Origin of the sequence: Streptomyces sp. NPDC087844, from assembly GCF_044742785.1 — a bacterium.
Lineage (GTDB): Bacteria > Actinomycetota > Actinomycetes > Streptomycetales > Streptomycetaceae > Streptomyces.
The window spans coordinates 1-40,822 of the sequence record NZ_JBIUVD010000037.1 but is presented as its reverse complement, the minus strand read 5'-3'; the positions used below and the strand labels follow the sequence as shown (position 1 = coordinate 40,822).

Genomic DNA, 40,822 nt, shown 5'->3' with positions numbered 1-40,822 from the left:
CACTGGCAATGCCCCACAGTTCATCAGCGACGGACGCCGCCTCACCCGGACCGTCCGTAACATCCGCCAACAGAATCTCCACCGCCGCCGGCAGCAGTCGTGCCCGGCGCAGCGGCTCCGTCGTCTCCGCCAGCACCCGCCGGATCGCGGCCGTCGCCTTGTCCTTACGGCCACGCGCCAGCCAGAGCAACGCGAGGCCCGGTTGAGCATCCCAGCCGTGGTTCAACGTGTCGCGGTAGGCCCGCTCGGAGTCGGCGTACTCGCCGCGCAGCCGGTGCAGCTCGGCCAGCTCGTAGAAGGCGCCGCCCGCCGCGCCCTCCCCGTAGCCTGTGGTCAACTGCGTGCAGGCCAGGCGCGCCTCGCGGACCGCGTCCGGCCAGGCGCCGCCGAGCTGCAGCAGCGTGGCCCGGTGCACTCGGCACAGTCCACGGTAGACACCGGTGAAGTCGGGCTGGGCGGCGCACCATTTGGCCAGTGCCTCGCTCCACTCCTTGGCCCGGCGCAGTTCCTGTAGTTCCTGGCAGGCGCCGATGACGACGCAGTAGATCATCCCTGTGCAGCGCGCGGACACCGTGCCCTCGGCCACGGCCACCATCGCGTCGTCGAGTTCGGCGAGGCCGGCACCGATGTCGCCGTTGTTCACCAGCGCCAGGCCGCGCGTCATTGTCGTGCTGGCCGCGAGGTCGGGATCAGAGCCGTCACGACCCTCAGGCAGCCGGTGCGCGACCTTGAGCATCTGCTCGAACTCTCCGGCCCGGAAGTGCAGTTCAGCTTCCAGCAAACCCACGTATGCGTATTCCGGGCAGCCGGGCTCCGCCAGTGCCAGCCGCTTCGCGCGGGCCAGCCAGGCCCCCGACTGCGCGAACTCCCCGCCCCAGGCCAGCAACTTGCACAGCCAGTACGCGCAACGCAGTGCCCGTCCGACCGATCCGGACTCGGCATGCGCGGTGTACGCCCGACGCAGTAGTACCACTGCGTCGTCGGACCGTCCCAGCATGTCCGCGGCCTCGGCGAGCAGCTCCAGGTCGGCGGTGTCCAATGTCCGCTCGGCCTCGGCAGTAGCGAGCGCTTCGAAGGCATCGGTCCATGCCTGAACGCGAAAGGCATCTCGCCCCCGCATGATCTGTGCTTCTCTGCCCATGGCGCCTTCCCTCACTTTGCACCGCATTCCGAGCGACTGTGCCAACCGGGTGTCGGTTCCCTCGTTGGCGCCGACTCATGGCCTGCTGACGTTGCCGCGGCGAGACGGGTGCGCCAACCAAAAGGAGGTACACAAGGCCGCGGTCGGCGCCGACGACCGTCACGTCGCCCACCTCCGTGTCGAGCCGCCAGCGGTTGCCGGCGGCCAGGATTGTCGAGACCGCGAACAGTGTGTGCAGCGAGAGCCTTCATCCAGCACCTGAGCGAAATGGCGGCGAACACCGCTCCGGCCCACAGTGACGGCAGCACCGCACGCCGGTTGGTCGGCATCGTCCGCGTCTCATGGTGCGGCGTCGAGAAGCTCCGCACCCGTTGGACGGTGGCGATGATTTCGGGCACCAGCCACAGGCCCAGGCGCGCCGCGTGCAGGCGACGCCTGACGCTCCCGGAAACCAGGGCCTCGGCCGGTAACTCGCTGTGGTCCACGGTCGCCACGCCTCGTCGGTCTCCCGCCCAGCTGTTCTTTCACCCTCCTCAACGAGACGACAGCACCTGTACCCGACGTCCGTCCTTCTCTTGCCGAGTAGCGATAGGGCTCGTTGGGGGAGCGGGCCGCTTTCGACGGCGCGAGAGGAATCATACCGAACACCTGTGGGAACCGATTGAGATCGGCGAGGCCTCACGTGACCCCGCTCCCCGTATACGCAAGGATCGAGCTACAGCATGTAATAACGGTATCCATAACTCTTGACGAGTTGACCTTGGTGGCAGGCGCTCCTTTCTTGTACGCGAGGCTCTGAGGGAAGGCGGCGTAGTCGCTCGACGCCTGGTTCGTGACGACCTACCGGCTCAGCCGGTTCAGGGAACGCGACAGGCACGGCCCCCAGGATCATGGAGTTCTGGATGTCCCGTGATCCGAATGGAAACCATGCCTGCCGACGCATCAGACGCTCGGTGCCGACCTGCCGGATATGCCTTGACGGTACGGCGTTTGAGCGTCGGGTCGAGCCCTGTCCTTGCGGTTACATCTGCTTGGCCAGGAAGGGCAGTACGACTTCGGCCATCTCGTCGGGTACTTCCTCGGCGAGGTCGTGCCCGGCGTCGAAGACGTGCCCGGTGACGTCGTGGGCGAACAGCCGCATCTGGGACTCGTTGCGGTCGCCGATGAACGCCGAGCCGCCGAGGGCCAGCACCGGGATGTCGAGCTTCTTCTGAGCCGCTTGCCGGTTCTGCTCGCCGTCGACGTGTATCGCCCGGTAGATCGACAGCATCGCGCGGATGGCCCCGGGCATGGAATAGCAGCGCACGTACTCTTCGATCGCGTCAGGGGTGGCGGTGTCCGGGTTGCTGCGCTCGGACTTGATCATGTAGGTGATCAGCTCGCGTTCGTGTCCGGTGATGAGCATCTCGGGTACGTCCGGCTGGAAGTAGAAGCCCAGGTGCCACATGTGCATGCCGCTCGAAATCATCTCGGGTGTGAGTGCGTTGTGGTCCTCGAAGCCGAACCCGGGGAACAGTGCTTCGGCGAAGACCAGCGCCTTGACGTGATCCCGGTGCCTGGCCGCGAGCTGGTAGCCGATCACGGCACCCCAGTCCTCGCCGATCACGGTGTAGGTGTCGTGCCCGAGGTGGTCCATCAGAGCGGCGATGTCGTCGCTCATCGTCGCGGAGTCGTAGCCGTCCGCGGGGCGTGCTGAGTCGCCGAGGCCCCGGAGGTCCGGTGCGACGACGGTGTAGTGCGGTGCCAGCTTCGGGAACAGGTGCCGCCAGTGGTAACTGGTCTTCGGTACGCCGTGCAGGAGCACCACTGCCGGGCCGGACCCGCCTGTGCGGTAGTGCAGGCTTGTTCCGTTGACGGTGGCACGGCCCGTGCGAACCGGCTTTCCGTGGTGGTCGAAGATCATTTCTGTCAACTTTCCGTGGTGTCGTGCGTCGCCCGCCCGTGCTCGCAGGGCGGGCTGATGAGGGAGGAGGCAATCGCATACCGGTGGGCCGGCGCTCTGGCGCTCTGGCGCTCTTGGGGGAAGTGGCGGGTGGTCACGACGCCGACTTCGGCGTGGCTCTTCCGTCACGTTTATCTGGATCAAACGATACAGATTTTGGGCATGAGGAACCGCTGTGGATTCTGAGCGTGATGAGGCGGGTCAGTCGAGTACGGTCAGCGCGACCTCCACAAGAGGTTCGAGGGCGAGGGCGTCCGGAGTGATCTTCGAGGACACGAGAAGACCGTTGAGGAACGTGACGAGGAAGGCGGCGAGGGTGGGCGGGTCGTGCCGTGTCGAGATCTCGTCGCGCTCCGCCGCCACGCACAGCAGGTCGGTGAGCGCGTCCTGGTTGGCGCCCAGCACGTCCCGCACGGTGCGACGGGTTGGCTGGTCCTCCGGGAGGCGCTCGGTGGCGGCATTGACCAACAGGCATCCCCGGCCGTCGTGTTCCACCGCTATGTGAATTCGTTCGACCAGCAGTGCACGGATCGCCGATCGGGCATCAGCCCCCTCTTCGAGGCTGCGCAGGGCTGCCGCCGCGAAGGTGGTGCGATAGCGCTCCAGCGCGGCCCGATAAAGGCCATCCTTGTCGCCGAACGCGGCGTACAGGGAGCCTTGTCCGATTCCGAGGTGCTGAACCAGGTCCCGTACGGAGGTTGCCTCGTATCCGCGCCTCCAGAACAGTTCCATCGCACGGCTCACCGCCGCGTCGATGTCGAACTCCCGCGTCCTTGCCATGGCCTCACCGTAGCCTATCTGGATCGTGCGATCAAAAATGCGGGTGAGTGTGGTGGCCGACGCCGCCGCCGAATGTATCGCCCCGATCAGCCCGCTGGCCGACCTCGACACCGAGGGTGGGTCGGCCATGATCGGGGAACCGGCCGGCGGGACAGGCACGACGTACTCCCAAGGCACGCAGCCCGGACGCACCCGGTACAGGTTCTCCGAGCGACCCCCGTCGTGGCCGGCGCTTACGGGGCGTTCGCCACGAAGAGGGCCAACGGCGACACCGCCTGCACCGACGGTACGTTCGGCGACCCGATTCCAGGGGAGTCCAAGTCCTGTTACACGGCCACCGGCGGTCCGGTCGGCTACTCCACTGCCTGCAGCGACGAGGGCGGGACGTGCGCCTTCACCGGACAGCGGACCGTCGCCTACGGCGCTCGGGGCAACTTCGTGTACGAGTCGTTCACAGGCAGTGCCAGTTGCACGGCGGCAGCGGTCGGCGGCACGGATCCGCTGCCCGGAGTACGCAAGGCCTGCTACCTCACGCCCTGACCGGCTGTCAGGGCGTGCGTGCCGACACACCGCATCCGCCTCGGTCGCCTACTGGCCGATCCGCTCAGCACGACAACGACACTTCGTGACTGCTGCTTCTACGGTGGTGGTTGCCGACGGCCGCGCGGTGATCCTGGTCATCGGCACCGGCGACGGGATCTGGTTCCGCACCGGGAGTGGAGACCGCTGGGCCGATCCCGAGCCCCTCGGTGGCAGCATTGTGAGCGCCGAGCGCCGAGCGCCGTCAACGCGGCCGACGGACGGCTCGTGATCCCCATCCGCGAGACCAGGGGCGCCCTTTGTGTGTAGGACCAGAACGGGTCCCTCAGCACCGAGTGGCAACGATGTCGTCTCGCTCGCCCCCTTGGGCGGCGAACGACATTGTGCCCTTGGGCGATGGCGACGGACGCCTCACACTCGTCTACCGCACTTCGGACGGCACCGGACGGCACCGGACGGCACCGTGCAGACGGTTGCGCAGGCACTGCTGTGAGACTGTGATCTGACACCGCACCGTGGGCGTGGCGGCGGCGGCCTTGTCCAGCAGGGCGATCCCGATCGCCTGGGCGTGCACGCTCGCCGCGGTCACTACCACGGCGGTGATCAGGCCCAGTACGTCGGTGGCGATGTCCCTCTTGCGGCACGGCGCCTTCCAACCCGGGCCCAGCCCGGCCGTCGGCGTAGGGGAAGGCGGGCCCCGACGATGCCGTCGGCGAGCGTGCGCTTCGCCCCGCCCAAACCAGAGGATGCCACCGCGCCGGACCCGTGCCCCAGCGAGGGGCCGGAAAAGGAGGCCGATGCCGTCCCAGCAGCACCAACAGCTCTGCTGACCAGGGTGTTACGGGCTACCCGGTACAGCCGGTGGCAGGGACCCTCATCGTCCTGGGCCGGTACACTTGCACGCCGCCCTTCCATGCGAGGACCCACGTCCGCTGAGACACCCGAATCCGCGACTGCATCGACAAGCGCATGTCCCAAGGCAAGACCCGCCGCGAAGGACCCCGCTGCCCCAAACGCTACGTCGCACGTGAGGTCCATCGGCTCAGTACTCTCACCGACGCCGACTCGCCCGCCCGCCTTGTTGGCAGCTTGACATCCATAAGGGCGTCAAGACCGCCACCTCCTACGAAGCATGCGGCCGGCTACGCGCGATGTGCCGCGGTGGTCCGGCCGGATGTGACCTTGTCCGGGTAGTGCTTGCGCAGATCGGACATGGTCATCCGGTCGAACAGCCGGTCGGGAAGGAGGCTGGAGGCGCGGATGAGGAAGGCGGTCATCGCACCAATGGTGTAGCGAGTGCGGGGCTTGCGGTCGGTCGCGGCCCTGGCGATCTTCTGGGCCGCGGTGTCGGAGGTCGCACCGGCCTTGGTGAACGCGGCGACGTGGGAGGGAATCGCCTGCGTCAGGGCGCCGTAGCGCTCGTTCTGGTCCGGGGTCATCCGGGAGGTGAGGTCGCTCAGGCCCGATAGTCCGACGCGGGCCATTTCGGTCTTGACGCCACCCGGCTCCACGATCACCACCTGCACACCGGACGGTGCCAGTTCGCTGCGCAAGGCATCGCTCAGCGCCTCCACCGCGTGCTTGCTACTGGCGTACACGCCGTAGCCGGCCATGGACACTTTGCCGTTCATCGAGCTGATGTTGACGACACGGCCCTTGCTGCGCACCAGCGCGGGAAGCAGGGCCTGGGTGAGCGCGACGGTCCCGAAGACATTCACTTCGAACACGCGCCGCCATTCGTCGAGCGGCACCACTTCGACCGGTCCGGCGCAGGGAAGGCCGGCGTTGTTGATCAACGCCCTCACGGCGCGGTGGTGCGGGTCGCCGTCGATGCGCGCCACCAGCGCCGCGATGTGCTCCTGGTTCGTGATGTCGAGGATCACCGGCTCGACGCCGGCGGCGAGGAGGGCCTTGCCGTCGCTGTCGCGGCGCACGCCGGCGAGGACATGGAACCCGCGGCGGGCCATCTCCCGCGCGGTGGCCGCGCCCATCCCGGTCGATGCCCCGGTCACGACGACTATTTCCTGAGTGTGCGGTGATTTCTTGGACACGCTGGGCTCCTGGAGACTAGTACGAATGGTGGCTCATGCAGGTCAGGGCGTCGGCGGGAGCTCCGCAGCCCTGACCGGTGCGCTGAGCCGGGATGTGGGGCGGCTTGCTGAGGCCGTGGTCCTCAGTGCTGTCGCGGCGCGGCGGTGGCGTAGGTCTTGATGTTCTGGAACTCGCCGATGGCCGAGGGGCCGCACAGCACGCCGATTCCGCTCTGCTTGAAGCCGCCCTGCTCGAAGTGCTCGGACATCGAGCCCCATGTGTTGACCCACATCCCGCCGAACCGGAGCTCGCGGCCGACCCGGCGGGCCCGGAAGTCGTCGTGGGTGTACAGCGCGGCGGCCAGGCCGAAGTCGGTGGCGTTCGCCCGCTGGATCGCGTCGGCCTCGTCCTCGAAGATCTCGAAGGTCTGGACCGGACCGAAGACTTCCTGCTGCACCAGGGGGACATCGAGCCGCTCCACCTCCAGCAGCGCCGGACGGAAGAACGCGCCGCCCGCCAGGGCGGGATCGGTGAGGGGCCCACCCCTGACGACGACCTTGGCATAGGAGGTGGCTTCCTCGACAATGCTGTCGACCCGTGCGACGGCGGCCCTGTCGATCAGTGGACCGAGCTGGGTGGCGGGGTCCTCGGCGGGCCCGACCCTGACCGCCTCCAGTGCCGCGGCCAGCCGCGTGCGCAGTTCATCGGCGATGCCACGCTGCACGAGCACGCGCGAGCCGGTACAGCAGAACTGCCCGTTCATCAGGACGGATGCCATCACCAGCTGCGGGACGACGGCATCCAGGTCGGCGTCCTCGAACACGATCAGCGGGGTCTTGCCGCCCAGTTCGAGGTTGAGCCGCTTGAGCGTCGGTGCGGCCGCGGCGGCGATGAGGCGGCCGACGTGGGTGCTGCCGGTGTAGCTGAGCACATCCACGTCCACCGATTCGACCAGCGACGGCGCCACCTCGTTGCCCGCCTCGGTGAGGATGTTGACCACACCAGGGGGCAGGGATCCGGTGGCGGCGACGGCCTCGGCGAGCAGGGAGTTGGTCAGGGCGGTCTGCCCGGGCAGTTTCACCACCGTCGTGCAGCCCGCGCCGATCGCCGGACCGAGGGCACGCACCGTCAGGCACAGCGGGGAGTTCCACGGCGAGATGATGCCGGCGACCCCCATCGCCTCAGGCGAAGAGTAGAAGTACTGGCCCGGCGTCGGCTCGGCGGCCCGGCCGGCCACCTGGGTGAGCGCGGACGCGGCGCTGTAGCGCAGCCAGTCGACGGAGATCGCGGCCTCCCAGGCCGTTTCGTCCAGGCGCTTGCCGTTCTCCCGGGTCAGGGTCCGGCTCAGAGCGGGGATGCGTTCGGCGATCCGGTCGGCCAGCTCGAACAGGGCCCGGGAGCGCAGCGCCGGATCACGGGACCAGCCGGTGGTGTCGAAGACGGTACGTGCCGCGGCGATCGCGGCCTCGGCCTCAGCGCGGCCCGCCGAGACATACGTGCCGACGACCTCGCCGGTGGAGGGGTTGACCGACTCCTGCACGGAGCCGGACCCGCTCCACTCCCCGCCGATCAGGTTCCGGGCGAGCGTGTTTTCAGACATTGACCTCAGCCTCTCGTAGCGGACTGCACGCAACCGCTCGCTCGTACCCAACAGGTCGAGCGGCACTGCCTGCCTGCTACGACCACTGTCGACCGGCGTGAGGGCCGCAACCAGTGCAACCGACAACGGTAGGAATGGCAGTACCACCCTCACCTCGGGCCGGGCGCTGATACTGGAACGGTGACCGAGGAACAGAACCAGCTGGGCACAGCACTGCGTCAGTGGCGCGACCGGCTCGCACCTGCCGACGTGGGCTTGCCGGCCACCGGCAGACGCCGAGCCGCGGGCCTGCGCCGCGAGGAGCTCGCCGCACTCGCCGGACTCTCCGTGGACTACCTCGTCCGCCTGGAACAGGGACGCGCCAGCCGCCCCTCCGAACAGGTCGCCGCGGCACTGGCCCGCGCACTGCACCTGGAAGCGTCCGAACGGGATCACCTCTACCGCCTCGCACACCTTCCCCTGCCGGGATCCGGGCGCATCTCCACCCACATCCCGCCCAGCGTGCAACGCCTGCTCGCCGCCCTCACCCGCGAGGCGCTGGCCGTCTTCGCCGCGGACTGGACACTCATCACGTGCACCGGGCTGTGGGCCACACTGTTCGGAGAGCCCGCGCAGCCCCCCGCGGAACAGCGCAACCTGGTACGTGAGACGTTCCTGCTTGAGCTCGATTCCGGCCGTCTGCCTCGGTCCGAACGTGGCCGGGAAGCCCTGGAAGCCGCTCTCGTCGCCGACCTGCGTACCGCACAGGGCACCTTCCCGGACGACGCCCGCCTGCGCGGACTCATCCAGGAATGCGCCACCCGCAGCCCCCGCTTCGCGCACCTCTGGTCGCAGGGCGTCGCGGGCGCACTCGGCCATGACCGAAAGACCGTCACCCACCCCTCCGTCGGGGACATCACCCTCGACTGCGACATCCTCACCGTGCCCGGATCGGACCTCAGGATCGTCGCCTACACCGCGGCCGCCGGCACGCCCTCCGCGGAACAACTCGACTTCCTCAGAGTCACCGCCACACGTGCCCCGCTGGTCTCCCGCGCCGGAGATACCTGAGCGGTTCCGGCGCGGGACAACAGCGCCCCCGCCTTGAGTACGGCGAGCAGGGAGACGACCAGTTCCACCGAGCGCGGCACCGAGACGGCCACCACCGCTCCGGGGTGTGCGCCGAGGGTCCGCAGGTGCCGGGCGAGCCGGTTGGCGCGGGTGTTGAGTTCCGCGTAGGTCAGCACGCTGTCCCCGTACAGCAGTGCCGTGGCGTCCGGGGTCCGGGCGGCACGCGACTCGATGGAGCCGATGAGCGTGGTGGGTGGCAGCGCGCGGTCCGTACGGTTGAACTCGTCCAGGACCAGCGCCTCTTCGGCCGGCGTCGCGATGCCGTGCGTGGCGAGCGGCTCTTGCGGGTCGCCGGCGGAGAGCCGGTCCAGGAGACGCAGGAAGCGTTCCTGGTGGGCCGCGAGGTCGCTGTCCTCGTACAGGGCCGGGTTGCCGTCGTGGTCGACGCGCAGACCGCGGCCGTCGGCCCGGTCGTAGATGTTGACCGTCAGATCGTCGACGGGGCCCGCGGACAGGTTACGGGCCTGGGCGGGGCGCCGGCGAAGTCCACTCCGTAGTCGAACGGCATGACGTTGACGAGCGGACCGACCAGGCCCCGGTTCTCTCCCAGGAGCCTCAGGTCGCGGCGGATGTCCTCGTAGCGGTAGCGCTGGTGGCGGCGGATCTCCCGTACGCCGAGCACCACCTGGCGCACCAGTCCGGCGAAGGTCGCGTCGGGGGAGACGGTCAGCCGCAGCGGCAACACGTTCATCACCATGCCCGGCACGCGCAGCGCGACCGATCCCATGCGGCCCATCATGGGCAGCCCGAGCACGACCTTCTGCCGGGCGGTCGCGCGGGCGGTGTACAGCGCCTGTGCGGCGATGAGGACGTCCGGCCAGGTCGCGCAGGTCCGGGCAGCCAGTTCGCGCAGTCGCTCGGTGGTGTCAGGGGCCGGATACGCCGTGCGGCGGCGGAACGTGCGCGAGGGCAGCGCGCCGCGGCCCGCGAGCCAGGGCGCTTCGGGCCGGTCGGCGAAGGCACGCCCCCAGTGGGCGCGGTCGGCCGCGAAGGCGTCCGACGACCGGTACTCGGCGTCCTGCGCGACGAGTTCGGCGAGGGCCCGAAGGTGCGCGGAGCGGGCTCCTCGCCGCGCGCGAGCGCCGAGTAGACCTCCGCGGTGCGCCGCACGAGCAGGGAGTAGCCGAAGCCGTCCATGACGAGGTGATGGACGCGCTGTTGCGTGCCGTCGCCCGGCTGCACCGCCCCGACGCCGGTACGGTCCACGCCGTCGGCGCCGACGTCTGGGGCCTGGGCAGGCCCGAGGCCGCCCACCGGATCGCCCTGCTCCCGCAGTCGCCGCGCGCCCCCGAGGCGGTGACCGTGGCCGGACTCGTCCGCTACGGCCGTCATCCGCACCAGGGCCTGCTGCGCCAGTGGTCGCGCGAGGACGAGCACGCCGTGCGCGAGGCGCTGGAGGCGACCGGCACCGCCGAACTGGCCGGCGAGCGACTCGACCGGCTCCCCGGCGGCCGGCGGCAGCGCTGCTGGCTCGCGATGGTCCTCGCCCAGCAGACGCCGGTCGTACTGCTCGACGAACCCACCAGCGCACTGGACCTCGGCCACGCCGTCGACGTACTCGAACTGGTCCGCGTGGTCGCCGCGTCCGGTCGTACCGTCGTCATGGTCCAGCACAACCTGGCCGCCGCCTCGCGGTACGCCGACCTCGTCTTCGCCATGAAGGACGGCCGTGTCGTCGCGCGCGGAACGCTCCGCGACACGATCGACGCAGCTCTCGTGAAGAGGCTGTACGACGTGGACGCCGACATTCTCAGCGCCCCCGGCGACGCGTCGCCGGTCGTCGTACCGCGCGTGCGCCGGGGAGGGGGCTACGACGAGCCGGCCGCGTGGGCAGATAACCGCTGAACGACAACCGGACTACGTTCGCCGTGCCGCGCCGATCAGCTGAGGCAGGGTCATGCGGCTGAGGGCTCGGGCGTGCGGTCGAGGCACGGCGCCGGCGTGCGGCGCGGAACGGTGCACCGGCCGTCCTGTGGCGCCGACGGCGGCCTCCGCCACCATGTTCGGCGGCGCCAGGGCCCGGCGGCCCAGGACGATGACTGACGGCAAACCGGCGACGCGGGACCGACTCCTGCGACGAAGGAGGGCGTCGGCGGAGCCTGCGACGAAGTCGGCCCCCTATGGGTGACCGAACCGACGCTGCGCCTGCTGCTGCGCCTGTTGCTGCGCATGGCTGGTCCGAAGTACGAGCTGCGCTACCCACCACGGATCCACGAGTCGTGGACGTCGTGGGCTACCGAGGGGCTGCTGGAGAAGTTCCGCATCGCGCTCAAGGACGCCCGGGACCGGGCGATCGCCGGCGGCGATGGCGACGAAGTGACGCTGGAGTACGTGAAGGCGATGTACTTGGAGTTCCTGTCCGGGCCGGGGGAGTCGAACCACAACCGGGCGCTCTACCGCACCGACTGGATGCACCTCCTCTGCTTGCAGGCGTTCGCCAACCTGTAGGAGAAGGCCCACCGCGCCTACGGCGAAGACCTCCCCGTCGTACGGGCGATGGGCACCGACGAACTGCACGTGGCCGGCAACTGGCGAGCCGTCTTCCGCGAAGCCACCAGGCCGTCGCCTGCCCAGCTGGACGCGCTCGCCGGCTACACCGCCACCCCCGTCACCGCCTGCCGTGGCCTGACGGTGCGCCTGCACTACCTGACCCGCAGCGCCCATGCCCGTACCGCTGCCCGTGCGGTTGCCTGACGGTCACCGATCGCACCCCGCGTGCCTGGCAGGCCGGCACCCGCGCTCCCTCGCGCAGGAACCTTGAGCGCATCGACCAGGCGTACCGCACCGTGCGCAGGGAGAACGTCGCCCGCTACGTCGCACGATGAACGACCGCCACCGGGACCGGATCGTCACCGCGTGGGCGGCCGGTGACAGGCGGGAGCTGGACGAGGCGTGGGTGGACCAGGCCGTCGACCTCGGCTCGCAGTGGGGCCAGTACGAGTACGTCAACAACATCGGCTTCGCCGCGTAGAACTTGCAATCCAGCTAATTTGCGGGGCGGTTGCGTCATCGGTCGACGGTGCTGGCGCCCACGCCGATGCGCACGGCCGCGGTGTGACATGGCGAGACAGCGACATTGCGACATTGCGACATGGGGACATGGCGGCTCGGGCTTGGGCTTCGGGTAGGGCTCGGCGGGCGGGCGGGCGGTCGTGCGGAGGATCGATCACCCGTACGGGCCATGGGTCATGGTCATTCCTAGGTCGTCGAGGGCCAGGGCAGCAGGGGGCCTCCGAGATGCCGGAGCTTCCCTGTGCCCACACTATGAATCTGTGCGTGCCCCGTGAATCCCCGCAGATTGTTGGCAATCTTGTCAGCGATTACTTACGTTCGCTGGTGCAAGACCGTCACATATTCAGGAGGGCCTCAACGTGAAGCACAGGGCAGTCAGGCGCAGGAGCGTCGTGGTGGGAATCGGCGCGACAGCGGGCGTCGCCGCGGTCGGCGGCATCGCCCTCACCGCACAGGCCGGCGGCAGAACGGGCGGCTCCTCCTCCGTTTCCGACGCCCTGGTCTTCGACGAGGACGGTTACACCACTCTCACGACATCCGTCACCGACGCGGCCGGTGACAAGCACGAGGTGACGTACCGCTTCTGGAAGGCGATCACCTACGTCACCAAGCCGGTCGACGAGAAGTACCAGAGCCTGAACATCAGCGTCCCGGTCAAGATCGACGGCAAGGCGGTCGACGCCACCGGCGCGCCGATCCTCTTCGCCAACTCCGTCGGCGGCTACATGCCCGCATCGGTCGCCGACGCCACCGGCGTGGGCGGCGGCGCCATGGGCGGCGGGACCGGCGGCAGCGCCGCGCCGAGCGCCTCGGCCTCCCCGTCCGCCTCCTCTTCCTCCGGCACCGAGTCCGGCAGCTCCGCCCAGCTCAGCGGCGGCAAGATGGTCAGCCTGCCACAGCTGGGCCTGGCCGCCGGCTACGTCGTCGTGGAGCCGGGAGCGCGCGGCCGCACCCTGAAGAACTCCGAGGGCGAGTACTACGGCACCGCCCCCGCCGCCATCGTCGACCTGAAGGCCGCCGTCCGGTACCTGCGCGCCAACAAGGGCCGCGTCCCCGGCAACACGGACCGGATCTTCTCCACCGGCACCAGCGCCGGCGGCGCCCTCTCCGCGCTGCTCGGCGCGTCCGGCGACAGCCCGATCTACGACGAGTACCTGAAGGAGATCGGCGCCGCCGACGCCTCGGACGCGATCTTCGCGACCGGCGCCTGGTGCCCGATCACCGACCTGGAGCACGCCGACGGCGCCTACGAGTGGTGCTGGGGCACCAACAAGCTCAGCACCGGCAAGCAGGTCGACCAGACGGTCTCCAAGGAACTGCAGTCCCAGTTCGCCGAGTACCAGGCCGGACGGAAGCTGCGCGGGCTCAACGGCCACGGCACCCTCACCGCCCGCAACTACGACGAGTACCTGCTCGCCACGTACATGCAGCCCTCGGCTACCACGTACCTCGCGGCGCTCTCCGAAGCGGACCGCAAGACCTACCTGGCGAAGAACACGTTCCTCACGTGGGACGGCAAGAAGGCGACCTTCACCTGGGCCGACTTCCTCACCCACGTGGGCGCGCGGAAGAAGGACGCCCCGGCGTTCGACCTCTTCCCGCTGCCCACCGACACCTCCGACACGATGACCGGGGACATCAACAACGAGTTCGGTCTGGGCACCGCCCCCTTCCGCCACTTCACCCTCTACAGCCTGCGCAAGGACAAGGGGACCAGCGCCCGCCTGGCGAGCGACATCCCCGAGAAGCTGCGGCTGATGAACCCGATGTACCACCTGGCGGACAAGCCCAACCCGGGCCGCACCAAGCACTGGTGGATCCGCCTCGGCACCGCGGACTCCGACACCTCCCTCACCGTCTCCGCCAACCTGGCCGCCGCCGCGAACCAGTTGGGCGACGACGTCAGCCACCTCTACTACTGGGACGCGGGCCACGGCGCCAACGAGGACGCCGGCGACTTCATCGCGTGGATCGCCAAGACGTCCGGCTACAAGGCCGCCTAGGCCCCATCGGCGGCCGGTCACGGCCGCCCCGAACACCGCGGCGCCGAGCCTCCCCGTCATGGGCCCGGCGCCGTTCCCCTTTCCGTCGTCGGCCCTCTCCCTCTTCGGTCCTGGGCCGTCGCGTCCGGTCGCGTCCCGTCGTCTCCCGCCCCCTGAGATCAGTTGGCAACCGGCCACCGGCCTCAACAGCCGGGTGCGGCAGGGCGCCGTCCCGATACAGGACGTAGACCGATCGAGGTGGTGCGCGCCGGCTGGGTCGGGGCCGTAGCCGCCATGGACCGGTTCGAGGCGACGCGGTGGTCCTCGCAGACGGCGAGCACGTCACCCCGGATGCCGTTGTCGCGGCCATCGGGTACGCCCGCGGCTGGAGGACCTCGCCCGCCACCTCGGCGTCCTTCGTAACCGCCGCCGAGGCCCTCGCCGATGTCCACCGCCGGCACGGTGATGCGGCACGTCCCGGGCCCGCTCCCACGACCGACGTCGAGCGCCAGGCCGAAGAGGAAGAAGCCCGCAGCCCCTTGTACTTCCCGGTCTCGCTGAGCCCGAACCGGCCGGGCAGCCACCGAGACGGTGCCCGCCTACGTCGCCGACCCGGCCGACCACGACGCCGTCCCCGACGCGTTCCTCACCGAGTACAGGGCTGGGAAGTGGCACACCTGGTCCGACGACACCACCCATCTCATCCATGACGAACGGACCCTGCGCGCCGAACTCATCCGCGAAGACGCCCGGGAGACCGCCGCCGACACCCCCGTCACCGCAACGAGCGTTCTGAACGGAACCGTCGAAACCGAATGCCTGGCACGCCAATGGCTCGCGCAGCCCTACCCGTTCGGGAACCTTCGCGCCCACGATGCGCGTCCTCTCCGGTGATCGATATGCCAAGGAGGGGTGGACAGGTGCGGAACGAACCCTGGTGGGCCGGGCTGGGCCCGATGGGCGGAGTGGTGTGCCTGGTGGCGGGCGTGGCCCTGCTGCTGTGGCTGTTCCTGACCGGGAACTCCGTTGACGACGACTGGGCCGGGTACTACGGGGCCGGCAAGGTCGTCGCCGTCGGGTGCGTGGTGGGCGGCACGACACTGCTGGCCCGGCGCCGGGGAGGCGACTCGGGCCAGGAGTGAGACGTGATGCGTTCCGGACGTCAGTGGTCGGTCTCCAGGTGGAGCTTGAGGAGATCCACGCCGTAGTCGTTGCCGTTGGGCGTGCGAATGATGGTGTGGATGTGCTGCTGGGTGGGGGTGCCGCCCATGCCACCCATGCCACCGCCGAGGCCGCCACTGGGCATCCCGCTCGGGTCCCGCTCGGGTCGCCGCTCGGCATCCCGCCGGGCTGACCGCTCGGCTGGCCGCTGGGGGCGCCACCGCCGCCGCCCATCTGGGCGTCCTCGCCGTAGGCCAGCGGGGACTGGGCGTCGTACTCGATGAGCACGACCGGGCTGTGCACCCGGTAGTAGAACGCGGAGGAGTCCTTGGTCTTGCCGATCCAGTAGAAGTACGTGTCGTCCAGGTGCTCCTCCACCTCCTTCAGCTTCACCGCGGCGTGACCGGCGTCCATGTAACCGACGTAGACGCCGACCAGGTCGAGCAGCTTCTGTCGCTGCGCGGCGGTGAACTCCGAGGCGGCGAGGCCCTGGTGGGCCAGTTTCAGGTTGTCCTGGCCGGCCCCGGCCACCATGTTGGTGCCGCCCCTATCGTCGGCGGAGAGCACCTTCTTCTGCTGCGCCGAGGTCAGGGACCGCAGCAGCGCCGGACCGGCCTTCGTCTCCGGCTTGAAGAGGGTGACCCTCTCGCCGTTGTAGGTGGCCGAGGTCGGTTCCGAGCCCATGAAGGCCGGCGTCATGACGACCTGGTCGCCGAGAACGAAGTAGTTGATGGCCACGTGATGGCCCTCGTACTGGAAGCCCCAGAGCTTGGTCGTGGACGGGGTGCCCATGAAGGTGAAGTAGTAGTGCCCCTCGGTCAGCGTCTCCTTGCCACCGCCGCCGTAGTCGCCCAGGAAGGCGTTAAGCTTCATGATGTTGCGGGTCTGGGCGAGCCCGTCGGCGGACAGCGCCGTGCCGAGCAGGGCGTAACCGAGTTTCCGCTGCTTCTCGTTGAGGTCGCCCATGCGGGCGCCCTCGCGCTCGTAGCCGTCGACGTTGCTCCAGGCCAGCCACTCGTCGTCGTCCACCTCGAAGAGGGACGCCTTGCGCTCCTTAATTGTCAGCCCGTCCAGGAACGCCTGCGCGGCCTGGACGATCTTGTCGGTGGAAATATCCGTGGAGTGGATGGAGAACAGGTCGTCGACGACCTTGCCGTCCGTGGTGACCTCGACGAAGTCGGCGTACTTCACCTCGGTGGCGCCCGGACCCATGCCTCCCGGGCCGCCGGAAGGCATCCCGCTGGGCGTTCCGCTGGAGGCATCACCCGTCGTCTCCGAGGAACCGCCGGAACAGCCGGTCATGGTCGCCACGGCAGCGGCACCGCCGAGCAGCAGCGACCGGTTCATGAACCAGCGGCGCGTGCGGAGCTCGTGCTGATGGCGAACGATCATGTAGCTCAGGTGTCGAAGATGACCGAACGGGAGTACTTCGCGCGCGTTGCTGATCGCCCCGGCATGTTCGTCGGCAAGTCCTCCCTCCACATGCTGACCGCCTTCCTGATCGACCATGACCAGCACGCCAACGGCGTTCTGTCACCGCAGTCACGGACTCACCGGCTGGCACGAGTCGCTTGTCACCCGCCGTGGCCGAGAATGCCAACACCTCTGGCCCGGCCAGGTCCTGCACCTCGCCCTCAAACGTCCAGGGCCCAGGAGCGGTCGGGTAGTTGACGGAGCGCAGGGCGTGTGGCGTTCCCGGCAGGGTGATGCCGCCCTGGACGGTCTCCTTCAGCACCGTGAGGTGCTTGACGGTGCCGCTGAGGCCGGACAGCTCGATGAGGTCCGACCAGGTGTGGTGCGCATCGGCGCCAGGTGCTTACGGCTTCGGCTTGGACTGCCAGCTCGACTCGTAGACACGGATCTTCTTCCGCCCACGACGCGGAGAAGCGGATGCAGTCCTTGGCGTAGGTGTCCGGGCGGCGCGGCCGGGTCGTTCAGGTGCTGCCCGTCCCGGGAGCTGTGGGAACTGTGGGGGCATCGGCGGGGCCCAGCCATTGGCAGATCAGGATGGTGGCATCGTCCTGGAGTTGACCGTCGTGGTAGTCGCGCAGTGCGTGGATGAGGCGGCGCAGTGTTTCGGGGACGGGCAGGCCGTCGGCATGGTGGCGGATCAGGAAGTCGGTGAAGCGTTCCACACCGAGTTCGGTGTCGCCGCTGCCGCGGGCTTCGGTGATGCCGTCGGTGTAGAACACGATGCGGTCACCGGGTTCCAGCTGTTCACGGCACATCGTGGCTTCCAGCCCCAGGGCAGTGCCCATCGGGTGCGCGGGTCTGCAGCTCAACTGGCTGCTCGAACGGCCCGCACGGATGAGTACCGGCGGCATGTGCCCCCGGTTGACCCAGGTCAGGACTCCGGTGTCCGTGTCGAGATCGGCCAGGATGCCGGTGACGTACCGCGTCTGGTGGTACTGCTTGAGCAGCGCGTCCTCGACCGCTTCGCCGATGTCCAGCAGGCTCCCGCCCTGTCGGCGTGTGTTGCGGCAGGTACCCATGGCCAGGGCGGCGGTCAGGCCGGCGGCGGTGTCGTGGCCCATCGCGTCGAAGATCGATACGTGCACCACCGGGCCCGCGGTGGCGTAGTCGTAGGCATCGCCACTGACGTGGTGGGCCGGCTCCATCGCGGCGGAGATCGCCACGCGGCTGTCGGAGTAGGTGGGAGGCGGCATCAGATGCCATTGCATCTCGGCGGCGATGTTCAGTGGTTCGGTGCGCATCAGCCGGGCGTAGGAATCGCTGCTCTGCCGTTTGCTGACGATGATCAGCGCGATCAGGGAGGCGAGGAGTTCCATGTTCTCTCGCGTGCGCGCGTCATCGGCTTGCGTGGTAAGGCGCAGTACCCCCAGGCGCTCGGTGCCGTTGAGCAACGGCACCCACCAGTGCCGTTCCTCGGAATCGGAGCGGCCACCGCGCAATATTTGCCCGTACTGGTATGCCCGGCCCGGCAGCGTGCCCTCGATCTTGAACCCGGTCTCGTCGCCGTCGGCTTCACCCGCGGCGTCCAGCCCGTGGCCGGTCAGCAGTTGCAGCACCTCGCGCTGCAGGTCCGCCACATAGATCAGTGCCCGGGTGAAACCCGCGGACGCCGCGTGCTCGGCCGTCTTCGCCGGTAGCCACTCAAGGGGTATCAGCTGGCTCGACGCCAGCAGACCGGCCAACATCTTCCGGCTCCCCCGGTCCTGATCATTCACAGAAGCTCTCCCGCCCCGCAGCCTAACCGAACCCCGGCACACCGTTGGGTAGAGGACAGACCTGTTCACTCTAGTCGTCCTGGCACCGCACACCACCTCTACACTTCGCGGTCCGCCAGTGCGCGGACGGGGGGTGGGCTTCTGTGCGGCGCGGCGATGACGGAGCGTGCCGTTGAGGTGGGGGGTGCAACGGGCACGTCGTCCGCCACGTCCGCCACGTCCGTCACGTTCGCGGCTGAGGGGCTGAGGGGCTGAGGGGCTGAGGGGCTGAGGGGCTGAAGGGCTGAGGGGCTGAGGGCTGAGGGGCTGAAGGGCTGAGGGGCTGAGGGCTGAGGACGCTGGCCTGTTCCAGGTCTGAGACGATGCTCTGAGCGGTGCGTTCGGTGATATGGCAGGCGGCGGCGATGCCGCGCCAGCCGGGCGGGGGGATCGCGTGCGATGGCCGGCAGCACGCGCGCATGGCTGGTGACAGAGCTCCACTCTGTGGCCTGGTTCACGATCCTTCCGATCTCTTCGTCTCCATCCGGCCGCGCAGATCTGACCGTGTGTTCCGGTGCGGCCCCGTTGGTGACGGCGGTGACAGCGACGACGGCCGGTGGGTCGGCTCCTGCCCCTGTCGCTGTTCGAGGCTGATTAATCCACCACCGGACGAACGAAAATCTATCGTGGCGAGAGTAGACATTGGCTTGTGGTGTGGGTATGGTTTTTCTCGTAGCCCAGAGAGACGAAAGGGCCTGGCAGAGATGAACTGCCGGTCAGTAGTAGGCAGCTGCAGTGCAGTTGTAGTGCGCAGGACGGTGCGGTGGTGGAGTTCCGGAGCCAGGGAAGTTGCTGGTCGGTGACGGGGCTGACGGCCGGACCGGGTGGCCCGCATTGCTGAGGGGCCGCCGCAAGCAGGATCGCCGTTGATGCGGCAGCAGTACCCGCAGGTGAAGTACGCAGGATCCAGCAGTGCAGTAGGAGAGCAGCACCTCGGTAAAGGCGTCGGCTGCGGGCGCGCGTGCCGGGAGGTTCGGCAGTGGGGTTCTAAGCCAGAGCACGTGCAGGACGGGCGACGGGGCTGGCTGCCGAAGAGTGGCGCTGACACAGGCCACCAGCAGTTCGCATCACGAGCAGTACGCAGTACCGGTTGGGCAATGTAGTTGATGTAGAGGGACGAACGGAGGAGCGAGGCGCCATCAGGATCGCCCGGGCGGAAGTCTTGAGCCCGGGTACCGCAGGACATCGATAGTGAGGTGGTCTCCGGTCAAGCAACCGCGATCCCAGCAGTTCCGACAGCATTCGGGTCGGGTCTGTGGACACAGAGGGCCGGCGCAGTACCAGGGCCGGCAGATGGTGTAGCAGTTCCTTCGGGGCCCTGGTGCCGTACGGCACCAGGGCCCCTCCACGCGTTCCGCAGCCTCCGCAGCCTCCGCAGCCTCCGCAGATGAGGTGCTGGCGACAGCAGACGATTCCTTCGGCCGTCTCGATGACGACGACTACCCCGCCTACACGATGGGCCGGGCCGCCGACATGCTCGGCACCACCCCCGGCTTCCTGCGCGCCATCGGCGAAGCCCGCCTGATCACCCCGCTGCGCTCCGAGGGCGGCCGCCGCCGGTACTCCCGCTACCAACTGCGCATCGCCGCCCGAGCCCGCGAACTCGTCGACCACGGCACCCCCGTCGAGGCGGCCTGCCGCATCGTCATCCTTGAGGACCAGCTCGAAGAAGCCCGCCGGATCAACGCCGAACATCACCGTGCGGCACGCGAACCGCACGCGGGAAAGGCGGCCTGAGACCTGGGCCGGCACCCGTTCCTTCTCCGAGCGATGTGCCGAGTGTCGTAAAGGTGCGGCTCAGCGGCACAGGGCGGCTTGTGCGTCTATGACGGTGTCGTAAACCGGGAGGACCTGATCTGCTCCGGTCCTTTGCAGGATTTCCTGCAGCTGCGGGGGGACGGCTGCCAGCGCCAGGATGGCCCCGAGGGTCTCTGCTTGGCGCCCGGATGTGAGCCGGATGTTCAGCCCGGCTGAGTCGCAGAAGGAGACCGTGACCGGATCCAGCACGATGAAACGGTTGCCCGCCACGGTGAGCTGCGAGAAGCGTTCACGCAGAACAAAGTGGGTGCTCTGGTTCATCTCGCCGCCGACCCTCGCCACCAGACAGCAGCCGGAAGGGACGACCTCGACCGAGGGCCCAGCCATGATGTTCCTCCCCATACTCCTGTCACGACAGCAGCGCACCCTTGGGTAAGAGCCTATTACTCCCTTGGGACCGCTGACGTTCGAGAACAACGCCTTGAAGAAGAACACGGGCGCAGCCCGGATTGTCCCGTCCGCAGGCGACATCGCTGACACCGCTCACCTCGACGCCACTGCTGCCCGTATCGGCACGCGGGGCTCGCTGCACCATGATGCGCAGGGGCCGCTCGGGACGGCGGGGTGGCGGATTCGGTCAGTCGGGCGGGGTGTCGCGGTCCTCTTCGAGATGTAGCCGACCGGTGGGATGTCGCGGGCGACGTTTTTGAGGAGTTGCTGGTGGCTGAAGGCGTGGGCGCGCATGCGGGCCAGGGCTTCAGCCGCGGGGGCGCCGGCGGTAGCTTCGGTCGGCTGGTGCACGATCGGCGGACAGCCGACGGAACCCGATTCCGGAGCTGCTCGGTCCCAGCCGATCAGTACGGGTGGGGTGTCCAGGACCAGAGTGCGAAGACGCGGGTGTAGGCCTTGAACTGGGCGAACTGGGCCCGGTCTCGTGCGCCGAGGGGGACCGGGACGCTGTGGTAGATGTCCATGGCACCGGCCGGGACACCGCCACCGACCAGGAGCTCGGCGGCTACCGCGCGGCGGATGCCAAGTTCACCGGCCGTCTGCCGCAGGAGGGGCCACTGCCCGCCGACGGGCAGTACGTCCGCTTCCACGATCCGACGCTGCCGGCAGGTTTCGGTGCACGGGCCCTCGCTCGCCACGAGCTGTGCGTCCTTCAGTCGGGTGGCTGCGCTCGTCGGCGGCGTGCGCCACGAGCCTGATCCGGCCGGAGGTGATCAGGCTGACCTCCGGGCCGTCCGCATCCACATCCTGGATGCACGCCCTCACGGCGGACGACAGCGCCACGGGCCGGCCGGCGGCACTTGAGGTCTCGACGACGCGTTTCCACGCTGCCGCGCCGTGTCGCACGTCCATGACACCGCTCCCATGCCTGCCTGCCTCGATCGAGCGCGCTCCGATCGTCCATACGCTCACCCGTGCAGAAAGCATGGACCTGCCGCAAGCACTGCAGCGCGGTCGCGGGGCGCCACCAACCACTGTTGGGGCCGCCCCGCGTTGCTTGCGGTCACCGCCGCACCCGCTGCGGCGGTGACCGCACATCCAGCCTCCCACCGCGAGCGTGCTCTGCCGCACCTGCAGCGGGTGCATTCCGCGACCGTGCTCGCACCACCGCACAGCCGCGCTGACGATACTCCGTGAGGGGCCGTGAATGCAGCGGCAGTGCCACGGCGGCGGCTGCATGACTTTGTGCGCGAGTGGCGACGGCGAATATGTGCGGGCGTGAGCGACATCAGCTTCTGGTTGCAGTCGACGTACAGGAGAACGAGCGGCACCTGCACGGCGCCGTCGCTCCGGTGGTCAATGATTCACAAGCAACAATTCACGATTTCATGAGTTCAGCACATAACGCACTGTCGTTGCTGTGCTGCCTCTCACTGTTGACATCGAGGTGCTGGCGCGGTTTGGCCGCGCCCTCGCCGACCCGATTCGCTGCCGGATACTTCTGGCCTTGTTCGAATCTCCCGCCCACCCCGCCCACCCCGCCGACCTCGCCGACGCCTTGGAAATCTGCCGGACCCGGCTGTCGAACCACCTGGCGTGCCTGCGCGACTGCGGTTTGGTTGTCGCGGTGCCGGTCGGTCGGCGTACCCGTTACGAGCTCGCCGACGAGCGCCTGGGGCACGCGCTGGGAGACCTGCGCACCGCCGTGGTGGCCGTCGAGGCGGACAGGACCTGCCCGGACGCGCGGACGAAGGGCTGCTGCTGAGATGACAGCGGAGATATCCATCGGCACAAGCCCGCCCCCAGACCGCCGCGACGCGCTGGCGAAGCGCATACGGCTGCTGGTCGCGGCCACCATCACCTACAACGCCATCGAGGTGATCGTCGCGATCACCGCCGGGACGATCACCTCTTCCACCGCGCTGGTCGGCTTCGGCCTCGACTCCGTCATCGAGGTGTCCTCTGCCGCCGCGGTCGCATGGCAGTTCTCCGCCCGCGATCACGCCGTGCGCGAGGCGAGGGAGAAGATCGCCCTGCGGATCATCGCCATCTCGTTCTTCGCACTCGCCACATACATCAGTGTCGACGCCGCCCGCGCCCTGCCGGTAGCGGCCAGGCCGAACGCTCCTTTCCCGGCATCGTCATCGCCGTCCTGTCGCTGGCCGTGATGCCGTTCCTGTCCGCCGCCCAACGCAGGGCCGGCCGCGAACTCGGCTCCGCCAGCGCGGTCGCCGCCTCCAAGCAGACCCTGCTGTGCACCTACCTGTCCGCCGTTCTTCTGGTCGGCCTGGTCCTCAACGCCACCCTCGGCTGGTCGTGGGCCGACCCCATCGCCGCCCTCGTCATCGCCGCCATCGCGGTCAAGGAAGGCCGCGACGCCTGGCAGGGGAGGGGCTGTTGCGCGGCCCCTGCCGCCGTTGCGACCACAGCGGTGGCTGAGACCGGCGCCTGCGGTTGCCGTCCCGGAATAGTCCGCCCCCGGCCGGGGTGCGGCCTCACCGACAGTGCTGCGCCGTGAACGAAGTACGCCGTAAGTAGAGCGTATAGGGCTGTGTTCGGTGTTGTCTGGGACGTTACGCACCAGGTTGCGTAAGGTGCTGCGCCACCCTTCCTGTCCGTCCGGCTCTTCGCTCAGGTCACAGCGTCTGTGCGGGTGTCGTCGGGCGCGAACATCCCTTCAGCGCACCCGCGAGCTGTTCGGCATTGCGCCGGACCGGGTGGTGGCCGGGCCTCTCATCAGCGTCTCCGACGGTACCTCCCAGGCCCGGCGACACCACCCGCAGGTCGTGCCTTCGACGGGGGGTGGCAGTCATGCCGGGCCCGGAGGCAAGCGGCCCTTTTGCAGGACCGCGAGAAAGACAACGGGGTCGAGCCGCGTGCTGCCTGATCACATGCCCTCGGTGAGTTTCTGGAGTGATCGAAGCAATTCCGTGCGTTGCGCCTCGTCGAGGGGTGCGAAGAGGTCTTGCAGGACGCCGATCGACAACTGTTGACCCTCCGTGAGTGCTGTACGCCCGGCCTCGGTGAGGGCGTGCTCGAAGCGTCGCCCGCGGCCTGCGGATCGGGCGATGAGCCCACGCTCCACGAGTCGGCTCGCGAGGGTGCCGAACGCCTGGTCGCTCTGGAAGGTCGCGACGGCGAGTTCATGTCCGGAGGCGCCCGGCATTCGATCGATGGCGCGCAGGGCGTCCCACTGGACGAGGGTGACTCCGATCTCGCCCAGCGCGGCATCCATCGTGCGGTGGTTCCGGTACTGCGCACGCTTGATCGCATGCCCGAGGGCTCCTAGGTCGGTCGTCATGGTGTTACTGTATCAACGTCCTTATATAAACATGTTGATTCACCGAGGAGCATCATGAGCATCTCTCTTCCCGAGGACCTTCCTGTCGTTCAGGCCGGTGCCCCGGAGTCACGCACGGCGCTCGTCCTGCACGGCGGCGGCGGGCCCCGGACCGTGGCCCCCATCGTGGGACACCTCGCGGCCACCCTGCACACGTTCGCCCCGACGCATCCCGGCTGGGAGGGCACAGCGCGCCCCGACTCCATCTCCACGGTCGCGCAGCTCGCGGCCGCCTACCTCACGCGCCTGCTCGAACACGAGGAGCACGACGTCGTGCTGGTCGGGTCCTCGATCGGCGGGTGGATCGCCCTGGAGATGGCGGTTCAGGCCGCCGCCGATGAGCGGTACGCAGGACTGATCGGGGCCGTGGTCGACATCGACGGCGTCGGTGCGGTCGTGGAGGGCGAGCCCGTCGCGGACTTCTTCGCCCTCGACGCCCGCGGGCTCGCCGAGGCCGCTTGGCACGACCCGGAGCGCGGATACGTCGACCCGGCCGGTTTCACTGATGAGCAGCGCGCGGTCCAACAGGCGAACGGACGCACGATGGCCGCTGTCGCCGGCCCGAGCATGAGCGATCCGACGTTGCTCGGTCGGCTCGGCGCGGTGAACGTCCCGACACTGGTGGTGTGGGGCGGGAGCGACCGGATCGTCACGCCGGCATACGGACGGGCTGTCGCACACGTGATACCAGGCGCGCAGTTCGTCGAGATTCCGGAAGCCGGGCACCTGCCGCACCTGGAGGCCCCGGAGGCGACCTGGGCGGCGATCGACCCGTTCCTGACAAAGTCCTAGCCAGGTACTCCAGTCGTACTTCTGCGTACGCCCTGGTCGAGGGGTTTTCGTCGAGGGGTATTCTCGGAGTGCAGTTGGTGATACTGCACCAAGTTGGTTGCGGTTCGTGACTCACTCGCTCGGGGTGCGTGCGGCGCTGGCAGCGGCAGCGGCAGACGACGGCCTGGTGGCGTCGGCGCGCGTGCGACCGGTGCCGGGCCGAGGCGGATGACCGTCTTTCGCCGCCATCCTGAACGAGGCCGACCAGGCACTGGGCCGTGCAGTTCTCATCCTCGGCCGCCACATCCGCGCCGGAAGCACGCCGCACACGTCGGCAGCGTAGGACCCCCATGTCGCCAGCGGCTGGAACGTGGACCGGCAGCGGCGCTTGGCAGTCGCCCCCCTCCCTGGGCCTGGTTCGTTGAGGCGGGCTGGGAGGAGGGGCGATCAGCGTGGAGGCTCGGGTGGAGATCCGCTGGCTTCGTCGGGCCGAGCGGATGCCGGTGCGGGGGAGCGCGAGTGAACCGGGGATCGCGAGGAGCACGGTCCGGGGGGCGATGGCGGACGATGTGCCGCTGGACGGTCACCGGGCGCCGAGCGGATCGGTCGGGATCGCGGTCTGACCATGCTTAAGAACCGAATTTGGGACGTGCGTTCGGCCCATTGGCCTGCGGAGCCGGTCTCGCGAACGTTATGAGCCGGGCGGAACCAGTCAGTGCGACGTGTGGTTCCCGCCGACCGGCCGACCGGCCGACCGGCCGACCGCGCGCTCGGCTTCGGCCAGGTCGGGTGGCCACGGGTACTGGTCCGGAACAATGAGGGAGCCGTCGGTTCCTAGCGGTCCGGCGGCCCACAACTGACTGATGACTACGCGGAGTTCGCCGGACTGCAGGGCGTCGAGTTCCTACTTTTGCACGCCCCGGGACCCGGAGGCCGAAGGCGCCCACCTGGCCCGCACCCACGAACTCCCCGTCCTCGCCGCCGTCGGCTCCTATGGCTGCCATGCGAAATCATACGAATAGGAACGGCCGGTCTGGCCCATGCGGGCATCCGCGAGACGAATGGCGGGCATGCGGTAGTACCAGTCCGTCGCCAGTGCTGCCAACAGGTCACCGCGAGTCCCATCGGGATGTTTCGCGCGCGGTAGGTAGACGGACACGGCCTCGTCGGGATCGAGACCGTAGCCGGGGCGGCGGCACTGTCCAGTGTTGCGCTACCGATGAAGTCGGTGGCACCCATGGGCTCTAGGAAAAGCCGGAACTCGTCAGTGTTGCTTCCCACCAGCCACCACGACATCGATGGTGGCCGCTTAGCCCTCTGTGATCGAGGTGAGCGGGGCGCGCGGCAACAGATCGCCGTCCACGACCGGTTCGAAGGGCATCAAGTTGTGCGCGACCTCGTTCCAGCGCCGCGGATCGAGGTCGGCCGCGATGGCGGCACGCAGGGTTTCCGCCGCCTCGGCCAGCCGTTCGAAGGAGACACCTGAGAGGCCTTGTCGGGTGGGCGGTATGCCGAGCATGGCTGTGAAGTGGTTGCCGATCCGGCGGGCTGTCGCTGTGGGGATGGCGTGATGTACTGCCCCGCTCTGCAGGACGGCACGCTGGAACAGCCCATCGGCGTCGGGGACGGCGAGGAGGGCACCAATGCTCATCGCTCCTGCGGACTCGCCGAAGACGGTCACGTTGCGAGGATCGCCGCCGCACAGGGGGATGTTCTCCTGGACCCACCGGAGCGCTGGGTGTGCCAGCCAGACCGCCAGCAACCCGCTCTGTCCCCAGGGTCCAACAGGGAGCCCGTCGGGACGACGAGTACAGACAAGCCAGGAGTTGCCCAGTATCCGCTCGGTTCAAGCGCAGCGTTATGTAGCGTGGCCCCGGCAACTACGCCGCCGCACCTGAGGTCGGCTGGTCGGCATCCAGGCGCTCTCGTACAGCATCGGCCCGCAGCTCGGCCAGGTCCGTGCCGGGGCGATGGCCGGCTGGGTTGGCGCCCGCCCGGCCGGCTGGACCGGCGGCCTGGCCTGCGTCGCCACGGTCGGTCTGCTCACCGCTGCCCTGCCGAAGCTCACGAGCTACGACGCCCGCACGGACGTCTACGCCCGCCGCCGCGCAGAGCACGTTGCGGACTCCGGCTACGTGTAGCCGCCCCGGCGGGGCATGTAGTGCTCGTCCCGCAGTTGGTCCTCCGTCGTGACGCGCAGCCCCTTGTCCGCGTGCAGCAGCTTCGACGACTCCACGCCGGAGACGGTCGCGATCTCCTCGTTGTCGAAGGCGGCGACATTGATGCCGTGCTTGTTGTGCTGGGCGTGGATCAGCTCGTGGCCGTAGAGCAGGAAGAAGGGGGAGACGGCCTCGCCCGGCTTGGCGCCCTCGCTGTCCTTGAAGTTGTGCGGCGCGGACACCGTGGTACTGGAACCGGCGCTCGGCTGGGTCGCCGAGACGGCCCGCGCGTCGGGCATCGAGTTGGAGTCCGCCTGCGCCGCGAGGTCGGTCTTCCCTATCGCGTCGACAACCTCGGGGTGGTACGGAACGACACTCACCATGGGCGAGTGGGCGTTCGACGGCGAGGTCAGGTCGCCCACCAGACCGCGGCCACGCTGCCGGGAGAGCAGCCGGGCGTGCGCGGACAGCATCTGGGTGCCGTACCCGGGCAGCGCGGCGGGATCCCGGTCGTCGCCCACCGGGCGGGGCTTGTCCGACGTTGAGATGCCCTGCCCGCGGACGACCCGGGACCAGGTCTGGGACAGCTCGTCCTGGGCCTCCGTGTCGTCGGCGTCGATGTCCATCCCGACGGGTCGCGTGCCGCTGTTGTTCCGCAGGATCTCGACATATGAGAAGTGCCGCTTCTGGACGGCGTCGAGGAGTTCCTGCAGGCCGGCGTTCTTCGCGTTCTCCTCCTTGCCCCCGGGATCATCGCGGAACTGCCGGTAGACCATGTGCTCGGCGTTGTCGAGCGTCTGGCCGATCGTGTCGAGGTGCGCCTGCCGGGCCGGGGCCGCCTTGAAGCGCCAGGTGAAGCCCTTGGCCTCGCCGATGAGTTTGTCGGCCGCGCCGAGCATCTCCGTCACGAAGTCATGGATGTGCTTCACCTCCTCGGCCGGCTTCGTCGTCGTGACCATGCGCTGCACCGGTGTGAGGGTCCGGGCGACGGCGTCGTTGCCCGCCATCCGTTGCAGGGCGAGCACTCCCTGGGGGCTCCGGTCCTGTGGCGACAGGTGGTTCGCTTTCGGTACCGGCCGCTGCCCGGGGCCAGCCTTCGTGGCCTGCTCGGACTGCTTCTGCGCACGCATGTCGCTCCTATGACGATGACGGATCTCTCTAAGAGTTCTTAACACGATCTTGTTGCGGTGTTCCGGTCGGGTGCCGGTCGGGTGCCGGTTGGGTGTGACAGGTGGGTTGATGCAGCCGCTCGTGGCCACTTCCATATCGGGTTCACCGGGCAGGACCCACCGGGCGTCCTGCCCGGTAGCGATCCCACCGCTTGAACCAGGCACGATAAGGCGGGCTTTCCGCGCAGCTTGGCGCACACTGCGGAGAGCCTGCAAGGCTGGACCCGCGCAGGCGGTCCAGGTGTGAATGACGGAGGAACAGACCACGGAAGCAGACGTGGACGCTGGTTCGCTGGACTGGGCGAAGGCATGGATGTGCGCTACTTTCACTCGCGGTCTCGGCCATGCGGAGGTGTTCGCCCGGTACGGGGGAGATCCGGAACGGGCGTGCCTGCTCGACTGGGACGCGGCCTTGGACCTGCCCTCGGGTGAGTCGGGAGACGGGATGGTCTCGCTGCTGCGGGCCGGCAGGATCGGTGAATGGGGCTTCTGCGTCGAGGAGGAAGGCGGCATCGGCTTCGGGGAGGAATCGCTCGCGGAGCTGTCCCGGGGTACTGAGACGTACAGCGTGGCGACTACTGAGGGAATCGATGTCTTCCAGTACTGGCGCGACGGTGCGTGCGTCGAGTACTTCGAGCCCGGCATGGAGCACAGCCGGTCCGAACCGCTCGGCCCCTGGTGGCATCGAGTGCAAGAGGCCCTCGCCGCACACGAGGGCGAGGGTGCCGGGATGGCGCCGGTGGTGGCCCTCGTACTCGCCCACCTTGGCATCACCCTGGACGACGCGGCCCTCGCCGGGCCCTGGCCCAGCCTGACGCTCGCCGAGGACGACGCATCAGCGGAACCGGTGGGCGGTACCTACGCGGGCGAGGGACCGGTTCCGCCCGGGACTGTCCTGGATTTCGGCCCTTCAAGTGGGCTGTCCTGAATGGTGCATGGCAGGACCGCCCTTCGCCGTCCAGGGTCACGACCGGCGCTTGGCCGACGTGACGGATGGCGACCGCAGAAGGGCAGCGACACGATGGCCGGTCTGAGGGTAAAACCCACGCGGACCAGCCCGAGGAGCTGTGACGCGATCATAAGGTCGAAGTCCTCGACTGGCTGCCGAGGGGTGCGGGATCAGTGGGCGAGGGAGTTGCGGGCGGTGACCGTTGCGACGTCGGGGTGGATGGCGAAGACGCGGTCCAAGCCGACGATGCCCAGGATGCGGGCGGCGTTGGCGGGGACCGCGGCCAGGGCTGTGTCGCCGCGTTGTTCGATGGCCATGATGCGGGCCGACAGCAAAGCGCTGATTCCGGTGCGGTCGCAGAAGTCCAGACCGGCCGGATCCAGGACCAAGCGGAATAGTTCCTCAAGGGCTGCGCGGCGCCGTCCGTATGGCCACGACACGGTGTCGGTGCCCGCCAGGCGCGGGACGCTGAAGGCGGAAACCAGCGGGGTCGCGAGGGCTGGACGGTGCTCCGGCTAGAACCCGCTGGAGATGTGGTGGTTGTGGGCGGGGGCGCCGCGCGGGTGCACCTTCGCTGTATGGGACAAGACGGCACCTCCCATCTGGAGGGGGCGTTGGGATGGGTTATGACCTCAAAGCAGTGATCGGTAATGGGGAGACGCTGAGTGTCGTGGCAAGGGACCAGCCCGCCGCCCGGCTGGCGTCGATCGGACAGGGACTGTCGCTGATGTCGATGACGGACGCCCTGTGCGACTAGCTCGTGCGACCGCTGATTCACCCGGTGCAGCGTACTCACGTGCGTATTTACGCTGCCGTGACCACCGTACGTCCGTGACCACCGTACGTCTCTGAGAACCCCTGTGAACTCCAGTTGTGCGGGCGGTGACAGCCACCAGGGAACGGCCGGCGTCCAGATCGTTGGCGTACGCCTCCCGTCGGGCCGGCGTCCAGGTGCCGGCGCCGGAGTCCCAGGCTTCGGCGAGCGGCACCATGTGGTCGGTGTCCAAGCCGCCCGGCGCGGTGAGGGTGACACCGTGTCGGGTAGCGGGGACGCATTTCGGCGTCCCCGCCCCTCGGAACCGGACTTGCGACTTCCACCGCAGCCGACTCAAGCGGGCCACTCGGACTACACATGAGTGACTTTCAGAAACACATTGCTGACCTGGAAGAACATTGAGCCTCCCTTCTGCAGCAGTTGCCCCAGTCTGTCCTCGACGCGTGCACGGTCATCGCCTTCTGACGTCGACATGGAGCAGGCATGCCCGCCAGCGTAGGGAACAGTCGGTTCTGCGTCCGCTCTCCGATCCCCTTGCCTGCGGGGCGGTGGCTGAAAGCCGATCACATAACTGGAAGAAGGCGGATGTCATGGTCATCGAGGTGGACAGGTTGCGGTCGGCTGCCGGACGACAGAGTCAGGACCCGAACACAGGAGTGCGCCATGGCCATGTTCCAGACCGGCAGGATCAGCCTCAGTTCTGACAGTGCGATCGAGACGTCGGGAGCAACACGTCGACTTTCACCCGGGTGACCTTCACGACTTCCTTTCCGGCGGGCTCCGAGGTGATAGTGCTGCCGTTGACGCAGACGTGCAACGGTCCCGACACGCCTGGCATCCGGGTTCGCGAGGTGAATGAGAAGGGCCTTTTGATCGTGGTGGCCAGCCAGCCGACCTGCTCCGTGGTGTGCTTGCCGTCGCCCATGACGCTGACCTTCGCCCTGACCTCGTTCAGCCCGTCAGGCGGGTGAGCCGGGTGAGCCGGGCGCATATGGCGGATTCCCTGTGCGCTCCCGTATGAGCTGATACGCCCCCTGAAAAACACGAAAGGGGCATCGCGGGATGCGGCTGGCTCGGGGAGGACCTCTCGTGGTGATCTTGACCTGCCCGGTGGCGGTGCGTTCCGCCGCAGGGGGATGCAGGTGACAGGCCTGCTGCTGTTGAGTGCTGGGACGAGGTGGGCGGATCCCTTGACCCGACCGATGACGAATGAGCCCCACCGTGGCATTGACGACCGCCAACGTGGCAGCCGAGCTGGAGAGTGCGAGCAAGGTAGGTGACCCGGACGCCGACACGCTGGTGTCCGACCTGATCGACAACGAGGAAGTGGACGGAGTCAACCAGCTGTTCCGCACCATCGACACCTTGGGACCTGGCCAGGATCTCTCCCAACTGCCCGAGCGTCTGGCGCAGTTCCTGCACGAGGCGCAGGCCCTCCGGCCGTGCCCTGTACGACTCGCGCCCCGGCGAGCCCCGCACCGCCGGGCCCCTCCCGGCGTCAGCTGCCGCTTCTACTACTGCGGCGACACGCCCTGACGCCCGTCGGCGCTTTTGCCTATGGCCTGCCCTCGGTCAGTCGGGGCGGCGGTGTTCTCGATCCACAGCAGCGTCCACTCGACTCCGGACCTCCAATCAGGCTCCGCACCGTCGTATCGGTCTTCGGCGCCGGCGCCGATCTTGGGGACCGGCCGCCCGCCGGTGCCGCCGCTTGCGATGCGCGGGAACCGGCGGCCGAACTGGCGGTGTTGCTACGGCGTCGGCCGGTTGTCGTAGGGACCGCTTGCGTCGGCCGTGCTGAGGTTCCCGCGTTGTCCCTTTGGTCGTTCGCGCCAGAAGAGGTGGTGGGTGTGAGGCCACTACCTGCACAGACGCACGCAAAAGCCTCGAAATCGACCGGCCACCGTGGACGCTGAGCTCACCCCTGCCTTGCCGCAACGGCCGCACGGAAGGCGTCAACACGCGCACCAAACGGATCATGAGAGAGATGCACGGCCGCACCGTCTTTGGCCTCCCCCGCACCCCGTCCCGTAGCGAGGCTGTACAGCGGGTCTGTCACACATGAGCCCGGGGGGCAGCAGCGGTGATGGTGTTACGTCGCCGGTCGCAGGCCGGTGCGGGTGGCGAGGAAGGTGAGGATGTCGGTGAGTGCTTGGAGGGCGGTGGTGTTGTCGGTGGGGCCGTGACCGCTGTCGGGCTGCCTGCGCAGACGGACGGGTTTGCCGTGGGGGTTGCTGTGCTGGAGGGCGGCGTACGTCTTGCGGGGGTGGGCATCGCCGGTGCGTTCGTCGGTGACGGCTCCGGCGAGCAGGACGGCGGGATAGGCGGTGTTGGGACGGACGTGGTGGTAGGCGGAGTAGCGCAGGAGCCAGGCGAGGTGTTCGGGGTCGGAGGCGGTGCCGAATTCTTCGGCCAGGTGTGGCCGATGCCCAAGTGTCCGTAGCGGACCATGTGTGCCCCGGCGCAGCCCGGCTGAGGCGGTCGACGCCGGTGATACCGACCAGCATCGCCGCAAGCATGACCGCGCCGAGCAGCAGGAGCATTCTCGTGCAGTCGGCGACGCCCGGACCGCCGCCTGGGATCACCGCAGTGGGTCAAGGGGTGCCCAGCAGGTCGGCGAGCCGTTGGAGCCGTTCGGCGTCGGGGCTGCCTTCGGCGGCGGTGCACACCATGAGCGCGGGGCCTGGGTTGCCCGGTATGGGGTAGGCGTCCCAGTCCAGGTTCAGTTCACCGACCTGGGGATGGTTGAGGCGCATCTGGCCGCGGGTGGGTTCCTCCACGTCGTGGAGGGCCCACAGGGCCGCGAACTCATCGCTGCGGACGGCGAGTGCACCCACCAGCTCCACCGCGCGCGGGTGGCCGGGAACGGCGGCGACCTGGGTCCGCAGCATCCCGATCAGCTCGGAAACGGTGGCCGCCCGGTTCGGGCAAGTCCGGTCGGCCTGGGGGTGCAGGAAAAGTGCCAACAGGTTCCGATCCTTCTGCGGCTGTCGGGTGAACTCGCCCAGCAGGGCACCGCCGAGCGGGTTCCAGGCCAGCACGTCCAGGAAACGGCCGACGACCAGAGCGGGCGAGGCCATCGTGTGCAGCAGCCTCAGCGTGGTGTCAGGCACCTCCTCCGGCTCGTACGAACGCGGCGTACGGGCCGGGGTACGTGCGGCGGCGGCGAGGCTGTGCAGGTGCCGGGACTCCTCGGCGGAGAAGTTCAGAGCGCGCGCGAGAGCGTCCAGGACCTGTTCGGATGGCCGGACGTCGCGTCCCTGCTCCATGCGCTGGTAGTAGTCCGAACTCACCCCTGCCAACAGGGCCAACTCCTCGCGCCGCAGTCCGGCGACGCGCCGCCTGGGGCCGGGCTCCAGTCCAACGTCCTCGGGCCGAAGCCGAGTTCGACGGGTGCGCAGGAAATCGGCGAGTTCGCGCCGGGGATCGTCGCTCATGGCGTGGGAGGAGTCGGTCACGGCGCCAGTATGCCGTCGGTGCGGCCCGCAAGGGTGGGTCTGCCAGACCCAGGAAGAAGAGAACGACCGCGATGTCGCGCGAGGGGTCCAACATCGGATCCACCACAACCGGTCACGGAAGGAACAGCGACATGAAAGCCGTTCAGATCACAGGTTTCGGCACGGCAGATGTCCTGCGGGTCAACGAGATCGACTGCCCCACCCCCGGTGCGGACGAGGTGCTGGTGTCGGTCGAGGCGACCAGCGTGAATGGGCACGATGTGATCGTCCGCTCGGGAGACTTGAAGATCGTGTCGGGACGCCGCTTCCCGATCGGCGTGGGACTGGACTTCGCGGGGACCGTCGCCGCGATCGGCCCCGGCGTCGAGGGCCACCGGGTCGGGGACCGCGTGTGGGGCATGGTTCATCCTCGGCAGCGGCACTCCCTCGCCGGCGCGGCCGAATACGTCGTGGTTCCCGCGAGCCGTCTTTCGCACGCCCCGGCCGACCTCTCGTCGGTCGAGGCGGCTTCCCTGGTGGTCGCCGGTGCTACGGCGCTCATCGCGCTGCGCGACAGCGTGCGCCTCGCGGACGGGGAACGGGTCCTGGTGCGGGGCGCGGCCGGCGGAGTCGGCACGGCCGCCGTGCAGTTGGCACACGCCATGGGCGGTCACGTCACCGCGCTGGCCCGCGACCGCCACGCCGAGCTCCTGACCGACCTCGGCGCCGACGAGGTCCTCGACTACCGCTCCACCGCCTCGGAGCAGATCGGGCCGTTCGACGTCATCGTCGACACCGTCGGCACGGAACTGCACTGCTACCGCGGGCGGTTGGCAAAGGGTGGCCGGATGGTCACCGTCGGACTGTCCCCGTCGGCACTGGCCGCTGTCGCCGCCTCCAGCGTGCATGGCACCCGCCGCATCCGCACCTTCAGCGCCAACCCCGAAACCCCCGTCCTGCGCGACGTGGCCGACCACGTCACGTCGGGTGCGCTGCGCCCGGTGATCGACAGCGTGTACCCGCTCGCGGACATCGCCGCCGCGCACCAGGCATTCGAGCGCGGCGGTGTCGTCGGCAAGCATGTGGTGACCGTGCCGCGCAGCTCCCTCTGAGGGAGCCCGGTCAGCGGGCTGAGGTGCGCAGGTCGACGCCACGGTCATGAGCGTCGGCGGTCACGAACCGGTACGCCACGCGGGACGACCGCAGCCGACCCCCGGTCGGCTGCGGGCAGCGACGATCAACGGCACCGACGATCAACGGCACCGACGGTACGGGTATCTCACTGACATCGATCAGAGTCCGGCCTGTTTCGCCCGGCCCGTGTGTGCTGTGGAAGTCCTGGCCCAACGGTCGGTGAGCAGCCCGGCGTCGTGTACGAGGACTGCGGCCTGTACGCGGTTGGCGCAGCCGGTGCGGGGGAGGATCCCGCTGATGTGAGCCTTTACCGTGCTCACCCTCGGATACAGCTGATCGGCGACCTCCGTATTGAATTGGCCCGTGCCGAGCAGTCGCAGGACATCTCGTTCGGCCGGGGGCAGTTCCTCGGCCCTGCGCAGGACCGCCTCGGTGTCCCGGCCGGACCGTCGCCCTTGAGTCGGCGATCCGCAAGATCTTCCAGCCCTGAATGCGGGCGAAAGTGTGCTCGACGCGGGCGCTGACTTGTTTGTGGGAGCGGTGGTGGTTCCTTTTCCAGTTCGGTCCGGTTCGGGGGCTCTTCGCCCTTGCGGCGGCGGTGCGAGATGACCAGGCCGGTGCTCTGGTACCCGCGCCGCCCGGCCCGACGGCGCACCTGTCCACGTCATCCTGGGCAACCTGTCCGCCCACAAAGGCTCCGACATCCGCGGCCGGGCAAGGAAGAACAAAGCCGAGTTGTGCTTCACCCCGGCCTACGCCTCGTGGGCGAACCTCAACGAGGCGCACGTCGAACCGCTGAGGCAGTTCACCATCACCCGCTCCCACCACCCCAACCACACCGTGCAGATCCGGGTCCTGAACGCCTACATGCGTTGACGAAACGCCAAGGCCCGACACCGCGATGTCCTGGCCGCCGAACGCAAGGAACGCGCCCGCGTCCGCAGCGAGAGGGACATCCGCTGGGGAGGCGCAGTACGGGTGGTCCTCCCAGGCCGTCCGGTCCCTCGCTGTCCAAGCCCAGGTGTCAGCGCAGGACCCCCCCCAGCACAGAAGCCGGTGTGTCGTCGCCCGGGAAACATGAGAAGACGGCTTTGTAACGGTCGCTCGTGGAACGCAGTGTGCACGACGGCACTGACAGCGTCCGGCACCGAGTTGGGCCCTGCCAAAAGGCGGCGGGCCGGCACCCTCTTGCCGGGATACGCTCACAGTCTTTGCGTGATCGACTGGGTGTTCCGGGGGGACCATGAGATGTTCCGCACGTTCGTCTACGGCGCGGAGAGCGGTCGGCACGGCCTTCGCCGTCGTGCTGTTCGGTACAGGAGCCGGGGCCTGCGGCTCAGGTGCAGGCAGTGGTTCCGCCACGTCCGGCACCGCCAGCGAGGAGGCGCCGACTTTGACGCCCGCCCAGGCCGTGACCAAGGCCGCGGAGGCATCCGCCCGCATCACGTCACTGCGTTACCGGATCACCGGGTCCGTGCCGGACCGGGGCCGGTTGACGGTCGAGGCGTCCATGAACACGAAGCCGTTGGATATGAGCATGGAACTGACCACGGCGGGCCAGCGCGCGCAGGGCCCGATGAAGGTCCGGTTCGTCGGCAAGGCGCTGTACCTCGGCGGCAGCGCGCTCGGCGGCAGTACGCCCGTCGGCAAGAAATGGGGCCTCAGCGAGTCGGCCCTGACACAAGTGCGCGGCAGGAGCTGGCTTCGCGCCGAGCCGGCGGCCTGGGGCCGTGGCGTGGTGGACAACAACACCTACGGTGTGCTGCCCCACCAGATCGAGGGCAGCCCGGTCGTACAGTCCACGATCCTGACCGGTTCCAGGAATCCGAAGAAGATCGGGACCAAGACCGTCGACGGCACCCCCACCACGCACTACAGAGGAACGGTCACCCCCGAGGGGATGCGCGCCAGCCGTGACGCCGTCACGGGCAAGGCGGCCCGGGAGCGTCAGATCGACAGTCTTGATCACTTCTACGGGCTGAGGCTCGACAAGAACCTCACCATGGATCTGTGGATCGACGGCGACGGACGCGCCAAGCAGTTCCGTATGCGCGGCGCGACCTACGAGATGCCCTACACCGCCGACGGAGAGCCGCTCGCGCCGGTCGTCGGTGACCCCATCGACCTGACCGTCACCTTCCTTGACATCAACGAGCCGGTCAGTGTCAGGACCCCACTCGCCGGGGACACAGCCGACCTGGCTGCGCTGGTGGACGCGCAGGCCGACTGAGCGGTACGTACCCGGTCTGCGCGTCCTTGCGCCAGACCAGGAACAAGCCGTTGCCCCTTCTTCGCCCAGAGCGGCGACACGCCGTCACTCGGCATGCCGGGCCGCCCACTGCTCCGCGAAGGACTCCGGCCTGCTGCCCTCGATGGGCTCCATCGGAGACTGCGTGGACAACGCGATGACGGAGTCCTTCTGGGCCCGGGTCCAGGTCGAACTGCTCAACCGCAGACGGTGGCGGACCCGACTGGAGCTGTCCACCGCGCTCTTCGAGCCCTGGAGATCTTCCACAACCGCCAGCGCAGACGCTCTGAGCGGGGCATGCTCACCCCGGTGGAGTACGAACTCCGCACCCCACCAGTAGCCTGAAGTCAAGCAACCCGACTCCACCCAACTCGGGACAGTCCGAGGTCTCTACCGAACCCGGGGCGGTTCAGTCCCAGATCAAGACGATCGGGGCGCCGAGCTGCAGGTGGGCACGCACGACCAGGTCTCGGTAGTCGCTCCAGGCAAAGCTCTTACGCGCTGGACAGGAATGCTTGCGGTGTCGATACGGGCGGAAGATCATCCGCGAGGTCTCGCCGGGCTTGTAGCAGCACGGGGCGGCGATCGAGAAGCGGCGCCAGGACCTGCCCCGTACGCGCGCCACCGGCGTGTGCCCACGCCGACTCCACGTGCGGGCGACGGACGGTGTCATCGAGAACCCTGCCTCGTCCTCGAACACCACATAGGCCCCCAGAGCCGCCGCAGTCATTCCACCTACGGCCACACCTCCTTCTTCCACAGCCGCACCGCGTCCTCATCAAGCTCCAGAGCCCGGCGAGCCGGCGACTGCCAGGACCATCTGTGCCGGTGCAGCAGCCGCCACACCGCCGCCGGCGAACAATCCAGCTCGAACTTTCGCCAGATCAACGCCCGGATCCTCACCAGCGTCCAGCGCTGGTCCTCCCAGCCATGCACGGCCGGACCCCGCGCCAACTCCCGCTCCAGTTCGGCGAACCGCTCATCGGACAGCTTCGGCACCTTCGCAAGCCCCGACGACGCCAGCGCCTCCGTACCACCCGCCCGCCAGACGCAGCGCCAGCGTTCGACCGACCGCTCACTGACCCGCAGATCCTTCGTGACCACCACGTTCTTCTCGGCCCGCGCGAACCGCTCACCCGCCTCGAAACGGATCCGCTCCCGAAACCGCTGCCGCTCGGCGGTCAGCCCGCCACCCTGCGCGTACCGCATACCACCGGCCTACCGCAGGGGCCACAATCCGTCACCCCCTCCGACAACACCCCGAAGGGATCAGTAGTTCACCTCTCTTTCTAGTTGTCGTTGATTCGTTGCCCTGTTGTGGTTCCTTCCAGGGTGTACGCCCTGCGGCGAAGGGCCCCGACTCGTCCCATACGGTCAGGACTGCCGACCGCCGCTGCGGTCTCGACCGCTGACAAGGGCGAGACTCTTTCCGGTGAACCCCGAAGGCATCGGCTGCGCGGGGGGAACGGATTGCCATAGACATCGGCGATGAGCTCTCATCCCACGGCTCCGGGGGCAGCGATCCGTGAACCGAGCCGCCGTTCTGGCCGTCGCGGTCCTCTGTGGGCCGGCGCCGTCGGCATCCTCGCCTTCTGGATCCAGCAGTGCCACTGACAGCGTCCGAGAGGCATCGACCCTCGGAGGCTGGTTGCGTGTGGGTCAGGGGCACATGAGCGATGCCCGCCCCGGCCGGGCAGGGGGACGGCCGGGCGCGGCGGGGGTTCGTATCGCCAGGTGGCTACTCGGGAGTGTGGTTGTGGTCGTTGGTCCGGGTGGTGCGGTGCCGGATGCTGCCGAGGGCCCGGACGGTGAGGGCGGTCAGGGCGGCGGCGGTCAGGTTGCCCAGGACGTCGTGGAGGAGGAAGTCGCAGAGGGGGGTGAGGCTCATGGGGGTGGTTCTCCCGGTGGTGAAGTGCCCCGTGTGCGGGGCGGCTTGAGGGGAACCGTGGCGGGCGGCCTGATTGTCCGTTCACCACTGGATGTATCGGTGCAGATCAGAACGTCGCGGTCGCGGGACAACGCCGGACAGCCGGCGGACAAGCGACTGAGAGATCAGAGGGAATGAACCATGGCGGTAGGGCGGCGGAGGATATTAGTCGGCGGGCCGAAGGCCAACGAGCTGGCGCAGTTCCTGCTGGAGCTGGGCTCACGCAGAGACCTGACGACAGCCCGCTCCTTCGCCCAGCAGTTCAACGGAGACAAAACCCGGTGGGCGAAGTACCTGAACGGCTCGGAGGTCATCCCCTCCCGCACCCTGGGCCGGGTGGTCAAGCACGTGTGCGGTACGGATGCCAGGAAGTACGCGCAGGACCTCGCCCACGCCAGAACGCTGTACGAGCGGGCTGCGGCGGAGGATCGGGCCGCCGGTGCCAAAGGCGACGCAGGGGGAGCGCAGGTCGCGCACCGCGAACTCATCACGGCCCAACAGCGCCTGACGGACAGTCAGGTGAAACTCGCCGAAGCTCGCGACGCCGACGAGCGGGCGCGGGCCATCATCGCGATGCTGATGCTGATGTGCGCCCGCGCGGAGAGCTCCATACACGAACTCGACGAACGGAACAACGCCGACCGCGCCCAGACCCAACAGAGCCTGAACGACGCCCGGCTGAGCCTGGTGCGCACCAAGCAGGAGCTCAAACGGGCACGTCGGCGCCTGGTAGTCGCCGAGCGGGCCCGGAAGGCACTGCGCAAGGAGGTGGAGAAAGCTCGCCGCGAAACGGAGAAGCTCCGCCGCGGGGCCTGCGGCTCCAGGCTGCTTCTCGACGACGACGCGGAGCGGCGCCCGTTCCCCGACCGGCGGGAGATCGACCTGGGCCAGGACGGGGATCCCGTCCGCTACCAGCAGGTGCTGGAGCGCATCGTCCGCGAGGGCGAAAGGCTTAAGCGTGACCTGGACATCATCCAGGTCCACACCGGGCGCCTCGGGCTTGGGTCCGTTGTTCGGAGTCCTGTGGCGATCGGGCTGGCTCTGGTCGTGCTGGCGACCCTGGTGGTGCCGGTGATCACCGGTTTCTTCGGCGAGGGCCCGGACGACCAGCCCTCGCCGACGCCTCCGGGAGAACCGGGCACGATGGGCGAGGCCCGTTGGGCTGACCCCTGCGGGCTGCTCGACTCCGCCTCGCTGAGCCGCTTCGGCAAAACCCGGCTGGTGGCGGACTACGGGGAGATCAACCGGTGCGACGTTCTGGTGGTGAGGAAGGGCGTCGAAGTCGCCGAGGCCCAGGTCTACCTGGACAAGGGGCCGGTTGAGTTCGAAGGTATCCCCGTCCGGACGGTCGGAAACGTCACGATCGCCTCGTTCCCGCGGGAAGAAGACGCCTGCGTACGTATCATCGCCACCGCCGACGACCAGCAGGTCCAGATCATCGGCAAACAGTGGGACACCCCGGCGCCCAACCTGTGCGAGCTGGCCGACGCCGCCACCGACCACGCGGTCGGTGTACTGGACGACGGCCCGGTACCAAGGCGCGCCAAAGAACCGTCCCAGAACTCACTGGCCCGGATCGACGCTTGTACCCTCCTCGACGCCGCCGCGCTCCGCCACGCTCCCGGCGTCAGCGTGCACGACAAGCGCCGGGGGTTCGGCTCCTGGAAATGCGAATGGTCCAGCGCCGACGGGGGCAGCCGCATTAAGATCGAGTACAGCCGGGACAACTTCCTCAAGGACAACGGCAAGCCCGTGAACATCGATGGGACAACAGGATTCGTCGCCGCGAGGGAGGACGGGCCCGACAACTGCGTCGTACGGCTCCCGCACCGGACATACACGAACTCCTACGGCTACGCCACCATCGAGTTTCTCCAGCTGACCGCCAACTCCCCGCAGCCGTCCGGCCAGCTCTGCGACGCTGCCAAAGCGCTCACAGCCACCGCCAAGAACATCGCGAAACACATCGCGGAGAAATGGCAGAACCGCACGGATGGCGCGCGGCGCAAGCACTTATCGGATGCACGGAAAGCCAGCGGGATGAACGAGCCGACGTGACAGGCACACGGCGGACCGCCCCAGCCGGTCTGAGGTTCCCCCGCTGCGCGAGAGATGCTGATCAGCTGGTCAGGAGGGGTTGACGGGTGTTCAGGTTCGTTGGTTCGGCCGTCGCCCGCTCGGC

The 40,822-nt window shown here is 68.6% G+C and carries 36 protein-coding genes and 10 pseudogenes; 21 read left to right on the top strand and 25 right to left on the bottom strand.

The features are described 5' to 3' along the window. The 3 genes from ACIOKD_RS40555 to ACIOKD_RS40545 all read right to left on the bottom strand — a co-directional run. Positions 1-1,141, bottom strand: a 1,141-nt coding sequence (locus tag ACIOKD_RS40555) for a hypothetical protein (protein WP_402093409.1), incomplete at its 3' end; no start/stop codon positions are given. Between the two features lie 1,021 nt (positions 1,142-2,162). Further along, complete coding sequence (locus ACIOKD_RS40550; protein ID WP_402093407.1) at positions 2,163-3,044, bottom strand: alpha/beta fold hydrolase; 882 nt, start codon at positions 3,042-3,044, stop codon at positions 2,163-2,165. Positions 3,045-3,284: 240 nt separating this feature from the next. Next, the gene (locus ACIOKD_RS40545; protein WP_402093406.1) at positions 3,285-3,863 is read right to left on the bottom strand and encodes a TetR/AcrR family transcriptional regulator; all 579 of its coding nucleotides are present in this window, start codon (positions 3,861-3,863) and stop codon (positions 3,285-3,287) included. A gap of 222 nt (positions 3,864-4,085) precedes the next feature. Between ACIOKD_RS40545 and ACIOKD_RS40540 the strand changes: the two genes are divergently transcribed. After that, complete coding sequence (locus tag ACIOKD_RS40540) at positions 4,086-4,403, top strand: hypothetical protein (protein WP_402093404.1); 318 nt, start codon at positions 4,086-4,088, stop codon at positions 4,401-4,403. Between the two features lie 85 nt (positions 4,404-4,488). Further along, positions 4,489-4,674, top strand: coding sequence for a hypothetical protein (locus ACIOKD_RS40535; RefSeq protein ID WP_402093402.1), 186 nt, complete (start codon positions 4,489-4,491; stop codon positions 4,672-4,674). 150 nt (positions 4,675-4,824) lie between these two features. Here ACIOKD_RS40535 and ACIOKD_RS40530 read toward each other — a convergent pair whose 3' ends face one another. The 3 genes from ACIOKD_RS40530 to ACIOKD_RS40520 form a co-directional block, all read right to left on the bottom strand. Further along, positions 4,825-4,992, bottom strand: a complete 168-nt coding sequence (locus tag ACIOKD_RS40530) for a hypothetical protein (RefSeq protein ID WP_402093400.1) — start codon at positions 4,990-4,992, stop codon at positions 4,825-4,827. A gap of 553 nt (positions 4,993-5,545) precedes the next feature. Next, on the bottom strand, positions 5,546-6,454 hold the full coding sequence (locus ACIOKD_RS40525; protein ID WP_402093398.1) for an SDR family oxidoreductase: 909 nt from the start codon (positions 6,452-6,454) through the stop codon (positions 5,546-5,548). Between the two features lie 122 nt (positions 6,455-6,576). Beyond that, a complete protein-coding gene (locus ACIOKD_RS40520) occupies positions 6,577-8,034 on the bottom strand; it encodes an aldehyde dehydrogenase family protein (RefSeq protein WP_402093396.1) in 1,458 nt (485 codons plus the stop codon). A gap of 180 nt (positions 8,035-8,214) precedes the next feature. Between ACIOKD_RS40520 and ACIOKD_RS40515 the strand changes: the two genes are divergently transcribed. Beyond that, positions 8,215-9,084: a helix-turn-helix domain-containing protein gene (locus ACIOKD_RS40515; protein WP_402093395.1), complete on the top strand. Its 870-nt coding sequence runs from the start codon at positions 8,215-8,217 to the stop codon at positions 9,082-9,084. A 23-nt stretch (positions 9,085-9,107) separates the two neighbouring features. On the opposite strand, the pseudogene ACIOKD_RS40510 reads toward ACIOKD_RS40515, so the two are convergent. Then, positions 9,108-10,302: pseudogene (locus ACIOKD_RS40510) on the bottom strand (condensation domain-containing protein); the annotation flags it as partial. Between ACIOKD_RS40510 and ACIOKD_RS40505 the strand changes: the two are divergent. The 4 genes and pseudogenes from ACIOKD_RS40505 (at position 10,291) to ACIOKD_RS40490 (ending at position 14,159) form a co-directional block, all read left to right on the top strand. Continuing rightward, the gene (locus ACIOKD_RS40505; RefSeq protein WP_402093393.1) at positions 10,291-10,989 is read left to right on the top strand and encodes an ABC transporter ATP-binding protein; all 699 of its coding nucleotides are present in this window, start codon (positions 10,291-10,293) and stop codon (positions 10,987-10,989) included. The pseudogene ACIOKD_RS40510 and the gene ACIOKD_RS40505 overlap by 12 nt on opposite strands. Before the next feature lie 249 nt (positions 10,990-11,238). Beyond that, positions 11,239-11,694 (top strand): annotated as a pseudogene (locus ACIOKD_RS40500) (transcriptional regulator); the annotation flags it as partial. Between the two features lie 21 nt (positions 11,695-11,715). Beyond that, positions 11,716-12,115: pseudogene (locus tag ACIOKD_RS40495) on the top strand (transcriptional regulator); the annotation flags it as partial. A 400-nt stretch (positions 12,116-12,515) separates the two neighbouring features. Then, a complete protein-coding gene (locus ACIOKD_RS40490) occupies positions 12,516-14,159 on the top strand; it encodes a subtype B tannase (RefSeq protein ID WP_402093392.1) in 1,644 nt (547 codons plus the stop codon). 321 nt (positions 14,160-14,480) lie between these two features. Here ACIOKD_RS40490 and ACIOKD_RS40485 read toward each other — a convergent pair whose 3' ends face one another. Beyond that, positions 14,481-16,808 carry a DUF3500 domain-containing protein gene (locus ACIOKD_RS40485; RefSeq protein ID WP_402093391.1) on the bottom strand — a complete coding sequence of 776 codons (2,328 nt, stop codon included), beginning with the start codon at positions 16,806-16,808 and terminating at the stop codon, positions 14,481-14,483. 425 nt (positions 16,809-17,233) lie between these two features. After that, a complete protein-coding gene (locus ACIOKD_RS40480) occupies positions 17,234-18,457 on the bottom strand; it encodes a PP2C family protein-serine/threonine phosphatase (protein ID WP_402093390.1) in 1,224 nt (407 codons plus the stop codon). A gap of 1,524 nt (positions 18,458-19,981) precedes the next feature. Here ACIOKD_RS40480 and ACIOKD_RS40475 point away from each other — a divergent pair. Then, positions 19,982-20,263, top strand: a complete 282-nt coding sequence (locus ACIOKD_RS40475) for a MerR family transcriptional regulator (protein ID WP_402093412.1) — start codon at positions 19,982-19,984, stop codon at positions 20,261-20,263. A gap of 60 nt (positions 20,264-20,323) precedes the next feature. On the opposite strand, the gene ACIOKD_RS40470 is transcribed toward ACIOKD_RS40475, so the two are convergent. After that, complete coding sequence (locus ACIOKD_RS40470; protein WP_402093389.1) at positions 20,324-20,671, bottom strand: STAS domain-containing protein; 348 nt, start codon at positions 20,669-20,671, stop codon at positions 20,324-20,326. Positions 20,672-21,138: 467 nt separating this feature from the next. Then, positions 21,139-21,384, bottom strand: coding sequence for a hypothetical protein (locus ACIOKD_RS40465; protein ID WP_402093387.1), 246 nt, complete (start codon positions 21,382-21,384; stop codon positions 21,139-21,141). A gap of 770 nt (positions 21,385-22,154) precedes the next feature. Here ACIOKD_RS40465 and ACIOKD_RS40460 point away from each other — a divergent pair. After that, complete coding sequence (locus ACIOKD_RS40460; protein ID WP_402093385.1) at positions 22,155-22,499, top strand: ArsR/SmtB family transcription factor; 345 nt, start codon at positions 22,155-22,157, stop codon at positions 22,497-22,499. Position 22,500: 1 nt separating this feature from the next. Further along, positions 22,501-23,252 (top strand): annotated as a pseudogene (locus ACIOKD_RS40455) (cation transporter). Between the two features lie 369 nt (positions 23,253-23,621). Here the strand turns inward: ACIOKD_RS40455 and ACIOKD_RS40450 are convergent. Then, on the bottom strand, positions 23,622-24,035 hold the full coding sequence (locus tag ACIOKD_RS40450; RefSeq protein WP_402093383.1) for a MarR family winged helix-turn-helix transcriptional regulator: 414 nt from the start codon (positions 24,033-24,035) through the stop codon (positions 23,622-23,624). Between the two features lie 54 nt (positions 24,036-24,089). Here ACIOKD_RS40450 and ACIOKD_RS40445 point away from each other — a divergent pair, with 54 nt between their 5' ends. Together ACIOKD_RS40445 and ACIOKD_RS40440 are read left to right on the top strand one after the other, a co-directional pair. Next, positions 24,090-24,866 (top strand): alpha/beta fold hydrolase, encoded by a 777-nt coding sequence (locus tag ACIOKD_RS40445; RefSeq protein WP_402093382.1) that lies wholly within the window; start codon positions 24,090-24,092, stop codon positions 24,864-24,866. Between the two features lie 431 nt (positions 24,867-25,297). Then, complete coding sequence (locus ACIOKD_RS40440; RefSeq protein ID WP_402093381.1) at positions 25,298-25,468, top strand: hypothetical protein; 171 nt, start codon at positions 25,298-25,300, stop codon at positions 25,466-25,468. A gap of 686 nt (positions 25,469-26,154) precedes the next feature. On the opposite strand, the gene ACIOKD_RS40435 is transcribed toward ACIOKD_RS40440, so the two are convergent. Continuing rightward, a complete protein-coding gene (locus ACIOKD_RS40435) occupies positions 26,155-26,607 on the bottom strand; it encodes a carboxylesterase family protein (protein ID WP_402093380.1) in 453 nt (150 codons plus the stop codon). A 136-nt stretch (positions 26,608-26,743) separates the two neighbouring features. Between ACIOKD_RS40435 and ACIOKD_RS40430 the strand changes: the two are divergent. Next, positions 26,744-26,986: pseudogene (locus tag ACIOKD_RS40430) on the top strand (MFS transporter); the annotation flags it as partial. Here the strand turns inward: ACIOKD_RS40430 and ACIOKD_RS40425 are convergent. Continuing rightward, complete coding sequence (locus ACIOKD_RS40425) at positions 26,977-28,134, bottom strand: hypothetical protein (RefSeq protein WP_402093378.1); 1,158 nt, start codon at positions 28,132-28,134, stop codon at positions 26,977-26,979. The pseudogene ACIOKD_RS40430 and the gene ACIOKD_RS40425 overlap by 10 nt on opposite strands. 286 nt (positions 28,135-28,420) lie before the next feature. Between ACIOKD_RS40425 and ACIOKD_RS40420 the strand changes: the two genes are divergently transcribed. Continuing rightward, positions 28,421-29,101 carry a DUF6461 domain-containing protein gene (locus ACIOKD_RS40420; RefSeq protein ID WP_402093377.1) on the top strand — a complete coding sequence of 227 codons (681 nt, stop codon included), beginning with the start codon at positions 28,421-28,423 and terminating at the stop codon, positions 29,099-29,101. A 191-nt stretch (positions 29,102-29,292) separates the two neighbouring features. On the opposite strand, the gene ACIOKD_RS40415 is transcribed toward ACIOKD_RS40420, so the two are convergent. After that, positions 29,293-29,511 carry an STAS domain-containing protein gene (locus tag ACIOKD_RS40415; protein WP_402093375.1) on the bottom strand — a complete coding sequence of 73 codons (219 nt, stop codon included), beginning with the start codon at positions 29,509-29,511 and terminating at the stop codon, positions 29,293-29,295. Positions 29,512-29,741: 230 nt separating this feature from the next. Here ACIOKD_RS40415 and ACIOKD_RS40410 point away from each other — a divergent pair, with 230 nt between their 5' ends. Beyond that, positions 29,742-29,879, top strand: a complete 138-nt coding sequence (locus tag ACIOKD_RS40410; RefSeq protein ID WP_402093414.1) for a hypothetical protein — start codon at positions 29,742-29,744, stop codon at positions 29,877-29,879. A 115-nt stretch (positions 29,880-29,994) separates the two neighbouring features. On the opposite strand, the pseudogene ACIOKD_RS40405 reads toward ACIOKD_RS40410, so the two are convergent. Beyond that, positions 29,995-30,156: pseudogene (locus ACIOKD_RS40405) on the bottom strand (HNH endonuclease); the annotation flags it as partial. 435 nt (positions 30,157-30,591) lie between these two features. Next, complete coding sequence (locus ACIOKD_RS40400) at positions 30,592-30,822, bottom strand: hypothetical protein (RefSeq protein WP_402093374.1); 231 nt, start codon at positions 30,820-30,822, stop codon at positions 30,592-30,594. A 296-nt stretch (positions 30,823-31,118) separates the two neighbouring features. On the opposite strand from ACIOKD_RS40400, the gene ACIOKD_RS40395 reads away from it, so the two are divergent. Then, entirely contained in the window at positions 31,119-31,433 is a 315-nt protein-coding gene (locus tag ACIOKD_RS40395) for a hypothetical protein (RefSeq protein WP_402093373.1), read from the top strand. Positions 31,434-31,779: 346 nt separating this feature from the next. After that, positions 31,780-31,959: pseudogene (locus ACIOKD_RS40390) on the top strand (hypothetical protein); the annotation flags it as partial. Positions 31,960-31,986: 27 nt separating this feature from the next. On the opposite strand, the gene ACIOKD_RS40385 reads toward ACIOKD_RS40390, so the two are convergent. Both ACIOKD_RS40385 and ACIOKD_RS40380 read right to left on the bottom strand, forming a co-directional pair. Then, a complete protein-coding gene (locus ACIOKD_RS40385) occupies positions 31,987-32,409 on the bottom strand; it encodes a prolyl oligopeptidase family serine peptidase (protein ID WP_402093371.1) in 423 nt (140 codons plus the stop codon). A gap of 79 nt (positions 32,410-32,488) precedes the next feature. Further along, a complete protein-coding gene (locus ACIOKD_RS40380) occupies positions 32,489-33,331 on the bottom strand; it encodes a helix-turn-helix transcriptional regulator (RefSeq protein WP_402093411.1) in 843 nt (280 codons plus the stop codon). A 152-nt stretch (positions 33,332-33,483) separates the two neighbouring features. On the opposite strand from ACIOKD_RS40380, the gene ACIOKD_RS40375 reads away from it, so the two are divergent. After that, complete coding sequence (locus ACIOKD_RS40375; RefSeq protein ID WP_402093369.1) at positions 33,484-34,443, top strand: NADP-dependent oxidoreductase; 960 nt, start codon at positions 33,484-33,486, stop codon at positions 34,441-34,443. A 180-nt stretch (positions 34,444-34,623) separates the two neighbouring features. On the opposite strand, the gene ACIOKD_RS40370 is transcribed toward ACIOKD_RS40375, so the two are convergent. Together ACIOKD_RS40370 and ACIOKD_RS40365 are read right to left on the bottom strand one after the other, a co-directional pair. Further along, positions 34,624-34,869 (bottom strand): response regulator transcription factor, encoded by a 246-nt coding sequence (locus ACIOKD_RS40370; protein ID WP_402093410.1) that lies wholly within the window; start codon positions 34,867-34,869, stop codon positions 34,624-34,626. A gap of 41 nt (positions 34,870-34,910) precedes the next feature. After that, a pseudogene (locus ACIOKD_RS40365) lies at positions 34,911-35,096 on the bottom strand (IS5/IS1182 family transposase); the annotation flags it as partial. On the opposite strand from ACIOKD_RS40365, the pseudogene ACIOKD_RS40360 reads away from it, so the two are divergent. Next, positions 35,096-35,434: pseudogene (locus ACIOKD_RS40360) on the top strand (IS630 family transposase); the annotation flags it as partial. The pseudogenes ACIOKD_RS40365 and ACIOKD_RS40360 sit on opposite strands and share 1 nt — an antisense overlap. A gap of 424 nt (positions 35,435-35,858) precedes the next feature. Further along, positions 35,859-36,695, top strand: coding sequence for a hypothetical protein (locus ACIOKD_RS40355; protein WP_402093367.1), 837 nt, complete (start codon positions 35,859-35,861; stop codon positions 36,693-36,695). Between the two features lie 84 nt (positions 36,696-36,779). On the opposite strand, the gene ACIOKD_RS40350 is transcribed toward ACIOKD_RS40355, so the two are convergent. The 4 genes and pseudogenes from ACIOKD_RS40350 to ACIOKD_RS40335 all read right to left on the bottom strand — a co-directional run bounded on the left by ACIOKD_RS40350 (position 36,780) and on the right by ACIOKD_RS40335 (position 38,601). Then, positions 36,780-36,980, bottom strand: a complete 201-nt coding sequence (locus ACIOKD_RS40350; RefSeq protein WP_402093366.1) for a hypothetical protein — start codon at positions 36,978-36,980, stop codon at positions 36,780-36,782. Positions 36,981-37,125: 145 nt separating this feature from the next. After that, positions 37,126-37,386, bottom strand: a pseudogene (locus tag ACIOKD_RS40345) (IS630 family transposase); the annotation flags it as partial. Positions 37,387-37,448: 62 nt separating this feature from the next. Continuing rightward, complete coding sequence (locus ACIOKD_RS40340; RefSeq protein ID WP_402093365.1) at positions 37,449-37,922, bottom strand: winged helix-turn-helix domain-containing protein; 474 nt, start codon at positions 37,920-37,922, stop codon at positions 37,449-37,451. A gap of 529 nt (positions 37,923-38,451) precedes the next feature. Continuing rightward, positions 38,452-38,601: a hypothetical protein gene (locus tag ACIOKD_RS40335; protein ID WP_402093364.1), complete on the bottom strand. Its 150-nt coding sequence runs from the start codon at positions 38,599-38,601 to the stop codon at positions 38,452-38,454. Between the two features lie 180 nt (positions 38,602-38,781). On the opposite strand from ACIOKD_RS40335, the gene ACIOKD_RS40330 reads away from it, so the two are divergent. After that, the gene (locus ACIOKD_RS40330; protein ID WP_402093363.1) at positions 38,782-40,698 is read left to right on the top strand and encodes a hypothetical protein; all 1,917 of its coding nucleotides are present in this window, start codon (positions 38,782-38,784) and stop codon (positions 40,696-40,698) included. The last annotated feature ends 124 nt before the right edge of the window (positions 40,699-40,822 follow it).

Excerpts from the sequence above, each read along its gene's own strand:
- ACIOKD_RS40550 (WP_402093407.1), bottom strand. The coding sequence starts at position 3,044 with ATGATCTTCGACCACCACGGAAAGCCGGTTCGCACGGGCCGTGCCACC.
- ACIOKD_RS40545 (WP_402093406.1), bottom strand. The coding sequence starts at position 3,863 with ATGGCAAGGACGCGGGAGTTCGACATCGACGCGGCGGTGAGCCGTGCG.
- ACIOKD_RS40520 (WP_402093396.1), bottom strand. The coding sequence starts at position 8,034 with ATGTCTGAAAACACGCTCGCCCGGAACCTGATCGGCGGGGAGTGGAGC.
- ACIOKD_RS40505 (WP_402093393.1), top strand. The coding sequence starts at position 10,291 with ATGGACGCGCTGTTGCGTGCCGTCGCCCGGCTGCACCGCCCCGACGCC.
- ACIOKD_RS40485 (WP_402093391.1), bottom strand. The coding sequence starts at position 16,808 with ATGGTCGATCAGGAAGGCGGTCAGCATGTGGAGGGAGGACTTGCCGAC.
- ACIOKD_RS40480 (WP_402093390.1), bottom strand. The coding sequence starts at position 18,457 with ATGTTGGCCGGTCTGCTGGCGTCGAGCCAGCTGATACCCCTTGAGTGG.
- ACIOKD_RS40475 (WP_402093412.1), top strand. The coding sequence starts at position 19,982 with ATGGGCCGGGCCGCCGACATGCTCGGCACCACCCCCGGCTTCCTGCGC.
- ACIOKD_RS40470 (WP_402093389.1), bottom strand. The coding sequence starts at position 20,671 with ATGGCTGGGCCCTCGGTCGAGGTCGTCCCTTCCGGCTGCTGTCTGGTG.
- ACIOKD_RS40450 (WP_402093383.1), bottom strand. The coding sequence starts at position 24,035 with ATGACGACCGACCTAGGAGCCCTCGGGCATGCGATCAAGCGTGCGCAG.
- ACIOKD_RS40445 (WP_402093382.1), top strand. The coding sequence starts at position 24,090 with ATGAGCATCTCTCTTCCCGAGGACCTTCCTGTCGTTCAGGCCGGTGCC.
- ACIOKD_RS40425 (WP_402093378.1), bottom strand. The coding sequence starts at position 28,134 with ATGCGTGCGCAGAAGCAGTCCGAGCAGGCCACGAAGGCTGGCCCCGGG.
- ACIOKD_RS40420 (WP_402093377.1), top strand. The coding sequence starts at position 28,421 with ATGACGGAGGAACAGACCACGGAAGCAGACGTGGACGCTGGTTCGCTG.
- ACIOKD_RS40410 (WP_402093414.1), top strand. The coding sequence starts at position 29,742 with ATGGGTTATGACCTCAAAGCAGTGATCGGTAATGGGGAGACGCTGAGT.
- ACIOKD_RS40400 (WP_402093374.1), bottom strand. The coding sequence starts at position 30,822 with ATGGGCGACGGCAAGCACACCACGGAGCAGGTCGGCTGGCTGGCCACC.
- ACIOKD_RS40380 (WP_402093411.1), bottom strand. The coding sequence starts at position 33,331 with ATGAGCGACGATCCCCGGCGCGAACTCGCCGATTTCCTGCGCACCCGT.
- ACIOKD_RS40375 (WP_402093369.1), top strand. The coding sequence starts at position 33,484 with ATGAAAGCCGTTCAGATCACAGGTTTCGGCACGGCAGATGTCCTGCGG.
- ACIOKD_RS40340 (WP_402093365.1), bottom strand. The coding sequence starts at position 37,922 with ATGCGGTACGCGCAGGGTGGCGGGCTGACCGCCGAGCGGCAGCGGTTT.
- ACIOKD_RS40335 (WP_402093364.1), bottom strand. The coding sequence starts at position 38,601 with ATGAGCCTCACCCCCCTCTGCGACTTCCTCCTCCACGACGTCCTGGGC.
- ACIOKD_RS40330 (WP_402093363.1), top strand. The coding sequence starts at position 38,782 with ATGGCGGTAGGGCGGCGGAGGATATTAGTCGGCGGGCCGAAGGCCAAC.